This window comes from Magnetospirillum molischianum DSM 120 (assembly GCF_000294655.1).
Classification (GTDB): Bacteria; Pseudomonadota; Alphaproteobacteria; order Rhodospirillales; family Magnetospirillaceae; genus Phaeospirillum; species Phaeospirillum molischianum.
In genome coordinates this window covers 1-57,304 of sequence record NZ_CAHP01000032.1, presented here as the reverse complement: position 1 = coordinate 57,304, position 57,304 = coordinate 1, and the positions used below count along the sequence as shown (strand labels likewise).

The 57,304-nt window shown below is 59.8% G+C and carries 51 protein-coding genes, 1 tRNA gene and 3 pseudogenes; 14 read left to right on the top strand and 41 right to left on the bottom strand.

Going from position 1 to position 57,304, the window contains the following annotated elements; genetic code table 11:
• The first annotated feature begins 13 nt into the window (after nt 1–13).
• On the top strand, nt 14–1,282 hold the full coding sequence (locus PHAMO_RS13400) for a diguanylate cyclase domain-containing protein (RefSeq protein ID WP_002730085.1): 1,269 nt from the start codon (nt 14–16) through the stop codon (nt 1,280–1,282).
• A 3-nt stretch (nt 1,283–1,285) separates the two neighbouring features.
• Nucleotides 1,286–1,573 (top strand): FeoA family protein, encoded by a 288-nt coding sequence (locus PHAMO_RS13395; RefSeq protein ID WP_002730084.1) that lies wholly within the window; start codon nt 1,286–1,288, stop codon nt 1,571–1,573.
• Nucleotides 1,574–1,598: 25 nt separating this feature from the next.
• Here the strand turns inward: PHAMO_RS13395 and PHAMO_RS13390 are convergent, their stop codons facing one another.
• Nucleotides 1,599–2,384 carry a response regulator transcription factor gene (locus PHAMO_RS13390; protein ID WP_002730083.1) on the bottom strand — a complete coding sequence of 262 codons (786 nt, stop codon included), beginning with the start codon at nt 2,382–2,384 and terminating at the stop codon, nt 1,599–1,601.
• A 477-nt stretch (nt 2,385–2,861) separates the two neighbouring features.
• Between PHAMO_RS13390 and PHAMO_RS13385 the strand changes: the two genes are divergently transcribed.
• On the top strand, nt 2,862–3,179 hold the full coding sequence (locus PHAMO_RS13385; protein WP_155801803.1) for a hypothetical protein: 318 nt from the start codon (nt 2,862–2,864) through the stop codon (nt 3,177–3,179).
• A 111-nt stretch (nt 3,180–3,290) separates the two neighbouring features.
• Here the strand turns inward: PHAMO_RS13385 and PHAMO_RS18620 are convergent, their stop codons facing one another.
• From PHAMO_RS18620 to PHAMO_RS13355, 6 genes are all read right to left on the bottom strand, one after another.
• Nucleotides 3,291–4,334 (bottom strand): sensor domain-containing diguanylate cyclase, encoded by a 1,044-nt coding sequence (locus tag PHAMO_RS18620; RefSeq protein ID WP_155801802.1) that lies wholly within the window; start codon nt 4,332–4,334, stop codon nt 3,291–3,293.
• Between the two features lie 263 nt (nt 4,335–4,597).
• Nucleotides 4,598–5,086 carry an OmpA family protein gene (locus PHAMO_RS18615; protein WP_002730078.1) on the bottom strand — a complete coding sequence of 163 codons (489 nt, stop codon included), beginning with the start codon at nt 5,084–5,086 and terminating at the stop codon, nt 4,598–4,600.
• Between the two features lie 33 nt (nt 5,087–5,119).
• Complete coding sequence (locus tag PHAMO_RS13370) at nt 5,120–5,362, bottom strand: YMGG-like glycine zipper-containing protein (RefSeq protein ID WP_002730077.1); 243 nt, start codon at nt 5,360–5,362, stop codon at nt 5,120–5,122.
• Nucleotides 5,363–5,408: 46 nt separating this feature from the next.
• On the bottom strand, nt 5,409–6,314 hold the full coding sequence (locus PHAMO_RS18610; protein ID WP_002730075.1) for an OmpA family protein: 906 nt from the start codon (nt 6,312–6,314) through the stop codon (nt 5,409–5,411).
• Nucleotides 6,315–6,353: 39 nt separating this feature from the next.
• Nucleotides 6,354–6,506 (bottom strand): DUF3309 family protein, encoded by a 153-nt coding sequence (locus PHAMO_RS19080; protein WP_040567227.1) that lies wholly within the window; start codon nt 6,504–6,506, stop codon nt 6,354–6,356.
• Between the two features lie 357 nt (nt 6,507–6,863).
• Nucleotides 6,864–7,268: an acyl-CoA thioesterase gene (locus PHAMO_RS13355; protein ID WP_002730073.1), complete on the bottom strand. Its 405-nt coding sequence runs from the start codon at nt 7,266–7,268 to the stop codon at nt 6,864–6,866.
• Between the two features lie 94 nt (nt 7,269–7,362).
• Between PHAMO_RS13355 and parE the strand changes: the two genes are divergently transcribed.
• Nucleotides 7,363–9,354, top strand: a complete 1,992-nt coding sequence (gene parE / locus PHAMO_RS13350) for a DNA topoisomerase IV subunit B (protein ID WP_193372223.1) — start codon at nt 7,363–7,365, stop codon at nt 9,352–9,354.
• A gap of 275 nt (nt 9,355–9,629) precedes the next feature.
• On the opposite strand, the gene scpA is transcribed toward parE, so the two are convergent.
• From scpA to PHAMO_RS13335, 3 genes are read right to left on the bottom strand one after another with little or no spacing between them, the layout of a single operon-like run.
• Nucleotides 9,630–11,831 (bottom strand): methylmalonyl-CoA mutase, encoded by a 2,202-nt coding sequence (gene scpA, locus PHAMO_RS13345; RefSeq protein WP_040567226.1) that lies wholly within the window; start codon nt 11,829–11,831, stop codon nt 9,630–9,632.
• Entirely contained in the window at nt 11,831–13,816 is a 1,986-nt protein-coding gene (locus tag PHAMO_RS13340; protein ID WP_002730068.1) for a methylmalonyl-CoA mutase family protein, read from the bottom strand. Before PHAMO_RS13340 ends, scpA begins: the two co-directional genes overlap by 1 nt.
• A 56-nt stretch (nt 13,817–13,872) precedes the next feature.
• Nucleotides 13,873–15,303 carry a bifunctional ADP-dependent NAD(P)H-hydrate dehydratase/NAD(P)H-hydrate epimerase gene (locus PHAMO_RS13335; RefSeq protein ID WP_002730067.1) on the bottom strand — a complete coding sequence of 477 codons (1,431 nt, stop codon included), beginning with the start codon at nt 15,301–15,303 and terminating at the stop codon, nt 13,873–13,875.
• A 96-nt stretch (nt 15,304–15,399) separates the two neighbouring features.
• Between PHAMO_RS13335 and PHAMO_RS13330 the strand changes: the two genes are divergently transcribed.
• Nucleotides 15,400–16,653: a D-amino acid dehydrogenase gene (locus PHAMO_RS13330; RefSeq protein WP_002730065.1), complete on the top strand. Its 1,254-nt coding sequence runs from the start codon at nt 15,400–15,402 to the stop codon at nt 16,651–16,653.
• Nucleotides 16,654–16,659: 6 nt separating this feature from the next.
• On the opposite strand, the gene PHAMO_RS13325 is transcribed toward PHAMO_RS13330, so the two are convergent.
• From PHAMO_RS13325 to gph, 5 genes are all read right to left on the bottom strand, one after another.
• The gene (locus PHAMO_RS13325; protein WP_002730063.1) at nt 16,660–17,574 is read right to left on the bottom strand and encodes a bestrophin family protein; all 915 of its coding nucleotides are present in this window, start codon (nt 17,572–17,574) and stop codon (nt 16,660–16,662) included.
• Nucleotides 17,575–17,713: 139 nt separating this feature from the next.
• Nucleotides 17,714–17,788: transfer RNA gene (locus PHAMO_RS13320), tRNA-Val, on the bottom strand.
• 123 nt (nt 17,789–17,911) lie between these two features.
• Entirely contained in the window at nt 17,912–20,443 is a 2,532-nt protein-coding gene (locus PHAMO_RS13315) for an EAL domain-containing protein (protein ID WP_235720849.1), read from the bottom strand.
• Complete coding sequence (locus PHAMO_RS13310; protein WP_002730058.1) at nt 20,413–20,859, bottom strand: response regulator; 447 nt, start codon at nt 20,857–20,859, stop codon at nt 20,413–20,415. The genes PHAMO_RS13315 and PHAMO_RS13310 overlap by 31 nt, the downstream gene beginning before the upstream one ends.
• A gap of 157 nt (nt 20,860–21,016) precedes the next feature.
• Complete coding sequence (gene gph / locus PHAMO_RS13305; RefSeq protein ID WP_002730057.1) at nt 21,017–21,970, bottom strand: phosphoglycolate phosphatase; 954 nt, start codon at nt 21,968–21,970, stop codon at nt 21,017–21,019.
• Between the two features lie 94 nt (nt 21,971–22,064).
• Between gph and glmU the strand changes: the two genes are divergently transcribed.
• Nucleotides 22,065–23,408, top strand: a complete 1,344-nt coding sequence (gene glmU, locus PHAMO_RS13300) for a bifunctional UDP-N-acetylglucosamine diphosphorylase/glucosamine-1-phosphate N-acetyltransferase GlmU (RefSeq protein WP_002730056.1) — start codon at nt 22,065–22,067, stop codon at nt 23,406–23,408.
• A 6-nt stretch (nt 23,409–23,414) separates the two neighbouring features.
• Nucleotides 23,415–25,238, top strand: coding sequence for a glutamine--fructose-6-phosphate transaminase (isomerizing) (gene glmS / locus PHAMO_RS13295; protein WP_002730055.1), 1,824 nt, complete (start codon nt 23,415–23,417; stop codon nt 25,236–25,238).
• 37 nt (nt 25,239–25,275) lie between these two features.
• Here glmS and PHAMO_RS13290 read toward each other — a convergent pair whose 3' ends face one another.
• Nucleotides 25,276–26,163, bottom strand: coding sequence for a class I SAM-dependent methyltransferase (locus PHAMO_RS13290; RefSeq protein WP_002730054.1), 888 nt, complete (start codon nt 26,161–26,163; stop codon nt 25,276–25,278).
• Nucleotides 26,164–26,422: 259 nt separating this feature from the next.
• On the opposite strand from PHAMO_RS13290, the gene PHAMO_RS13285 reads away from it, so the two are divergent.
• Complete coding sequence (locus PHAMO_RS13285) at nt 26,423–27,124, top strand: pseudouridine synthase (RefSeq protein ID WP_002730053.1); 702 nt, start codon at nt 26,423–26,425, stop codon at nt 27,122–27,124.
• Between the two features lie 71 nt (nt 27,125–27,195).
• Here PHAMO_RS13285 and PHAMO_RS13280 read toward each other — a convergent pair whose 3' ends face one another.
• Complete coding sequence (locus PHAMO_RS13280; RefSeq protein ID WP_040567222.1) at nt 27,196–28,887, bottom strand: methyl-accepting chemotaxis protein; 1,692 nt, start codon at nt 28,885–28,887, stop codon at nt 27,196–27,198.
• Nucleotides 28,888–29,247: 360 nt separating this feature from the next.
• Between PHAMO_RS13280 and PHAMO_RS13275 the strand changes: the two genes are divergently transcribed.
• On the top strand, nt 29,248–30,972 hold the full coding sequence (locus PHAMO_RS13275; RefSeq protein ID WP_202801574.1) for an NAD(P)H-dependent oxidoreductase subunit E: 1,725 nt from the start codon (nt 29,248–29,250) through the stop codon (nt 30,970–30,972).
• Between the two features lie 28 nt (nt 30,973–31,000).
• A complete protein-coding gene (locus PHAMO_RS13270) occupies nt 31,001–32,926 on the top strand; it encodes an NADH-dependent [FeFe] hydrogenase, group A6 (RefSeq protein WP_002730048.1) in 1,926 nt (641 codons plus the stop codon).
• 308 nt (nt 32,927–33,234) lie between these two features.
• Here the strand turns inward: PHAMO_RS13270 and PHAMO_RS13265 are convergent.
• From PHAMO_RS13265 to PHAMO_RS20225, 23 genes and pseudogenes are all read right to left on the bottom strand, one after another.
• Nucleotides 33,235–34,555 (bottom strand): annotated as a pseudogene (locus PHAMO_RS13265) (IS1380 family transposase).
• Between the two features lie 499 nt (nt 34,556–35,054).
• Nucleotides 35,055–35,867: pseudogene (locus tag PHAMO_RS13260) on the bottom strand (IS5/IS1182 family transposase); the annotation flags it as partial.
• 246 nt (nt 35,868–36,113) lie between these two features.
• On the bottom strand, nt 36,114–37,163 hold the full coding sequence (locus PHAMO_RS13255) for an ATP-binding protein (protein ID WP_002730041.1): 1,050 nt from the start codon (nt 37,161–37,163) through the stop codon (nt 36,114–36,116).
• The gene (locus tag PHAMO_RS13250; protein WP_002730040.1) at nt 37,160–37,744 is read right to left on the bottom strand and encodes a SpoIIE family protein phosphatase; all 585 of its coding nucleotides are present in this window, start codon (nt 37,742–37,744) and stop codon (nt 37,160–37,162) included. Before PHAMO_RS13250 ends, PHAMO_RS13255 begins: the two co-directional genes overlap by 4 nt.
• The gene (locus PHAMO_RS13245) at nt 37,741–38,145 is read right to left on the bottom strand and encodes an anti-sigma regulatory factor (RefSeq protein WP_002730039.1); all 405 of its coding nucleotides are present in this window, start codon (nt 38,143–38,145) and stop codon (nt 37,741–37,743) included. Before PHAMO_RS13245 ends, PHAMO_RS13250 begins: the two co-directional genes overlap by 4 nt.
• Before the next feature lie 2 nt (nt 38,146–38,147).
• Nucleotides 38,148–38,555: an ATP-binding protein gene (locus tag PHAMO_RS13240; protein ID WP_040567220.1), complete on the bottom strand. Its 408-nt coding sequence runs from the start codon at nt 38,553–38,555 to the stop codon at nt 38,148–38,150.
• Complete coding sequence (locus tag PHAMO_RS13235; protein ID WP_002730037.1) at nt 38,545–38,955, bottom strand: STAS domain-containing protein; 411 nt, start codon at nt 38,953–38,955, stop codon at nt 38,545–38,547. The genes PHAMO_RS13240 and PHAMO_RS13235 overlap by 11 nt, the downstream gene beginning before the upstream one ends.
• Before the next feature lie 4 nt (nt 38,956–38,959).
• Nucleotides 38,960–39,808 carry an STAS domain-containing protein gene (locus tag PHAMO_RS13230; protein ID WP_002730036.1) on the bottom strand — a complete coding sequence of 283 codons (849 nt, stop codon included), beginning with the start codon at nt 39,806–39,808 and terminating at the stop codon, nt 38,960–38,962.
• Nucleotides 39,809–39,834: 26 nt separating this feature from the next.
• Entirely contained in the window at nt 39,835–40,212 is a 378-nt protein-coding gene (locus PHAMO_RS13225; RefSeq protein ID WP_002730035.1) for a response regulator, read from the bottom strand.
• Nucleotides 40,213–40,247: 35 nt separating this feature from the next.
• Complete coding sequence (locus tag PHAMO_RS13220; protein ID WP_002730034.1) at nt 40,248–40,961, bottom strand: hypothetical protein; 714 nt, start codon at nt 40,959–40,961, stop codon at nt 40,248–40,250.
• Nucleotides 40,962–40,966: 5 nt separating this feature from the next.
• Nucleotides 40,967–41,338 carry a response regulator gene (locus PHAMO_RS13215; protein ID WP_002730033.1) on the bottom strand — a complete coding sequence of 124 codons (372 nt, stop codon included), beginning with the start codon at nt 41,336–41,338 and terminating at the stop codon, nt 40,967–40,969.
• Nucleotides 41,339–41,353: 15 nt separating this feature from the next.
• Entirely contained in the window at nt 41,354–42,583 is a 1,230-nt protein-coding gene (locus tag PHAMO_RS13210) for a methyl-accepting chemotaxis protein (protein WP_002730032.1), read from the bottom strand.
• A gap of 1 nt (nt 42,584) precedes the next feature.
• A complete protein-coding gene (locus tag PHAMO_RS13205; RefSeq protein ID WP_040567217.1) occupies nt 42,585–42,959 on the bottom strand; it encodes a response regulator in 375 nt (124 codons plus the stop codon).
• A gap of 140 nt (nt 42,960–43,099) precedes the next feature.
• Nucleotides 43,100–43,351: a hypothetical protein gene (locus PHAMO_RS13200; protein ID WP_002730030.1), complete on the bottom strand. Its 252-nt coding sequence runs from the start codon at nt 43,349–43,351 to the stop codon at nt 43,100–43,102.
• Entirely contained in the window at nt 43,351–45,936 is a 2,586-nt protein-coding gene (locus PHAMO_RS13195) for a chemotaxis protein CheA (RefSeq protein WP_002730029.1), read from the bottom strand. The genes PHAMO_RS13200 and PHAMO_RS13195 overlap by 1 nt, the downstream gene beginning before the upstream one ends.
• Nucleotides 45,933–46,307, bottom strand: a complete 375-nt coding sequence (locus PHAMO_RS13190) for a response regulator (protein WP_235720847.1) — start codon at nt 46,305–46,307, stop codon at nt 45,933–45,935. The genes PHAMO_RS13195 and PHAMO_RS13190 overlap by 4 nt, the downstream gene beginning before the upstream one ends.
• Before the next feature lie 14 nt (nt 46,308–46,321).
• Complete coding sequence (locus PHAMO_RS13185; protein ID WP_162136963.1) at nt 46,322–47,191, bottom strand: CheR family methyltransferase; 870 nt, start codon at nt 47,189–47,191, stop codon at nt 46,322–46,324.
• Nucleotides 47,192–47,196: 5 nt separating this feature from the next.
• Nucleotides 47,197–47,832 (bottom strand): HEAT repeat domain-containing protein, encoded by a 636-nt coding sequence (locus PHAMO_RS13180; protein WP_002730026.1) that lies wholly within the window; start codon nt 47,830–47,832, stop codon nt 47,197–47,199.
• Nucleotides 47,807–48,931 (bottom strand): chemotaxis-specific protein-glutamate methyltransferase CheB, encoded by a 1,125-nt coding sequence (gene cheB / locus PHAMO_RS13175; protein ID WP_002730025.1) that lies wholly within the window; start codon nt 48,929–48,931, stop codon nt 47,807–47,809. The genes PHAMO_RS13180 and cheB overlap by 26 nt, the downstream gene beginning before the upstream one ends.
• A gap of 54 nt (nt 48,932–48,985) precedes the next feature.
• A complete protein-coding gene (locus PHAMO_RS13170) occupies nt 48,986–50,569 on the bottom strand; it encodes a chemotaxis protein CheW (protein ID WP_002730024.1) in 1,584 nt (527 codons plus the stop codon).
• 29 nt (nt 50,570–50,598) lie between these two features.
• Nucleotides 50,599–52,545: a methyl-accepting chemotaxis protein gene (locus PHAMO_RS13165; RefSeq protein ID WP_002730023.1), complete on the bottom strand. Its 1,947-nt coding sequence runs from the start codon at nt 52,543–52,545 to the stop codon at nt 50,599–50,601.
• Nucleotides 52,546–52,747: 202 nt separating this feature from the next.
• The gene (locus tag PHAMO_RS13160; protein WP_040567214.1) at nt 52,748–52,930 is read right to left on the bottom strand and encodes a hypothetical protein; all 183 of its coding nucleotides are present in this window, start codon (nt 52,928–52,930) and stop codon (nt 52,748–52,750) included.
• Nucleotides 52,931–52,964: 34 nt separating this feature from the next.
• Nucleotides 52,965–53,096 (bottom strand): hypothetical protein, encoded by a 132-nt coding sequence (locus PHAMO_RS20225; protein ID WP_268869804.1) that lies wholly within the window; start codon nt 53,094–53,096, stop codon nt 52,965–52,967.
• 336 nt (nt 53,097–53,432) lie between these two features.
• Between PHAMO_RS20225 and PHAMO_RS13155 the strand changes: the two are divergent.
• The 3 genes and pseudogenes from PHAMO_RS13155 to PHAMO_RS20215 form a co-directional block, all read left to right on the top strand.
• Nucleotides 53,433–53,774, top strand: a pseudogene (locus PHAMO_RS13155) (IS5/IS1182 family transposase); the annotation flags it as partial.
• A gap of 89 nt (nt 53,775–53,863) precedes the next feature.
• Nucleotides 53,864–54,265: a helix-turn-helix domain-containing protein gene (locus PHAMO_RS20220; RefSeq protein ID WP_002730019.1), complete on the top strand. Its 402-nt coding sequence runs from the start codon at nt 53,864–53,866 to the stop codon at nt 54,263–54,265.
• Between the two features lie 180 nt (nt 54,266–54,445).
• Complete coding sequence (locus PHAMO_RS20215; RefSeq protein ID WP_002727681.1) at nt 54,446–54,811, top strand: transposase; 366 nt, start codon at nt 54,446–54,448, stop codon at nt 54,809–54,811.
• Nucleotides 54,812–55,178: 367 nt separating this feature from the next.
• On the opposite strand, the gene PHAMO_RS13140 is transcribed toward PHAMO_RS20215, so the two are convergent.
• Nucleotides 55,179–56,165, bottom strand: a complete 987-nt coding sequence (locus PHAMO_RS13140; protein ID WP_002730017.1) for a protelomerase family protein — start codon at nt 56,163–56,165, stop codon at nt 55,179–55,181.
• Nucleotides 56,166–56,416: 251 nt separating this feature from the next.
• Between PHAMO_RS13140 and PHAMO_RS13135 the strand changes: the two genes are divergently transcribed.
• A protein-coding gene (locus tag PHAMO_RS13135; protein WP_235720846.1) for an IS630 family transposase occupies nt 56,417–57,304 on the top strand; the annotation gives its coding sequence in 2 pieces (ribosomal slippage) (nt 56,417–56,996 and nt 56,996–57,304; 889 coding nt annotated over the 2 pieces). This gene is flagged as partial in the annotation.

Below are 57,304 nucleotides of genomic sequence, written 5' to 3'. Positions count from 1 at the left end.
ATGGAAAGCGGCCGTGTTCGGCGGGTCTGGAAACCATTCGCGGTCCGAGGAAACGAATCTGGTCGCCGCGCTGAATAAGGCGGTGTTCGACTCGGTTGCCGACGGTATTCTTAGCCTTGATCAGGAAGGCCGGATTACCTTCGTCAATCGTGCCGCCGAGCATCTGAGCGGTTGGAGCGAGCGCGAGACCCTTGGGCTTGCCGGTGAAGCGGTTTTTCCTTTCGTGTCTCTGTTGCCACAACAAGGACGCGTCGTTGCCCGCGAGCGGGTCGAGGCGGTTCTGCGGGGACGCGACGGGCTGTCGATTCCGATCGAGATCGTCGCCGCGCCGATTGTCGAAGCGCGCCGGGTGACTGGATCTGTGGTGGTGTTCCGCGATATCCGCGAACGTCGTCATGCCGAGGAAAGCCGCAAGCTGGCGGCGGCGGTGGTGGAGTGGTCGCCCCAGGCGATCATCGTGGCTGACCTGTCCGGGACGATTATCATTGTTAATCCGGCCTTTTCCCGTCTGTCGGGATACGAGGCCGCGGATATCATCGGCCGCCCGGTGTCTGTACTGCGTTCCAGCCATCACGATTCTGCCTTTCACGCTGCGATCCGTCGCGCCCTCGACCGCGAGGGCATCTGGTGTGGCGAAGTGTGGAACCGTCATAAGGACGGCACGCCTTATGCTGTGTGGCTCAGTATCACCCGTGTCGTCGCCGAGGCTGGCGGAGGTGGATTTCTGGTCGGCTTTTATTTCGACATCACCGAACGCAAGCGCCACGAGGAAAGAATCCTGCGCGAGGCGAAGCACGATCCCCTGACCGGCTTGCCCAATCGGCGAATGTTCGAAGAGACGTTACAGGCGATTCTAACGCAGGAGCGGGGCGAAGGGCATCGGGTTGCCGTGCTGTTGATCGACCTTGACGGGTTCAAGGCTGTCAACGACACGCGCGGCCACGATGCTGGCGATGCGTTGCTGTGTGAAATGGCGCGGCGGATGGCGGCGGCAGTCCGGGTTGACGACATGGTGGCCCGCCTTGGCGGCGATGAATTCGTCATCGTACTGGCTCCGGTCGAAAGCGACGGGGTAGCCCGGCGGGTTGCCGCCCATCTGGTGGAGCAATTGTCCCGGCCAATGGCGTTTGACGGCGGCCCGCTCAAGGTCTCCGCCAGCATTGGCATCGCTCTGGGAGGCGATGGCTCCGAGGCCGCCGATCTTCTGAAGCGTGCCGATACCGCGATGTATGCGGTGAAGCGGGCGGGAAAGCATGGTTTTCAGATCAACAGTTCGGATTAAGCCATGACGTCTCTGACACCTGACCTGATCCAATCCCGTCGTAGCAATCAGACCGTTCGGGCCATGCCTTTGGCGCAGGCGAAGATTGGAAACGTGTTGCGGGTCGTTGCTTTGAGAGGCGGCGGAAAAGAAATCGAGGAACTGGCCGCCGCCGGATTTACGCCGGGCAGACTCTGTGTCGTGCTTAGTCTGCTGCCCGGCGGAGCAACCCTGATCGGTCTCGACGAACGCCGACTGGCGATCGGCAGCAATGTTGCCGCAGAGATCTGGGTCCGGCTGGTCGCGGGATAAGACGCGCCATTAACGGGCGGGTGGCTCAGTTTAATGCATCAGCCGAAGATCCGTTTCGATGCGACATCATTCGCGACGTTGTCATCTCGTTTTGGTCCGATGTCGGGTGAATATCGACCGTCGCGGCAAAGACATAGCCCGCCGACCGAACCGAGCGAACGGGAAGACTTTCCCCTGTGATCGAATTGACCTTGCGGCGCAGGCGCGTCATCACTGCGTCGATGCTGCGGTCGTCATATCCGCCGACTTCCTTACCCAAGGCGGCGGCAATGCGATCACGCATCACGGTCTGTCCTGCTTTTTCGGTCAGACTGCGTAGAACCTGATATTCGGCGTTGGTCAAAGAGGCCGGAAGACCGTTCGGCGCGATCAGCAGCCAGTTCAGCGCGTCGAACACCCATGGCCCGTCGGGAGTGCGGGCGGCCTGTCTGGGGGCGTTGCTGGGGTCTTCGTCCAACCGACTGAGCAGGCTGCGGATTACCGCTTCAAGTTCGCGCATCGAGACCGGCATCACCAGATAGGCATCGGCTCCGACGCTGAGGGCCAGAACTTTGTCGTCGAGATTGTCGTGAGCCGAGAGCATCACGATTCGAACCGAGCGGTTCCGCCGTAATTGAGTGACCAGCGAATAGGCGCCGTCGCCGGAAATATCATTGTTGAGGATGACGACTCCCGAAAAGCGGGGGGAGATAAACTCCTCCATCTCGGTTCCTGGCGCAACCCGACGAACCGACATTCCGAACAGGGACAGGTAACGGATAACGTCGCCACAATATTCCGTATCCTGTTCGACCATAACGATGTTCTTCATTGTACGAAAACCCTTCCCGCCAATGTTCATCTGTCTGGGGGGGCGAAACCACGATGCAAGGTCAGCCAATGTGAAGCCATCCTGCTGCGTTTCGCCTGCGCTGCTTCCGTGTTTGGTTCGGCGCAGCAGCCCAAATCATACGAATGACACATAACCTTGTTCATATCAAGACCATGATGATGGTCGTTGATGTAACTTAACGATTTAACTCTACAACAGATTGTGACGGATCTGAGAGATTCGGATTCTACCTAAATTTAAAAAGCCTATTTTAGACCGATATTTTTTAGTTTTTTGATGAGTGTTTTCCGACTCTCTCGTCTTTACTGTTAATAGCTATATTATTAATTGGGGTTATCTATAATTATAAACGTATAATTAGTTATCAAATTATTTCGTCATATAATTTTTATATACATTTTTATTCGTTTTTTATTCTAAAGCCGCGCCTTTCTCGCCTTATTGGTTTGACTCAACATGAGTAGGCTGCTGAAAATGAAGGATATTTTTGCCAACACCATTAGCCGGATCGACTTCATCGATGGGATGATCCGCATCGAACTCGTCACGCTCTCTCCCTCCCTCGATTCGATAGAAGGGGGTGGGGATGGGCAGGGGGCGAGCATCAAAGTAAGATATGCTTTGTATATGCCTTTGGGCGGATTCATGCGCAGCGCGCTCACCCAGGAAAAATTCATCCAGGAAATGGTGAGTCGCGGCATCCTGCTCACCCCGGCCGCACCGTCTCAGGCTGCGGAAGACTCCACCTCACCAGTTTCACCAGATTTTATTTGAGTGAGCGTCCTGTGGAATCTCATTATTGGCCCTGAATTTTATTTTTATTTGTTTAATTCTTCATTTATGTCTTATTCTTCTGTAAATAATTGTTTTTAATTGATTGGTGTTTTATTTGGATGGTGGTGTAAATGGAAGCGGGGCGTTGGTGTCGTCTGCTTCGGTTGACATCGTTACCATGTTCCGTCCGGCGGCTTTGGCTCGGTACAGCGCCCGGTCGGCTCTCCTCATCAGTCGATCGAAATCGACGGGTTGCCCTGCTTCCAAGGTTGCAGTGCCGATGCTGACGGTCAGGTACAGTCCTTCATTTCCAACGTCGAGCTTAGTGCTTTTGATTTCGTCGCGGAGATTCTCCGCCGCCGCCACGGCACCTTCGGCATCGGAATCCGGTAGTAGGATGACGAATTCCTCTCCACCGAACCGTCCGACCAAATCGGCGGTGCGCACATTGCGCTCCATCAGGGTGGCCAAGGCACGAAGGCATGTGTCTCCTGCCAGATGCCCCAGGCGGTCATTGACGTTTTTGAAGTAATCGATATCGATCACGAGCAGAGACAGCGGGCGCAGTGTGCGATTATGGCGTTCGACTTCGACGGCATAAGTTTGAAGAAATTTGTGTCGATTGGCCAGCCCGGTCAATTGGTCGTGCATCGCCATTATTTCCATTGATTTGCGGGCTTCGATCAGATCCGAAACAGAGATTGAAAGCGCTTGATTCATCTGCTGGAGTTCAAGGCTGCGTTGACTCAGAAGTTGTTCTGCTTTCCGCCACTTCGTGATGTCGATCAGCGCTATATTGTCTCCGTGTCCGGGCTGGCCGCAGCGACCTTCCAGAATGATGGATGCGCCCAGGTTCGCTGAGGTCGGCTTTAACGCGACCTCGCACCGTTCGATCCCGCTGTTGTCGGGGAGAGAGCGAAGAAAATGAGCGAGATCGGACTGTGACGAATCGGAGATGAACGCCTCCAGTCGTTTTTGGCCGATCTGGTGCTGTGGTATGTCCAGCAGGGTTAGGGCAACGTGATTGGCACGCTCGATCATCCCCGTCCGGTTCAGCGTCACATAACCGACCGGAGCAAAATCGTAGAGCGCGGTATAGCGTTCCAGGGCTTCTTCGGTGGCGGCGCGCATCTCGATCAGAGCTTCGTTCTGCATCTCCAGTTCGACTTGATGGACTCGAAGTTCGTGGATAAGACGCTGTGGATCATCCGCAGATAGGTTGTGAGCGACGGGCCTTTTCTTCAGCACCCGTTCCGCGAGCCGATGCAGCTTTTGTTTGTCAGTCGGATCATCCAGGTGACGGGCCAAGGGTAACCTCAACGGTCAGGGTTCCCTGCGCCGCATCAACAGCAGGGTCGAGTCCGCTTCGTCACGATCCAGCAGCGTCAATTATCCACAAATATTGTTGTTGCTTGTGGCTATTGACGATGAGGTTGTTTTACAACTGTTATATCGACAGCCCGGTCGTGATGTTCTGCCGCGCTGCTGGGTGTTTCAACACCCTGACCTTTCTCTCCCGTCCAACTGGTATCGATTCGTGCGGACGGGACACCGGCGGCGACCAGCGCGTTGCGCACCTGATCGGCGCGCTTTTCGGATAGAGACAGGTTGGACGAGGCACTTCCGATTCGGTCGGTCTTGCCGATCACCGTTACCCGCGTTGTGTCGTCGTGCGCAACGACATAGGCGACGTTTTGGACGATCATCCGCCCCCGTTCGTCGATCTCTGTCTTATTGCTGTCGAAAAAGATCTGGTACCAAGCCCCGGCTAGTTCGGGACTTGGCGTCGATCCAGTGTGCCGACGGGGCGATCCGTCTTCCGGTTCGGTGCAGCCTGGAGCGGTCGAAAGGGCGGCAATGGCAATCAACGCCACCACCAACGGTCCCGATTTTTTGGACGGATACATTGCGTTTTCCTCTGCTCTGACGGTTAGACAGATCTAACGCCAAACCGGACGGCCGAGATTGACTTGGTTTTTGTTGGTGAGGGCACCGGCACCTGCGCCAACCGCTCCACCGATCAGTGCGCCTTCGAGCGGGGCGCCGACCAAAAATCCGCCCAGTGCGCCGACACCGGCGCCGATTCCGCCACCGCTCAGGGCGCGGTCTCCGGTGCTCGATCCGCAGGCCGACAGGGTGGAGGTGGCCAGAATCACCGCAACGGCGAAAAGTATCCGGTTCATCGCTTTTTTCCTTTTATGCCGTCGCCAAACAGCGGCGGTGGGATCGTTATGGCTTGATCAACTGGATCGTTGCGCGCCGATTCTGCGGTTCCCGCACACCATCGGGGGTTGCGAGCAGCAGGTCGCTCTCTCCCTTGCCTTCGATGCTGATCGTCTCGGCTGGAATGCCGTTGGAGGTCAGTTCCTGTTCAACCGATTTACCGCGGCGTAACGACAGTGAATGGTTGTATTTATCCGTTCCGGATGTGTCGGTGTAGCCGACGATTTTTGCCTTGGATCCCTTGGTCGCCGTAATCGCTTTGATGGCGGCGGCGATGACCTGTCGCGAGGCTGGCATCAGGTCGGACTTATCGAAATCAAAGAACACAATGAAAGACGTCGGTTGTTTCCGTGCCACGGAATCATTGGATTCCTCTGCCGCAGGTGCGGCACGCGCGCTTTGCCGGGCGGCGATCTGGGTGATTGTCGCTCTGAATCCATCGCGGCATTCCCGGATACGTTCGGTTTCCCATCCCTCGTATTGCTCGTGCAGCCAGCAATCGAACTGGGTCTGAGCGGTTGAACTCCATTGCGGAAACAGGCGCGGCGCATCGCCTGCCAGAAGCGTGACAAGATATCCTCGCGCGACCCGAAGATCGGCGGCGGCATCGGCATCCGAGACGTGCCAATCTTCCAGTCGCTCGGGCGGCACCGCGTTTCCAGCGGCGGCGGCAAGCCCTTTCTTGGCGAAGACCTGTTGCGCGAACCAGTCGTATTCTCCCCATTCGTACAGAGCCAGGGTTCTGTAATCGGTGGTCAGAGCTTGGGTAAAGGGCGATCCGGTCGGTGTTGTGCGGTTCAGGAGTTCCAACTGGTAGGTGCTGCGCGGGATCATTCCGTTCTGCGGCGTGCCGGTGCAGGCGGCAAGGCCACACAGAAGCAGGGGAGCCATCAGGTGCAAAGCGCGCTTCATCTGTTTTGATCCTGTCCTGTTCGTTTCAGTCGGCGATGACTAGATCCGTCCTGTGAACAGCAGGATGATGACGATGATTAAAATAATTCCGACACCGCTGCTCGGGTAATACCCCCAATTCGCACTATGCGGCCATCTCGGCAGGGCACCGATCAGGAACAAAATTAGAATAATCAGCAGAAGTGTAGACATGGAGCGCACTCCTTAAAGCAGAGGAATGGCAGGGGCGCGGCAACCGGAAGACCTCCGGTCTCCATTGTGACTCTGCCATCGGAAAATGAATAAAAGTAAAAGCGATGCCGCATGAAAGTCGCGGCGTCGTGATTGACGATGAAAAATAGCAAGAATAAAAGCGGATGATCAGTATCGGAAAACACCCAAATTGCGGCGTGCCCGTTATTTTGGTCTGATCGGAATGATGCGTGCGCCGAGATTTGGTCTGGCTCGCGTCCCTTTAAATCGCGGGGAGCGGTCGAATTCCCCGACCGCTTGCGCTGTGCGGCCGGGGTCGGGTCGTTTGGGGGCGACCTGTCAGTTCCGAAGAGCGTTCTACTCTTCCCGTGGGATCTGGCGCTTCTGGCCAAGATCATCAACGGCGACATAGGTGAACATCGCGCTGGTGACCTTGACCTGGGTGTCGTTTCCGCCATGGCGACGGACCCAACTTTCGACCCGGATCGCGATCGATGTGCGGCCGATGTGCTTGATGTCGGTGTAGCAGCTTAGTTCGTCGCCGACATAGACAGGCTGGTGAAACTCCATCCCCTCGACGGCGACGGTGGCACAACGTCCGCTGGCACGACGATAAGCATGAGTGCCTCCGGCCAGATCCATCTGACTGAGCAGCCAGCCACCAAAAACATGCCCGAACATATTGGTATCGGCGGGCATCGCAATGGTCCGAATCGAAAGCCGTCCATTCGGGCTATCCGACGTTCCAACGCTCTCGCTCATTAGCTTTTCTCTCTTGGTCTATATCTTGTATTGGGGGCGTGGTGCGCCACAGCATGGGCTTGCACCCGGCGGCCACCCCCCTATAATGCCCGCCATGTCAGACCTGTTCCAGCAGCTTGCTCCCAAAAGCACCGACTATTCCGCCAAGGACATCGAAGTTCTTGAAGGACTTGAACCCGTTCGCCGTCGTCCCGGTATGTATATCGGCGGTACCGACGATCGCGCTCTTCATCATCTTGTCGCCGAAGTGCTCGACAATGCGATGGACGAGGCGGTGGCTGGCCATGCCAGCTGGATCGAGCTGGAATTGTCGGTAGACGGTACCGCGACGATCCGTGATAACGGGCGCGGCATCCCGATCGACCCTCACCCTAAATTCCCAGACAAGAGTGCGTTGGAAGTGATTCTGACGACGCTGCATTCGGGTGGAAAGTTCGGCGGCGATGCCTATAAGGTCTCGGGCGGTCTGCACGGCGTCGGCGTTTCGGTGGTCAACGCCTTGTCCGACAAGCTGGTGGTTGAGGTCGCGCGCGATCGCACCTTGTACAGTCAGACTTTCTCACGCGGTCTGCCGATGGGGCCGCTGCAAAAGGTCGGCCCGGTTCAAAACCGGCGCGGTACGGCCGTGATGTTCCATCCCGATCCGCAGATTTTCGGCGAGCGAGCGCATTTACGCGCCGGTCCAATGTACAGGCTGGCCCGCTCCAAGGCGTATTTGTTCCGGGGCGTCGAAATTCACTGGAAGTGCGACCCGCTGCTGATCGCCGAGAACGACGAGATTCCAGCAAAGGACACCTTGCACTTCCCCGGCGGTCTGTCCGATTTTCTGCGTGCCGTTTTGAAAGAGCGGCCGCTGGTCACGCGCGATCTGTTCGACGGTACTGCGCCGCTGGCCGACGATATGGGACAGGTCGAGTGGGCGGTGGCGTGGCCAGAAGATGACGAGGATGGTTTCGTCAACACCTACTGTAACACTGTCCCGACTCCCGATGGTGGCACCCACGAAGCCGGGTTCCGCACCGCGCTAACCCGTGCTCTGCGTGCGCATGGCGATCTGGCAGGCAATAAGAAAGCGGCGCAGATCACCGCGGAAGACGTGATGGCTGGCGCTTGCGTGATGGTCAGCCTGTTCTTGCGTGATCCGCAATTCCAGGGGCAGACCAAGGAAAAGCTGGTCAGTCCCGAGGCGGCGCGGTTGGTGGAAAATGCGGTCAAGGATCGGCTGGACCATTGGCTGTCGGCGGACAAGGCATCGGCCGCCGCGTTGCTGTCCCGTCTGATCGATCGCGCCGAGGAACGGCTGCGTCGTCGTCAGGCCAAGGAAATGAACCGCAAGACCGCGACCAAGCGGCTGCGTCTGCCCGGCAAGCTGGCCGACTGTTCGCGCTCGGTCAATGTCGGTACCGAACTGTTTCTGGTCGAGGGCGATTCCGCCGGTGGCTCGGCCAAGCAAGGTCGTAACCGTGAGACCCAGGCGATCCTGCCCCTGCGCGGCAAGATCTTGAACGTCGCCTCGGCCTCGTCCGATAAAATGCGTCAGAATCAGGAACTGAAAGATCTGATGGAGGCGCTAGGCTGCGGCACTCGCGAACATTATGACAGCGAGAAGCTGCGCTACGAAAAAATCATCATCATGACCGACGCCGATGTTGACGGTGCTCACATCGCTTCGCTTCTGATGACCTTTTTCTATCAGGAATTGCCCAATCTGATCCGCGACGGTCATCTCTATCTGGCGATGCCGCCATTGTTCCGCCTCGCTCATGGCCAGACCGTCGTCTATGCCCGCGACGACGCTCATAAGGAAGAACTGCTGCGGACAGTTTTCGCGGGCAAGAAAAATATCGAGATCAGCCGGTTCAAGGGTCTGGGCGAAATGCCGCCGTCCCAGCTCAAGGAAACCACGATGGACCCGGCCCGGCGCATCCTGCTCCAGGTCACTATCCCCGCGTCCCGCACCGAAGAGGAAAAGGAAGAGGGGAAGGAAGTTGCCCGGCTGGTCGAAAGCCTGATGGGCCGTAAGCCGGAACTCCGCTTCCGCTTCATCCAGGAACACGCTCGTTTTGCCACCGACCTCGACGTTTAGGGTCGGTGGGGGGGGCGGGCAGCCGCGCGGGTTCCGCTAACGCGGCCGGGTTTTTGTATTCCGCTGGCGCGGCCGGGCTATCGCCCGGACCCATTTGGAGGCACAGCCTCCAAGCCTCCCGTTTTATTGAAAGCGGTGGGTGTTCGGGAGGCGGAGCCTCCTGATACGGGGATTGGGGGCGCACAGCCCCCCAAAGCCGCCCTGACCACTCCCCCCCCAAAGAAAAACCCCCACCGCCTGGCCCAGGCGGTGGGGGTTTTGACGTTGGACGGTGTTTAGGCCGCCAGTGACGGATAGCCCAGACGCTCGGCCAGCTTCTTGAGCAGATCCTCGGCGGCGTCGCTGATGATCGTTCCGGGCGGGAAGATCGCGGCGGCACCAGCTTGATACAACTCGTCCCAATCCTGGGGCGGGATAACGCCACCGACGACGATCATCATGTCCTCGGCACCCAATTTGGCGAGTTCTTCGCGCAGCTTCGGCACCAGGGTCAGGTGACCGGCGGCCAGCGACGAGGCTCCGATGATGTGGCAATCGTTCTCGACCGCCTGACGGGCTGCTTCTTCCGGGGTCTGGAACAGAGGTCCGACATCGACGTCAAAACCAAGATCGGCGAAAGCGGTGGCAATCACCTTCTGGCCCCGGTCGTGGCCATCCTGGCCCATCTTGGCAACCATGATGCGGGGACGGCGGCCGTCCAATTCCTGGAAACGGCGGACCAGTTCCTGAACTTTCGACACGCGACCGGCCCCCCGGCTGTTGATCTCGCCGGCATAGACGCCGGAAATGGTGCGGATTTCCGCCTTGTGACGGCCATAGACCGTTTCAAGCGCCGACGAGATTTCGCCGACGGTCGCCCGCGCTCTGATCGCATCGACCGACAGGGCGAGCAGGTTACCCTCGCCAGTTTCCGCCGCTTTGGTCAGGGCGTCGAGGGTCTGCTGGCAGCGAACCGAATCGCGTTCAGCCCGCAGCTTCTGAAGCTGGGCGATCTGGCTGGCTCGGACGGCGGTGTTATCAACCTTCAGGACGTCGATCGGCTGGTCGTCTTCGACCTGATACTTGTTGACGCCCAGCACCGTTTGACGACCCGAATCGATTCTGGCCTGGGTGCGGGCGGCGGCTTCCTCAATCCGCATCTTGGGAATGCCGGTCTCGATTGCCTTGGCCATGCCGCCGGTGGCTTCGACTTCCTGGATGTGAGCCCAGGCGCTTTCGGCCAGTTCACGGGTCAGCCGCTCGACATAATAGCTGCCGCCCCAGGGATCGATCACGCGGCAGGTGCCGCTTTCCTGCTGGAGGAACAACTGGGTATTGCGGGCGATGCGGGCCGAGAAATCAGTCGGCAGAGCCAGCGCTTCGTCCAGCGCGTTGGTGTGCAGCGACTGAGTATGGCCCTGGGTTGCTGCCATCGCTTCGATACAGGTGCGCGGGACGTTGTTGAATACGTCCTGCGCGGTCAGGCTCCAGCCCGAAGTCTGCGAGTGGGTGCGCAACGACAGCGACTTGTCGCTTTTGGGGTCGAACTGCTTGATCAGCTTGGCCCACAGCATGCGCCCGGCGCGCATCTTGGCGACTTCCATGAAGAAGTTCATGCCGATTGCCCAGAAGAACGACAGGCGCGGCGCGAACTGATCGATCGTCATTCCGGTAGCAATGCCCGCGCGAGCATATTCAACGCCATCGGCCAGGGTATAGGCCAGTTCGAGATCGGCGGTGGCTCCGGCTTCCTGGAGGTGATACCCCGAGATGCTGATCGAATTGAATTTCGGCATGTTTTGCGCGGTATAGGCAAAAATGTCCGAAATGATCCGCATCGAGGGCTTGGGCGGATAGATGTAGGTGTTGCGGACCATGAACTCCTTCAGAATGTCATTCTGAATGGTTCCTGACAGCTTATCCGCGCTGACGCCCTGTTCCTCGGCGGCGACGATATATCCGGCGAGAACCGGCAACACCGCACCGTTCATCGTCATCGACACACTCATCTGGTCGAGCGGGATGCCGTCGAACAGCGTCTTCATGTCGAGGATCGAATCGATCGCCACCCCGGCCATGCCGACATCGCCCGGCACACGGGGATGATCGGAATCATAGCCACGATGAGTAGCAAGGTCGAACGCGACCGACAGACCCTTCTGACCCGCCGCCAGATTGCGGCGGTAGAAGGCGTTGGATTCCTGTGCGGTAGAGAAGCCGGCATATTGCCGCACCGTCCAGGGCTGGTTGACGTACATCGTCGGGTAGGGGCCGCGCAGGAAAGGCGGCAGGCCGGGCAGGGTGTCGAGATGGTCGAGACCCAGCAGGTCGGCACCGGAGAACAGCGGCTTGACGTCGATCTGTTCCGGGGTCCGCCACAGCGACGAGGCCGCGCCATGTCCGGTCTCGGCGGCATAACGCTCCTGCCACGAGCCGAGATCGCTCTGCGCATCGGCGCCGCTCAGGGGCAGGGTGGAGAAATCGGGAAAGCTCGACATCACGCACAGACTCCGAGACGGGCGTGGGCGGTCCGCAGGGTGGCCAGCACGTCACAGCCCACAAAGATAAATTCATCGACACCGGCACCGGTATAGTCCGCCTTGCGCTCGCCAGGGTTGCCGGCGAGGTACAGACAATCGGTTCCGGCTTGCTTCAACGCCTGGGCAAAGGCGACGGCATGGCTTTCGTACAAGCCGTCACTACCGCACAGGGCGACGATGCGGGCACCGCTGGCCTTGAAGGCGGCAACGCAGGCTTCGACCTCGGTAAATCCGTCATTGCCAAGGGTTTCGATACCGCCCGCCTCGAAATAATTCTTGGCATAGGTCGCCCGCGCCGTGTGGCTGGCAACCGGACCGAGATTGGCCAGGAACAGCCTGGGCCAGTTTCCGGTGCGGTTGCGGAACGCTTCGGCGGCATCGCGCAAGGCCTCGAACGCTTCGCCCAGGCGATGGCGGGGCAGGGGAGCGATGTTCACGCCCGGCTCTGCCGGGCTACCCGCTCCGACCAGATAGCTGGCGGCTTCGGCCCGCAACGGCTTCAGATCGGGGCGAGACCGTTCGACCGGGCGTTCGTGCAGATTGGGGAATTCGCTGATGCCGGTCAGCGAATCCTTGCGCTTGGCGATATTCTTTTCGCGCTCGGCCCAAGACAGGGCGATCCGTTCGGCCAGCGAGCCATCAATCAGTGCCGCCGCCATACCGCCCGCGCTCTCGATCTTCTGGAACTCGGTCCAGGCCGCTTCGGCGACCTGACGGGTCAGGGTCTCGACATACCAGGACCCGCCCGCCGGATCGATCACTTGGGACAGTGACGATTCTTCCTTCAGCAGAATCTGGATATTGCGGGCAATGCGGCGGGAGAAAGCGTCCGACGGTCCCAGTTCGGCGTCGAACGGCAATACCGCAACGCTATCGGCACCGCCGACACCGGCGGCGAATCCGGCCACGGTGGTCCGCAGCAGGTTCACCCAGGGGTCGCGCCGCGACATCATCCGGCGGCTGGTCCGAGCGAGAAGGCGCATCCGGCGTGCGGATTCGGGTGCGCCGCAGGCTTCGGCGATTCTGGCCCACATCATCCGCGCCGCGCGCAGCTTGGCAATCGACAGGAACTGATCGCAATCGACCGACAGGGTAAAGACGATCTGCCCCAGCGCGGTGGCGATGTCGAGACCGGCGGCGGTCATTGCCTTCAGATAGGCGGTGCCGGTCGCCATCGCGGCGGCCAGTTCCTGGGTCGCGGTGGCTCCCGCATCGTGATACGCGCCGGTATCGACGCCGACGGCGGTGGCGTGTGGCCAATCGCGGGCGGTGGCAGCGGCGACCGCAGCCATCCGCGTCAGGCTGTCCTCGATCGGAGCGGAAAGCCGTCCTTCGGTGGCCAGGGTGCCCAGCGGATCGAGTCCGAACGACCCACGGGCCTGATCGGGAGTGGTGCCTCGTGCGCGCCACAAATCGGTAAGCAACTCGGCGGCGCGTTCGGCGCTGGCACCAGCTTCCAGTGACAACGGCACGAATTCGAGCAGAACGCCCTTCAGCGTGCGGTCGAGATCCTCTGGCCCGTGGATCGCGATGCCGCCTTCACCCCACAGGGCGGCCTCGGTGGTGCGGCCGCTGCGGGCGGCGCTGTCGAGGCGGAGATGAATCGCGGTGGCTCCGCGTAGCAGATCGTCGAGGATCGCGGTGTTGGCGTCGGCGGGCAGAGAAGCATTGTGCTCGCTCCGGATTTCCCATCCATCGACTCCGGCACCCGAGGCGCGGCCGCCTCGTGCGAACGGGCTGGCTCCTGGAAAGCCAGACGGATCGGTTTCACCCGCCACATCTGTGCGAGTGTAAAGCGGCTGAACCACGATCCCTTCGTAAAGCCGTGTCAGCAGCTTCTTATCAAAGGGGGCGCCCTTCAGCGCCTTATCGACGAGCGCCAGCCACTGCGCGCGATCGGGAACGGGAAATTCGGACGCAAGTTTCAAGGAAGGGTCACTCATGGTCTCAACCTGATGTCACACAATGGCGGGCACTATACGCGGAGGAACGGAGCGTATCAGGCGAAAAATGAGGGTATTCGTAACGATTCCATCATATCTTCCGCAATCATCCCCCGTCCGGCCAGGCGACCGGCCCGACCGTGCAGTGCAGCACCGCTTGCCGCCGCTTCGAACGGAGGTAATCCCTGGGCCAGTAATCCGCCAATTATTCCGGCAAGGACATCGCCTGAACCTGCGGTGGCAAGGTCGGGGGGCGCGTCGGTGACGATTCTCGTCCGTCCGTCGGGGTGGGCGATCACCGTGTCCGGTCCTTTCAGCAGCATGACCGCGCCAGATCGCGCCGCCGCCATCCGGGCGCGGGCCAGTCGGCTTCCCTCAATGCTGCCGAATAGGGACGTATATTCGCCGTCGTGCGGCGTCAGCACCGCCAGGGGGGAAAGCGCCGCGAACAGACGATTGGGGGCATCGCGAAAGCTGGTCAGAGAATCGGCGTCGAGCACCGCGGCTCGTCCCGTGGCGAGAACGGCCAGCGTTCGATCCGCCGTTTCCGCGCTTCGTCCCGCGCCGGGACCGATCACGATCGCGTTGCGGCGCGGGTCGGACAGCAGAAGCTCAAACGGTTCCAGCGCAGTGATCAAGGTGCCCGGTTCGGTCGCCCGTAGCGAGGCCAGCGTCTCGGCTGGCGCGGCGATGGTCGCCAGCCCGGCTCCGATTCTCCGTGCCGCCAGCGCCGCCAGACGGGCCGCTCCGGTCATCGAACCTCCCGCGACGACCAGGACGTGGCCACGCCGGTATTTGTGCCCGTCCACCTTGGGGGCGGGGGGAGGAACTGCCATCGCCTCGGCGGTCTTCGGTGCGATCTCGGTCAGCACGGAATCCGGGATGCCGATGTCGGCCACGGTGATCACGCCGCATTTGAGGCGGCCCGGCAGTAGGCAGTGTCCCGGCTTCTTGCGGAAAAAGGTGACGGTGGCGAGGCAATCCGCCGCTGCGCCAAGGATTTCGCCGCTATCACCGTCCACGCCCGAGGGAACATCGATCGCGATCGTCGGCAGGCGGCGGCGGCCAATCTCCTCGATTACGTCGCGGGCAATACCGTTAAGCGGTCGGGATAGACCGGCCCCGAACAGGGCATCGATCACGCCGCCGCATCCATCGAGGGAGCGGAGCGACAATGTTTCGACCGGGCCGGTCCAACGCGCCGCCATCAAGGCGGCATCGCCGCGCAATTGTCCGCGTTCGCCCAAAAGCGCGACGCGCACTGGCCACCCCCGCCGGGCCAGCAGACGCGCCGCGACAAATCCATCGCCGCCATTGTTGCCGGGTCCACATAAAATAGCGACCCGGCGGCGTGGTAATATGCGGGTGGCCTGTCGCGCCACCGCCCAACCGGCGGCTTCCATCAGATGCTCGCCCGCGAAGCCCGAGGCAATGGTCAAGGCATCGGCGCGAGCCATTTCGGCGACGGTAAGAAGTTCCTGAGCCATGCATCGAGCCTATCGCGGCTATGCTGCATTTGCCAAGGGCGGGCCGCTGAACTACATGCTGTATTGGATGCTTCTTTTCGTCATGGAGGATTGCTGGTGAAGATCATCGTCATCGGAGCGGGCGTGGTCGGGACCACCACCGCCTGGTATCTGACCGGAGAGGGGCACGAGGTCGAGGTTCTGGAGCGGCGTGAGGCTGCCGGACTTGAAACCAGCTTCGCCAATGGTGGTCAGATTTCTCCCTGCCATACAGATCCTTGGGCCAGCCCGACAGTGCTCCCCAAGATTTTGCGCTGGCTGGGGCGTGAGGATGCGCCGCTATTGATGCGCTGGCAGCGTTGGGACCCCGAATTATGGGCTTGGGGTCTTCGTTTCCTGGCGAATTGCACCCATCGACGGGCGGCAATTAATACTGAGCGCGCCCTCCGTCTGGCCATGTTTTCGCGTCAGTGCCTGCGCGATCTCCGTGAGGAAACCGGAATCGCCTATGACCAGAGAATCGCCGGTATCCTCCATATCTATCGGGATGGCCGCGAATTCTCCCATGCCTGCGTCACAGCCGGACTGATGCTCGATCACGGGCTGGAGCGATTGGTGAAGAATCCGGCCGAGTGCGTCGGAATCGAACCGGCCCTTGCCACAGTCGCACCCGCTCTGGCCGGTGGTATCTTCACCCCCGGCGATGAAAGCGGCGATGCCCATCGCTTCACTCAGGCGCTGGCTGATCTGGCGACGGCGCGCGGGGCGCGGTTCCGCTGGAATGTCGCGGTGCAGGGATTGGTGCGCGACGGCGACCGTATCGGCGGTCTGGTCACGGAGAACGGGACCGTCCAGGCTGACGCCTATGTCCTGGCGACCGGCTGCGTCAGTCCTGCCTTGGTTCAGCCGTTGGGGCTGTACCTGCCGATCATTCCGGCCAAGGGTTACTCACTCACTGTCCCGGTCGATAACCATCTCGGCGCTCCCATCGTCTCGATCACCGACGACGAACACAAAATCGTCTATTCCCGTTTGGGCGAACGCCTGCGCGTTGCGGGGACTGCCGAAATGACCGGCTTCGACTTGGTTCTGACGCCATCGCGGGTAGATGCGATCAAGGCGCGGGCGCAGGAGATGTTCCCCGATGGCGGCGATTACAGCCGCGCCGAACCGTGGACAGGGTTGCGTCCGACCACACCGGACGGAGTGCCTCTGATCGGTGCAACTCCGTTCCGTAATTTGTGGCTGAATACCGGCCACGGTACTCTGGGCTGGACGATGGCTTGCGGTTCGGGTCGCCTGCTGGCCGATCTGATCACCGGGCGTCATCCTGGAATCGATCCCGCCGGGCTGGGGATGGATCGGCTGTAATTTCTACTACATCAGGCAAGACTCGACCGGCTGAAGCATCTCCGGCAGGTCGGTCTCGCCCAAGGCGTCGCGCAGATCGATCTCGATCCGGCGACTGATCGCGTCGAGCGGTAGATTGTTGGGCAGCATTCCGAACGGGTCTTCGATCTCGTCAGCGATCGTGTCTAGGCCAAAAAAAGTATACGAGATTAGCCCGACCACCACCGGGGTGGCAAAGCCGATCGTATCGACCAGACCGAACGGCAGCATAAGGCAATACATATGCGCCGTGCGATGCAGCAGCAGGGTGTAGGAGAATGGTAGCGGTGTGCCGCTGATTCGTTCGCACCCTGCTTGGACTCCGGCCAGGGCGGTGACATTTTCCTCGATACTGACCGCCATCATCGGAGTCACCCGTCCCTGGGCGGTGGCGGCGGCCAGATCGGCACTGAAGGCGCGTAAAATCCGGTTGGGAGGATTGACCGAGTTCAGCACGTCCCGGCGTTCGTTTTCGGGCAGGAAGGCGGCGCTGTCACAATCTTCGCTGCCGCGCAGGGCGTGGCGCAAGGCGTGCGTGAATGCGATGATCCGGCGCACCTGAATCGCCGGAAGATCGTCGCCATTCGGGCTGATATGGTTCAGGGACAGTCGGGCCAGCGAGCGGGCGTGGATCACCAGATCGCCCCATTGCTTGCGCCCTTCCCACCATCGGTCATAGGTCGCGCTGTTGCGAAAGCCGAGAAAGATCGCCAGAGCCAGACCAATCAGGCTGAAGGGGATCGGTGTCAGGGTAATCTTGGTGTCGAACACCCGTCCATGCAGGATCGTGACGCCGATGGCGATACAGACGGTGGTCGTTACTTCCCATTTGATACGGTGAAGGATGGAGCCGCGCACGGCGAAGAACAGACGCCAGGCAGCGGGTCGGTCTCTGACGATCATGACGTGGATGTCCGGGGCAGGGGGGAGCCTGCCGCTTTATACCCGATTTCATCGTCAAAAGAATGGGGCGATGTTTTTAGAGTATCGTGCGCCAAACGTGATGCACGATAGGATGCATCGCAACGGCATCTGAGGGGAATGGTGGGCGCGACAGGGATTGAACCTGTGACCCTTCGCGTGTGAAGCGAATGCTCTCCCGCTGAGCTACGCGCCCTAAAACCATTTCCTGCGGGCCGCTTCGGTGGCTGTCTGGGGGCTTCCCCTTCGGCTCCGCTGCGGAGGCCGACCTTCTACCCAATTCTCCGAGGTGATGCAATGGTTAAATCGGCGCTGGCGATCATATTCTGTTCGCCAGCGCCGGAGGTGGGATTCCTTGCCGCAAAAAGGCGGTCATTTCTTCTGTCGGCAAGGGAGGGCTGAACAAAAAGCCCTGGAGCAAGTCGCACTCATAGCCAATCATGCTGGTCAATTGTTCGACGGTTTCGATTCCCGGAGCGACCACTCGGATATGCAGGCCGTGGGCGACCGCGACAATGGCTTGAATTACCTCGGTGTTCCCCGAACTGCCGGCAGGGTCGCGGACCAGATCCTGGCTGATCTTCAATGTATCGGTTCTCATCTGGCGCAGCAGGCTGAACGAGGAATGGCCCGAGCCGAAATCGTCGATTGCAATGCCGATTCCCAGTGTCTTGAGGCTGGTGAACAGGCTGTCGGTTTTCGGTCCCTTCTCGGTCAAGCAGGATTCTGGCAGATCGAATTCCAGCATCGCCGCGGGCAGGTTACTTTCAGCCAGCGCTGCCGCGATTTCGTCGGCCAGGGTGGACGCGTGGAACTGGCGCGCCGACAGATTAAGGCACACTCGCGGAGGGGCGATGCCCTGATCCAGCCACAATCGGGTCTGGCGGCAGGCTGATTCGAGTACGAGACGGCCAATCGGAAAGATCAGCCCGGTTTCTTCTGCCAGGGGGAGGAAATGGTCCGGTGTCATCAGGCCGATTTCGGGGTGATGCCACCGCAACAGGGCCTCGACCGCCATCACCCGACCGGTATCGGCAGCGAACACCGGCTGGTAATAAAGCTCGAATTCGTTACGTTCAACAGCGAGACGCAGCGAATTTTCCAGTCCAAGCCGCTCGAACGCCTGGGCGTAAACGGATTCGGAGTGAAAGCGGCACGCGTTACGGCCCTGATTTTTGGCCTGATACATCGCAGCGTCAGCCAGCTTGATCAGTGTCTGCGGATCGTCGCCATCGTTGGGGTAAAGGGCAACGCCGATCGATGAGCTGATTCGCGCTTCGTGGCCCTGAAGATCGAAGGGTTCCGCCATTAATGACAGGATTTTCTGGGCGACGATGGCGCTGTCGCGAGCCTCGGTGACGTCTTCGAGAATTACGGTGAACTCGTCGCCGGCCAGCCGGGCGATGGTGTCCCCCTGGCGTACGCACGAGGACAAGCGTTCGGCCACCTGTTGCAGCAGGCAATCGCCAGCAAGGTGTCCCAATGTGTCGTTGACCTGTTTGAAGTGGTCAAGGTCGATGAACAGCAGGGTTACGATCGAGTGATTGCGATGGGCGCGGGTCAGGGCGCGCGACAGCCGTTCCTGGAACAGGGTGCGGTTGGGCAGTCGGGTCAGTGGATCGTGGTTGGCCTGGTAACTGAGGCGTTCCTCATCTTCCTTGCGCGAGGTGATATCGGAGAATACCGCGACGTAATGGGTTAATCGGTCGTGTTCGTCGCGAACCTCGGCGATATTCAGCCATTCGGCGAACATCTCACCTGTTTTGCGCCGATTCCACACCTCGCCCTGCCAGCGCCCGGTTTTGACCAGACTCTCGTTCATCCGGTCGTAGAACTCGGGAGGATGGCGACCCGAGGCGAGAATGCGCGGTGTTTTGCCCAGAACGTCCTCGGGGGCATAGCCGGTCAGCACGGTAAAGGCGGGGTTGACGTGGATGATCCGCCGCCGCTCGTCGGTAACGAAGAGTCCTTCGCCGGTATTCTCGAACACCGTCGCGGCAAGACGCATGTGATCCTCAAGCCGCTTGGTCTCGGTTACATCCTCGACCACGGCGACGGCATGCCGCAACTGACCTGCTTCGGTGTCGCGGATCGGGGTCACGGTAAGGCGGCCCCAACGTACCGTTCCGTCACGGTTGAGATAGCGCTTGGTGATGTCGCAGCTTTCGATCTCGCCGCTGATGACCTGCCGGTATAGATGGTTGACACTGTCGCGATCATCGGGGTGCGAGATGTCGCGGAAGGTCATGAGGTGTAGTTCGGATTCGCTATAGCCAACCATCGCGCAGAAGGCGGGGTTGCAATGCAGATAACGCCCCTCGGCGTCGGTCAGGATCACGCCTGCCCCAGCATTGTCGAACAAGGCGCGAAACCGCGCCTCGCTTTCGCGCAGGGCGGCGTCGGCTCGCGACCGTCCGATGGCATAGCGGATCGCCCGGCGCACCAAATCCCCTTCGCCCTGGCCCTTGACCAGATAATCCTGTGCGCCCTGACGCAAAGCCTCCAGCGCCAGTCTTTCATCGACGGTGCCAGTCAGGACGACGACGGGGAGCGTCGGGGCGGCCTGACGCAATTGAGCTAGACCGTCCAGGCCAAAAGAATCCGGCAAGGACAGGTCGAGCAACACCACGTCAACCGGGTGCGTTTTGAGAAATTCAAGCGCTTTGGACAGGTAGCTGACGCAAGTGACAGCGAAGGGACGGGCCTGATCCTCTTCCAGATAGGCTTTTACCAAGCGGGCGTCGCCGGGGTTGTCCTCGACGACCAGGACCGACAGAACCGGAGAGGGAGACGGCGGAGCCATGGTGGCGTGGCTTTTATTCAGCGAGGCGGCAGCGTTACCACCGAGCACCAATATTCCTCGATCGAGCGTACCACCGAAATGAAGCGATCGAGGTCAACCGGCTTGGTGATGTAGCAATTGGCGTGCAGATCGTAGCTGCGCAGAATGTCCTGACCCGCCTGCGAGGTCGTCAGGACGACAACCGGAATGCGGCGCAGTTCGGGGTCTTCCTTCATTTCGGCCAGAACCTGACGCCCATCCTTGCGGGGCAGGTTGAGATCGAGAAGGACCAGATCGGGGCGGGGCGAATCGGCATAAATACCCTCGCGTCGCAGATAGGCCATCGCTTCGACACCGTCGACCACGACCTTCAGACGACTGGTCATCCGCCCTTCCTTCAGGGCCTCCTGAGCCAGACGGGCATCGCCGGGATTGTCCTCGACCAGAAGGATGTCAAAGGTTTCAGGTGCGTTCCGTTGGCTCAATGGTATCTCCCCTTTCGGATAGGAATATCCTTTTGGAGTATAATAGAGGCTTGGCTCTGTTGGAAACCTGCTTGCCAGCGCCGACGATGCCCAGCGTTCCTCCATCCGATGAACAGGGAATGGGGTAGAAAGACTGTGGACGAAATCTATTGTAGCGTTATGGCGTTTCGGGCACCAGCCACTCGAGTCGTTCGAAGATCGGGGCTACCAGTTGGTCCAACTCGTTCGTGGTGGCCTCCAAGACATCTTGCTCCAACTGGCCGAGTCGGTCTGCCAGGGATGATTCGCCGAACATTGAGCATTTACCGCGCATGGCATGGACATGATCGAGCAAAGCGGCCCGGTTGGAATCGTGGAGTAATTCGCGCAGCCGTGTGCGGTCGGCGGCCATTTCGCGAGCGAAGGACGACACCATTCCCACCAGTTCCGGCGGTGGCAGATCGAGACCCAATACGGATGGCAACTCCCGGTAATCGTCGATGATCCGATCCGCTCCCAGTTCGGCGACCGGGCCGTGGGCATATCCGAACGAGACGGCCACGGTCGGCACGCCTGCCGCCCGTGCCGCAGCGATGTCGTTGAAGGAATCGCCCACCATCACTGCCTGAGCCGCAGTAACGCCCAAGCGGTCGAGAATTACGTGGATATGGGTGGGGTCGGGCTTCAGCACCGGCGTGTCGTCGGCCCCGACCACGACATCGAAGAACGGGGCAAGTCCCAGCTTGGACAGAACCACGGCGGTCGCGCCGCTGGGTTTATTGGTACAGACCGCCAGAAGCAGACCGGCCTCTTTCAGTCGGGTCAGGGTCTCGATCACCGCAGGCCAGGGGCGGGTCGATTCTGCCGAGCGCGGCTCGTAATCGGCCATGAACCGTCGCAGTAATTCCCCGACCTCCACCGTCACCGGGCCTCCCGTCGTCATGAACGCCCGCTCGACCAGAATTGCGGCTCCGCCGCCGACCAACGCCTTCACCGCTTCGGCGGACAGGGCGGGGCGGTCCCACTCCGCCAGCATCCGGTTGACTGCCGCCACCAGATCCGGCAGGGAATCGATCAGCGTGCCATCGAGATCGAACAGAACGGCACGAGGTGACGAGGGGGTGAGCGACATCGAAACCTACCGTAACAAAGATTGACTTGGCCGTTGGCGACCGTTGTGGCACGTTGCCGCGACTGCCGCAACAGATTGGGTTCACGCCGCTATTATGGCTTCCCGCGCGCTTGCTGTCATCGTCCTTGCCGCCGGCATGGGCACCCGTATGAAATCCACTTTGCCCAAGGTGATGCATCCTCTGGCCGGTCGGCCGATGATCCGTCACCTGATGGACACGGTGCATTCTCTTTCCCCCGACCGCGTTGTGGTCGTCGTCGGTCCAGACATGGACTCGGTCGGCGCCGCTGTCGCCCCGGTTCCCACTGTGGTCCAGACCCAGCGTTTGGGTACCGGTCATGCCGTGGCCCAGGCCCGCGCTGCGCTAGGCGAGTTCGACGGCGATGTCATCGTCCTTTATGGCGATACCCCGCTGATCACCGCCGAGACGCTCCAGCGGTTGCTGGCCGAACGGCGCGGTCCCCGCGACCCGGCCGTGGTGGTGCTGGGCTTCAAGCCCGATAAGGCCAGCCAGTATGGTCGGCTGGTGGTCGGTGCCGAAGGGCTGAAGGCGATCGTTGAATATCGCGACGCCACCCGCGAGCAGCGTGAAAATCCGTTGTGCAATTCCGGCGTCATGGCGCTGGACGGGCGGCGGATGTGGAGTTTGATCGATCGGATCGACCCCACGACCAACAGCAAGGGCGAATATTACCTGACCGACGCGGTGGCGTTGGCTCGTGCCGATGGCTGTTGTTGCTGCTTCGTTGAGGGCGAGCAGATCGAACTGCTCGGCGTTAATTCCCGAAGCGAGCAGGCCGTTGCCGAAGCGGTAATTCAGCGCAAACTGCGCGACGCGGCGATGGAGGGGGGGGCGACTCTGATCAACCCTGAGTCGGTGTGGTTCAGTTGGGACACCAAGATCGGCCAGGACGTCGTTATCTGGCCGCACGTCGTGTTCGGGCCTGGCGTGACAATCGGCAATCGGGTCGAAATCCGCGGTTTCTGTCACTTCGAGGGCTGTACGGTTGCCGATGGTGCCACGCTTGGCCCGTATGCCCGCCTGCGTCCCGGCGCTCAGATCGGAGTGTCGGCTCATATCGGCAATTTCGTCGAGATCAAGGCCGCAACCGTCGAGGCCGGGGCCAAAGTCAACCACCTGACTTATATCGGCGATGCCCGTATCGGTGCCGGAGCCAATGTTGGCGCGGGAACGATTACCTGCAATTACGATGGCTTTTCGAAGTCCTTCACCGATATCGGTGCCGGAGCCTTCATCGGTTCGAACAGCGCTCTGGTTGCGCCGGTCAAAATCGGTGACGGCGCGATTGTCGGGGCGGGTTCGGTTATCACGCGAGAGGTCGCTCCGGGGGCTCTTGCCGTGGCACGTGGATTACAGGCGGATATGCCCGGCTGGGCCGATAATTTCCGGGATCAGCAGCGCGGTAAGAAGGGATAATCGGCCATGTGCGGAATCGTCGGAATCGTTGGTCGGCAGGATGCCGCGCCGTTGTTGGTCGAAGGGCTGCGACGGTTGGAATATCGCGGCTACGATTCTGCCGGGATTGCCACCCTGGTCGAAGGGCGGATTGAACGCCGCCGCGCCGAAGGGAAATTGGTCAATCTTGAGAACCTGCTAAAGGTTCAGCCTTTGGGGGGCAGCACCGGCATCGGTCATACCCGCTGGGCCACTCACGGCGTTCCGACCGAGCGCAATGCTCACCCTCACGCCACCGCCCGTGTTGCCGTGGTCCATAATGGCATCATCGAGAACTTCCAGGAACTGAAGGCCGAGCTGACCGCCGCCGGTCAGGTGTTCGAAAGCGACACCGACACCGAGGCGGTGGCTCAACTGATCGATTACCTGCTCATTCAGGGCTTCGATCCGGTAGAGGCGACCGACCGTGCCCTGGCCCGGCTCCAGGGCGCGTTCGCGCTCGGGATCATCTTTGCCGGCCGTCCTGAAATGATGATTGCCGCCCGCCAAGGGTCGCCGCTGGCAATTGGCTATGGCGATGGCGAGATGTATCTGGGGTCCGACGCGCTGGCGTTGGCACCGTTGACCCGGCGGATCAGTTATCTCGACGATGGCGATCGCGCCGTGATTACCGCGACCAGTGCTTCGGTGTGCGACCGGGACGGACACCCGGTCGAGCGTGAAGTGCGCCAGACCAACCTGTCCGGGGCTCTGATCGGCAAGGGGCAGCACCGCCACTTCATGCTGAAGGAAATCTTCGAGCAGCCGGAAGTGATCGGCGGCACCTTGAAGACGATGCTGAACCCAGCGGAACGCACGATTACCTTGCCGTATCTGCCGTTCGATCTGGCCGGGATCGGGCGGGTGCGCATCATCGCGTGTGGGACGTCTTATTACGCAGCAATGGTCGCCAAATACTGGATTGAACAGCTGGCCCGTGTTCCGGTCGAAGTCGATATCGCCTCGGAATTCCGCTATCGCTCGCCGCCGCTGGAGCAGGGCGGTCTGGCGATCTTCATTTCGCAATCGGGCGAGACAGCCGATACCCTGGCGGCGCTACGCCATTGCCGTGCCAACGGCCAACATTGTTTAGCTCTGGTCAACGTCCCGGAAAGCACGATTGCCCGCGAGGCCGACGGTGTGCTGGAGACGCTGGCCGGGCCAGAAATCGGCGTTGCCTCAACCAAGGCGTTTACCACTCAATTGACGGTGCTGGCCTGCCTAGCGGTGGCGTTGGGGCGGGCTAGGGGAGCGCTGGACCGCGCTGCCGAGGCAGAGGTCTGCCGCGCTCTGGCCGAGGTGCCGTCTCGCGTTGCCGACGTGTTACGCGACGATAGCGCGATCCGTGCCATTGCTCCCTCGATCGCCGAGGCGCGCGACGTGTTGTATCTTGGACGCGGCACCGGCTATCCGATCGCGCTCGAAGGCGCGCTGAAGCTGAAGGAAGTCAGCTACATCCATGCTGAAGCGTATGCTGCTGGCGAACTAAAGCACGGTCCAATCGCTTTGATCGACGATTCCGTGCCGGTTATCGTGATCTGCCCATCTGATCATCTTTACGATAAGACGGCATCGAACGTTCAGGAAGTCGTTGCGCGTGGGGGGCGGGTCATCTTTTTGTCCGACCGGCACGGCATCGCCCGTTTGTCGGCCAAGGTGGCCGCGACGATCGAACTGCCCGAAGTCGCGTCTTTTGTCGCTCCGTTGCTCTATGCAATCCCGGTGCAGATGCTGGCCTATCACGTTGCCGTAGCCAAAGGCACAGATGTCGATCAACCTCGTAACCTTGCCAAGAGCGTTACCGTCGAGTAGCTGACGGAGTTCCGCTCGACCAGGATTTTTCGGTCGATCAGAGGTGGGCCAGAATCACCTTGTAGAGCGCGGTTTCGTCGAGGGTCGTGCTGCTGCGGAAGTGAGCCGCGACAACAGGTTCGTAGGGCAATTGGCGGTTGGCGACGAACAGCAACCGTCCTCCCGGCACCAGCGCGGCGGCGGCGGCGGCGATGAAGGCGCGACCGAGGTCGATATCGGTCGCCTTGCCCTGATGGAAGGGCGGATTCATCACCACGATGTCGAAGGTCGCCTTGGGCAAACCGGCCGCGACGTCATGCCAATGAAAGCCGAGGCGGGCCGGGCTTGCCACGCGGCTGAGATTGAGTTTCGCAGCTTCAATCGCGTGCCATTCGGCTTCGAATAAATCGAGCGAGGCGATTGCAGGGGCGCGATCGAGCAGAGCGAGCGACAGATAGCCCCATCCGGCCCCCAAATCCGCGACACGTCCGGATAAATCGGCGGGGATGTGCTTGGCCAACAACGCCGATCCGGCGTCGATTTTGTTCCAATTGTAGAGACCAGGACGAGACCAGCAGCCGGTTTCCGGTACCAATTGTGTCCGTCCGGCCTCGGCCCAATCGGCGAGGGTGGGCGGAATCGTGTCGCCGCGCTTGGCCCAGAATACCTTGCAATGCGATTTCGACAGCGCGGAGACGCCGCCGATCGCGGCTTTGAACGCACGCTCAATCGACCCGGCCCCGACGTCGTTGCTTCCTGCGCAGACGAGAATTCCGCCTAATTTTAGCGCGGCCCATCCCCGCCCCAAATTAGCGAGGGTCTCGGCCTTGTGTTTGGTTATCAGGCAGAGACCAAAATCGTATCCATCATCGGTTAGGTCGGGGACGACGGTGACGCCGTTCTGGCGCAATGTTTCGAACGCAGGTTTGAACCCCTGTTCGCACACGATGGATCGGTGCCAACCAGGATCGAATGGTCCCTCTGCACGCAGAAAAAAGCCGCGTCCTGGTTGCGGATGGGGGAGAATTCCCTTGGCAAAGGGATATAAGAGGGCGGTCAAGGATTCAGACATCGGCTCGACATAACGGATCGCCGCTGCTTTTGTCCACCCCGGCGTCACCTCTCGACGCTGCTGTTGCGACGACCTATGCTTTTACTCAGCGGGTGGCGCGTTCTGCCACCGTGTCATACGTGTTCGAGGATCAATGCGGCTCATCAAATTGGTGTCCAATCTGGGCTATGGTAGTCAGAAAGACGTTCGCGCCATGATTCGCGACGAAAGGCTGACAACGCGCGCCGGCGTTCCGTTGGGAGTGGAAGCCCGCGCCGACCATGCCGACATTTTGCTCGACGGCAAGCCGCTCGACCCACCGCAGGGAATCGTGCTGATGCTGAACAAACCGTGCGGCTATACCTGTTCGACCAACGATCCGGGGTTGACGGTCTATTCGTTGCTGCCGCCGCGTTTTATCCTGCGCAAGCCGGTCGTGGCGACGGTAGGGCGGTTGGACCGCGATAGTTCGGGCCTGCTGTTGCTGACCGATGACGGGCAATTTCTCCATCACGTCATTTCCCCTCGTCGCGCCATTGCCAAGACCTATGAGGTAACCTTGGCGCGTCCGCTTCGTGGAGACGAGGCCGAGGTTTTCGCCAGCGGAACCCTGATGCTGCGTTCGGAAGCCGAGCCGTTGCTGCCGGCGCAATTCGAGGCGAAAGGCAACCTGTCCGCCTGTGTAACTATCACCGAGGGGCGTTACCATCAGGTCCGCCGCATGTTTGCCGCGGTCGGCAATCATGTCGAGACGTTGCGGCGGACCAGAATCGGCGGTCTGACTCTGGACGGGTTGGAAGAGGGGCTGTGGCGCCCCCTTGGAACGGATGAAATCGAGGCCGTTACAAGGGGGTGATACGGGTCGCCGCAGTTGACGATTCGGATCGAACCGCGAATTCGAAATATTCTGTGATCTAGCCCCTGAAATCAGGCGCTCTTCACTCTGCGTAGAAAATCATCGACAACATGCTTAAGGTCATTGCTCTGGGTTAATAGCGACTTTGACGAGGATAGAACCTGTCGCGCGCCGCCTCCGGTTTGGTTGGCGATTTCGCTGACGCCGACAATGGTGTTGGAAACTTCCTGTGTTCCCACTGCCGCCTGCTGGACATTGCGGGCAATTTCATTGGTTGCGGCGGATTGCTCTTCAACCGCCGAAGCAATCGTCGTTGCGATCTGGTTGATCTCCTCGATCCGTTCGACGATAGAAACAATGGCTTTTACGGTGTCGTCAGTCGCACTTTGTACCGCTCCGACCTGGCTGACGATCTCCTCGGTGGCGCGTGCCGTCTGGTTGGCGAGGTGTTTGACTTCTCCCGCAACCACGGCAAAGCCCTTGCCCGCCTCGCCAGCCCGCGCCGCCTCGATGGTCGCGTTCAATGCCAGAAGGTTGGTCTGCGATGCGATGTCATTGATCAGATCGACCACGGCACTGATGCGAGCCGAAGAATCGGCCAGTCCCTTAACCAGGACACGGGTCTGGCGAGCCTGATCTGCGGTAGCGTTCGAAACCCGCGAAGATTGTTCCATCTGGCGCCCGATCTCGGTAATCGAGACCGATAATTCTTCGGCCGCGCTCGCTACCGTCTGGACGCTGGCCGACGCTTGTTCGGTCGCGGCGGCGACCGCCGTGACTTGGCGATGGGTTTGCTCGGCACTGGCAGACAGCATCTGAGCCGTGGCTTCCATATCGTTGCAGGCAGTGACAACGATCCCGATAACGCCCCCGATGGCTTGGTCAAAGCCGCCGGTCATCTCTTCGATAGCTTTGGCGCGACCCTCGCGGGCTTGACGTTCGCGTTCTTGCTGCGCCCGCATTTCATCGGCCTGACGCGCATTGTCACGGAATACCAGCGCGGCCCGCGAGATATCGCCAATTTCGTCACCCCGCCCGGTGCCGTCGATTGCGACGGTTAGGTTGCCGTCCGCCAATTGCTTCAAAACGTCGGTGATCTTCACGATTGGCTGGACCAGACTCTTGCGTGAAATCAACATTCCAACGGTGACGCCCAGGACGATGCCGCCCAGTGTGGTGCAGATCATAACGATGCCGAGAGTTCGGGCCATATGCGCGGTGTCATCCGCAATGGCGGTCCCGTCTTTGTCGAACGATTCAACAACAGAGCGCATGTGTTCTATCAACGGCGTTGCCTTGGAGCGTGATACCCGCACGCTCTCGTAGATTGCCTGCTGCTCTGCGTCGAGAGTTCGGTTCTTCTGCTCCAACGCTAAGGCTTCTGTTTTTTTGGCATGTTCGTAGTATTCTATAAAAGAGCGATTAATTTCATCCAAATCTTTACGATAGGCCGGTGGAGTAGATGACTGGATCTTTTCCAGATTATCTTTGACCGTTGCGGCTGAGTTTCTTAGGAATTTAGAGGCGTCGTCAGCCTCAGCCGGGTTGGCGGCCATGCGGTATTCCGCCCGGTTCATAATAAGAAGATTCTGGTTCAGGCGTCCCCCGAGCTTGACCAGATCGCCAGAGGCATCGATCTGTCGCGCGGCTACGGTCATTTCCTGCAAACTGTAGTAGCCGAGCGCACTTATCGCGACCATGACACAGGAGAGGATCGCGATAACGATCCCGATTTTGCGCGAAATACGGACGTTGGTGAGCATGGCGATGCCTGAGAATGGTTAGTCTATGCTTAAAATCATATGTGTACTACATAAGTGATAGTCAATGCCCGCTCTTGATGTGCACTGACCTCGGCCGCTATTGCAAAATGTGCTTATGCCTTGCGTGGGTAGGCCGAAAAGAGTGGAGAGCATGCTCCCATCCTCACGGGCAGCTTGCCACCTACCCGTATGAGGCGGTATCTAGGGTAGGAAAATCCGGTGCGTTAGGGTAGTCACCACCGGAAAGGGTGGGGGAGCGATCGTGCGTCCATTTCCGAATATAACAGAGATATTTTTTCGTGTTACGCAACGCGCAAACGCGACAAAGATCGCGCCCACAAGAAAAGATCAATAAGACAAATGTATCAGATGGGGAGAAATATGATGCTGCTGACAGGGCAGGACAGAGAGAAATCCCTTATAGCTAGACTTGTTAAAAAACACGGGCGACAAAGATCTTCACTTATACCTATTATGCAGTCTGTCCAGGCGGAGTGCGGCTTTGTTTCTGAATTTGCGATGCAATATATCGCCGATCTGATCGGTATTTCCGCATCAGAGGTTCTCGGCGTCGCCACCTTCTTTCACTTTATTAACAAGAAGCCCAAGGGAAAGTTCATCATCCGGCTTAGCCGCGATATGTCTTCGATCATGAAGGGGGCTAAATCAGTCGCCCGTCAGTTGGAAAACGACCTGGGGATCCGCTTTGGCGAGACAACGCCGGACGGCATGTTCACCCTGGAATGGACCAGCTGTATCGGGATGAATTATCAGGCCCCGGCGATGATGGTGAACAATGAGGTGTTCTCCAATCTGACTCCGCCCAAAGTTCACCGGGTGATCGAGGATTGTCGGCAGGAATTCAACGCTCGTCGCCCCACCGTCGGCAATGTTGGTGAGACCTATGCCAACACCCTGAATTACACCAATCACGAGATCAATTCCGGCTTGCGACGGGCGGTGTCGGTTAGCCCCTCGGAGGTGATCGCCGAACTGACCGTGTCTGGTCTGCGTGGGCGCGGAGGTGCTGGGTTCCCCACCGGAATTAAGTGGAATCTGGCTGCCAAGGCCAAAGGCGACACCAAATACATCATCTGCAACGCCGACGAAGGCGAGCCTGGCACCTTTAAGGATCGCATCATTCTCGGCAAATATGCCGACATGGTGTTCGAGGGAATGACCATCGCCGCCTATTCGATCGGAGCACGCGAAGGCGTCGTCTATCTGCGATGGGAATATACTCACCTGAAGCCGCATCTTGAGGCGGTGCTGGAGGCGCGGCGCAAATCGAATCTGCTCGGCAGCGATATCCTGGGCCAAAAGGGGTTCTGTTTCGACATCCGCATCCACATGGGTGCGGGTGCCTATGTTTGCGGCGAGGAAACCGCGTTGATCGAAAGCCTGGAAGGACGGCGCGGCGAGCCGCGTAACCGCCCTCCATACCCGGCAGAGCGCGGCCTGCACGGACAGCCGACCGTCGTCAACAATGTTGAAACCCTGGCGACGTTGAGCTGCATCGTCTCACGCGGAGCCAAATGGTTCTCATCGATGGGAACCGAGCGGTCGAAGGGATTCAAACTGTTCAGCGTTTCGGGCGATTGCTCACGCCCCGGCGTCTATGAATTGCCCTGGGGGATCACGGTCGATCAATTGCTGGAAACCGTGGGCGGGCAGGGGGCTAAAGCAGTCCAGATCGGTGGTTATACCGGCCAGTTAGTCCCGGCTCGCCAGTTCGACCGTCGTCTCGCCTATGAGGATCTGGGCATCGGCGGCTCGATCATTGTCTACAGTGCCGACCGCGACATGCTGGAAGTCGCCGAGAACTATCTCGAATTCTTCGTTGAAGAATCCTGCGGTCAGTGCACCACCTGCCGCGTCGGTAATCAAAAATTGCTGGAAGGTATCCGGCTACTGCAACAGGGGAAATGCTCCAACCGCTATCTCAATGACCTGATCAGTCTCAGCGAGACGGTCAAGCTGGCCTCGAAATGCGGCCTGGGTCAGGCGAGTCCAAACGTGGTCATCGCTCTGAACGCGCACTTCAAGGATGAAATCATGGCACGCCCGATCCTGGGCGCCGCCTGACCGGCCAAAGCGGGGAGATCAGACTAATATGGACACCATTCCTTCGAGCACCGAATCCCAGCCTGTCGCTGACAGCGCGGAGTCCGGGACCAATACCGTCGCCCCGGTCGAGGCCGCAGCGCCGATGATTGCTGTCACCATCGACGGCATCGACGTTGAAGTTCCCTATGGTACGACAATCCTTGACGCGGCCAGACGGGTCGGGCTGCGCATTCCCACCCTATGCCACCACGACGATTTGTGTACCGCCGGCGTCTGCCGCATCTGCGTTGTCGCGGTCGAGGGGATGCGCACACTTCAGGCCGCTTGCGCCACTCCGGTGACTCAGCCGGTCAAGATTCAGACCAACACGCCTGCGGTCCGTACCGCCAGGCGTCATGTCGTCGATCTGATGCTGGCCAACCATTACGGCGACTGTACCGTCTGTAAGCGCAACAACAATTGCGAGCTGCAATCCCTGGCCAAAGAATATGGCGTCGATTACTACCGCTTCGGTCATCCGACCGAACCAAAATATCCCATCGACCGCTCCAGTCCTTCGGTCGTGCGCGACATGAACAAGTGCGTCCTGTGCCGTCGTTGCGTCCGCACGTGCAGTGAGTTGCAGGGCGTCGGCGCGCTGCTGGTCAAGGGGCGCAGTGTCCGTTCGCGCATCGCCACGTTTGGCGACAAGCCGCTTTCCTCGGTCGTCTGTATCAATTGCGGCCAGTGCATCAATCGCTGCCCGACCGGAGCCTTGACCGAGCAGGATCAGACCGACGAGGTCTGGGCAATGCTGGACGACCCGACCAAGCATGTGGTGATCCAGACCGCGCCATCGCCCCGTGCCGCCATCGGTGAGTGCTTTGGGCTGGAAGCGGGGACTCAGGTTACGTATCAGCTCAACACTGCGTTGAAGCGGATGGGATTCGACGGTGTGTTCGATACCAACCACACCGCCGACCTGACGATCATAGAAGAAGGCACAGAACTGATTATCCGGCTGTATCAAGCCCTGGTCCAGGGCGATACCGATATCGCGCTCCCTCAGTTCACCAGCTGTTCACCCGGCTGGGTTAAGTACCTTGAGCATTTCTACCCGAACGCGGTTCCCAATCTGTCTTCAGCCAAAAGCCCGATGCAGATGTTCGGTGCCCTGCTCAAAACCTATTACGCCGACAAGAAAGGGATCGATCCGAAGGATATCGTTGTCGTCGCCCTGATGCCCTGTACCGCGAAGAAGTTCGAGTGCAACCGGCCTGAACTGTGCTCCAGCGGCTTCAAAGACGTCGATTACGCCCTGACCACCCGTGAACTGGCCAAGATGATTGCCGAATCCGGTATCGACCTGCCTCATCTGCCCAAAAGTCCGTTCGACGAGCCTTTTGGCGATGGAACCGGCTCAGGCAATATCTTTGGCGCAACCGGCGGTGTGATGGAAGCGGCCCTGCGCACGGTAATCGAGGTCGTCACCGGCCAGAAGGTCGAAAATTTCTTCGACCACGCCAATATCTTGCCGGTACGTGGTATCGAAGGTGCGCGGATGGCCGAGATTCCAATCACCGAAGTCGGCCAAGTTCCCGACCTGTTTAAATCCCTGGTGCCAGACTGGGATTGGCTGAAAGGGGTAACTCTGCGCGTCGGTATCGTCCACGGTTCGGCCAATGCCAAGAGGGTGATGGAGGACATCAAAGCAGGCGGACCGTTCAGCAAGTGCCACTTCATCGAGTTCATGGCTTGCCCTAGTGGTTGCTTGGGCGGTGGTGGCCAGCCTATTCCGACCGACGCTACCATCCGCGCGAAGCGATCGCAGGCGATCTACCAGATCGATAGCGATTTCAGTATCCGCAAGTCGCATGAAAACCCGGTAGTGCTTCAGCTCTATCGCGAATTCCTCACCGATGGGCCGTGCGGCCACATCGCACACCACCATTTGCACACCCACTATTCCCCTCGTGGCAAATTCATGTCGTAAACGGACAAGAGCGGCTCCCTCGTTTCCCAGCGGAACGGGGGAGCCGTTTGCGTGAAGACATAGGCTGTGTGGGGAACTTTGCCGTATCTACGGCAAACCGACAATACTCGCGATCCCCGATCTGGCCCCAATGCTCGCCCCCCATCCATTTGATCGCCGCGTCGAGGTCGGCGCGGAAGGCTGCCGGTGCGTCCGCTGCGTTGGCATGGTCGATCAGTTCTTGCAGCCACAGATGGGCGGATTCGTGAAACAGAGTCGAGCGGTCGGCGGATTGGAACAGGGTAATGAGGTGGGGGCCGGTGCCATAGTCAGCCGGAGGCAGCCGGATCGAGCAGCGCCAGACTTTCTTGATGGGGGTAGCTCGACGGCAGGGCAACCTTGATGCGGGTGACCATCTCGGTGACGCGGGCGGCGATCTTGATGAGGTTCATGCGAATGGTGTCGAACTGGGCATCGCGCCAGAACGATGTCTTGGGTGCCAAGCCGCGCAGGGTATGGATCAGCCAGTAGGCGGCGGTGTGGATAAGCAGGCGGAACTGGTTGGCCGTGGCGCTGGAGCAGGAGGTTCGGTCGGAGGCCAAGTGCAGCTTGTGGGCCTTAATCAGGTTCTCCATCTGGCCGCGGTGGCAGTAGATCTTTTCGTAGAGCGTTCCGGGCAACCCTCTGAGATTGGTGACGATGAAGCGCGAATCGGTTCCCTGCGCCGACGCCTCGACACGGGCGATGACGCGGCGCTCGGTCTTCTTCCAGCTTTTGGCGGCATAGTGGAACTCGCCATAGCGGCGGACCTTCCCGGCCTCACCGTCGATCCGGCCCAGGGCGGCCTGTTCGGCCAGATCGGTGACGCGGGCCAGCAGAACCTTATTGCCGCCGAGAGAAAAGATGTAGCCGATCCGGTTGCTCTCGCACCAGGCCATCGCCTCGGGACGGCCGTAATGGCTGTCGCCGCGCACCATGATTTCGACACGCGGCCAGCGGGCGCGGATGGCGCAACACGAGGGCGACTTCGGCGCCGTCCGGCGTCTTGCCGGGGCGCAGGATGAAGGCGACCGGCTTGCCGGTGGTGGCTTCATAGATATGGATCGGCAGGAAGCAGCGGCTGTCGTAATGGGCGTTGAACAGTGAGAGTTGCTGCGCTCCGTGCGCCTTGTCCTCGGTGTCGTCGATGTCGAGAACGATCCGCCGGGGCACATCGGCGAAGCTATCGCAGAACAGATCGACCATCGCCGCCATCATCCGCTTCAACGCCACCGGCCCCGGCAGGTTCTCCAACCGGCTGATGGTCGGCTGCGAACACAGATCGGCGCCGCTCTCGGGCAACCGATCTACCGCCATCTTAAAGGCCGGATCGGATCGCAGAGTATCGCAATCGTTGGCGTCGGGATAACCGGCGGCGATCATCAAAGCCCGAAACCGGATCATCCCGGCATGGCTGTGCCGAACCCGCTCGGGTGCGCGCCGGTCTTCGAGGCATCCGGCCAGTCGCTCCGAAATCCCCAGTCGCCGGTCGATCTCGGCCAGCACCAAAACGCCGGCATCGGACGTCAGTTGGCCTCCATCGAAGGCGACGTGAACAGGCTTGCCGCAGATCGCTGGAAGCCCTGGCAAAACACCGGTAACCTCTCCCATGGCGGATGCAACTCCGTGTGATCGTGGTGGTCTTGCTTGAACACCAGAATCATACACGATTTCAGATGGTTATGCTGCATCCGCCAGCATCTTTACGCGAACTGATGAATAATCCGGGCTAGGGACCGACCGAAGGGCGCTCTTCGGAGCGGCGTTAGGCAATGATGGCCGTACGGCGCGGTTAACCTCGGCGGGGACTTTCCCATCCCTGGAGTCGCGGCTTTCTTTCAGTCTGGTGACCGGCTCAGGTCGGTCGAACCGTAGGGATGGTTCGATTTGAGAACCTCGTCGCGCGAGAGTATATTGGCCTTGGTTCCCGCACGAGGAAACGCCCCTCCGGGGGCGGCGTCAGGCGCTACTGGCCGTACGGCGTGCAGCACCTCGCGGGGAACCATCCCATCTCTGGAATAGATCTTCTGCTTGCGGACCGCCGCGTTGGCGAGGTGGACACTTCCGGAAACCAGCGCAGACCGGCCGATGTGGCGGTAAAGAGGCGAGTGTTGGCCTGGGAGCGATAAGCGGTGTCGGCCCAGACATCGGAAGCGGTGTTGGTGGCCGGGTCGATCAGCCCCTCACGCAGGCGGGCGCCATCCGCAGCGGCGGCATCGGTGACGATGAAGCGGCGGATGATGCCGTGTTTGCGGTCGATCGAAATATGGTTCTTGTAGCCGAAGTGCGGGATGGCGATATCGCCCTGAGGCGTGCCATCCTCCTTTGTCTTGCCCTTGGAGAACTTCACCGTCCAACGGGCATCCCGGTCTTTTTGCCGCAGTTTGGCGGGCTTCGATTTCCAACCCTCGGGGATGCGACCGGCTTTGATCTCGCTCTTCTCGGCTTCGGTGTTACGGCCTCGCGGGGCGGACACCAGGGTCGCATCGATAATCTGACCCGACATCGGCAGATAGCCCGCGGCAACGATCGCCTGGTCGAGGCGCTGGAATAAATCGTCCAGGGCACCGGCCGAGATCAACGCCTCGCGGAAATCCCACAGCGTGTTGGCATCCGGCACCGCATCGCCTGGGCCAAGGCCACAAAACCGCATCCAGCTCAATCGGTCGCGGACCAGATACGAGGTCTGCTGGAGCGCCAGACCGTGCAGCGACTGCAGCACCAGCATTTTGAATTTCAGCACGACGTCGAAGCCCGGACGGCCGCCTTTCGCCGGATCGATCCGCCGCCGCAATGCCCGCTCCAGAACCGGCCGGAACACCTCGAAATCCACCGTCGCCGACAGCTTTTCCAGTGGATCACCCTCGGCCGATAATTCCGCCAGACGATGCTCGATATCCCAGAACCCATGCTGAACGACCATTCCGCCCTCGCATCTCAGCCTCCAAGGATGGAATCATTAATTCTGACAGGACGCCAGTTTCCGGAAGTGTCCAGGTCTTGATGCAGTCCGTCCAACGGGCCGGTTTCGTTGTCCAACCCCCGCTAAAAATGGGGGGATTACCGAGGTCGGTATCCTTTCGTCCTTCGACTTATACCAACCGGCCAACGGGTTAAATCGAGGGGTGTCCGGTAGGCGCGCGATTCGCTCGTCTTCTTCGTTTGACGCTCAGGCAGAGGCGGCTGGTGCGGCGATCAGGGGCAGAAGGATTATTATAGAGGTTCCTTTGCCCGGAGCGGTATCGATCACCACTTCGCCGCCCCACGAGCGGACGATGCCGCGCACAATGGCGAGGCCGAGACCAGTTCCCTCGCCCGGTCCCTTGGTGGTGAAGAATGGGTCAAAGGCGTGGGCGAGAACGTCGTCCGTCATGCCGCATCCTTGGTCGGTGACGGTTAACCGGGCGTGAGGAGCCTGTTCGTTGCCGTTCGGCATCTCAACTCCTCCCGATGCGGCCAGAAGATCGACTCTGATGCCAACCGTCCCGGAGTAGTTCATGGCGTGGAAGGCATTATTGACCAAATTCATCAGAATTTGGGTGAACTCACTGTCGTCGCCGATGACCAAGGCATCGTGGTTGGCAATGGAAACCTCGATGCTGAGGCCGGGCAGAGTGACCGCACGCAAGAACCCGACGCAGCGTTCGACCACGTACCCGAGCCGGATCGGTTGAGGTACTGGAGTTTGTTGGCGAACATAGGTCAGAATGCCGCGAACGATGGCGGCGGCTTGAACCGCGCAGTCGAGAATAGTCCGCAGAGACTGGCTGATTTCGCTGTTCTCGTCGTGATCTTCCAGCGCCAGTTCCGCCAACCCTTGTATCGGTTGCAGTAAATTATTGATCTCGTGCGCAACGCCGCCGACGAACTGGCCGAGCGACTCGCGACGCTGACGGTCGCGTTCGACCCGTTCCTGCTCCAGTGCCTTTTCGCGTTCGAGCAGTTCTGTTCTTTCGCGAAACGCTCCCGAAAACGACATCATCAGTTCGGCCAGACAGGTCGAGGCCCGGTGCACCGACTCTTCATTCATCGCCGTCGGGCAACTCTCTAGCAAGCCGAGCATCGCCACTTCATGCAGGCCGGCGATTTCCTCGATTGGGATTTCGTCCGCGACCAGATCGCGGCCAAGGCTGGCGATGGCGATTAGCGCCAATTCGTCGCCGACCAGGACATAGGTTCGGGTCAGGTCGGCATAAGCGTCGGCGCATTCGTCATTCATGCTCCGTCGCTCTCCAGGTAGCAGCACAGGACACCGGCATCGTCCCGAGGCGTTTCGAAACGGACCAGGAGGCGGTGGGCCAGGCGATCAGGGTCGGCTTTCAGCCGCAGGCAATCCTCGGCCAGAGTCAAAGAGGTGGCGAGTCCATCGGTCCATATCACCAGGACATCGCCATTCATCCAGTTGGCTTCGACCGTCTGAGGCTGGCGGATTCTGCCGCCGACAATTCCCGGAGTTCCCTCGAAGCGGAAAGAGCGCTCACCGAACAGGCCGGCGCGGACGTTGCCGATTCCGGCATGGCACAAGGTCCTGGCCTCTGAATCGAGCTGGATTATCGTCATTGCACAGCCGCGGGTATCGCGGATCTTCCGGTCGATTTCCTCCAGCATTGCGGCGGGTGGCAGCGAGCGGCACAGTTCGGCATGTGTCAACGCGGCGCGGGCCGCATCGGCGGCATCGCGACCATGGCCCAGACCATCGGCCAGACACAGCGTCCAGTTCGGCCCGTCCATCCACCATTTCGCGGCATCACCGCAGTGAAATTCTCCGCCGATAGGCCGTATCGCGCTGCCGATGATCATCGATCCCAAATCCTTGCCACAACTCGGGTTCCTGATCCCAGCTTCGATTCGAGGTGGAACTCGTCCATCAGCCGCTGGATTCCGGGAAGTCCACTGCCTAAACCTCCATTCGTCGAGAATCCGTCTTGCATCGCGAGCTCGATATTGTCGATACCGGGGCCGTCATCCTCGGTGACAACCTCAATTCCTATTTTCCCGCAATCTTCGATCGGGGTCAGGTGGACGATGCCGCCTTTGACGGTGTGGAACGCCAAATTGTTGACCAGTTCAGATATCGCCGTGCTCAACCGATAAACCCGAGCATGCGGCAAGCCCAGTGATTGGGCCATTTGGCGTGCGTACAGACGCACCTCGGTTCCGTCCAATTCGTTCTGCACGCTGAAATTGATCGTTTTTTCCACAATTATCGCTTCCTGGTCATTCTGGCGTGGATCACCGTGCCGGTCGGATGAGTGTCGATTGTCATATCGTCCATCAACCGCCGTACCGCAGGTAGGCCGAGGCCGAGGCCGCCACCGCTTGAGAATCCTGGTTCTAGCGCTCGGGGGACATCGACAATGCCCGGCCCTTCGTCCGAAACGACCAAATGAAGAGTGCGCTGACTGTCGGAAATATCGCTATAAATCCGGCACGTGCCACCGCCGGCATAGACCAATGCGTTGCGGACCAATTCGGAAATAACGGTGGCGAGCCGGGTCTGATCGACGGTGCCGAATCCAGATTGCCGCGCCAGTTCGCGCCCGGATTGGCGGGCGGTGATGATGTCTTCCTGACTGTGAACTTCGACCGTGATGTCGGTTTCATTCGCCATATCGGTCACCTGGATTCGCGCGTGTGTCGTTTCGGTCGCGATCTCGCCGCGCCAGCGAGGATTTTAGTCGTTCAACTCCGCTTTCGAGATCCAGGGCGGTTTCAACGCCGATGATCTCGCGTCCCATTTCGACCAAGGTCAAGGCGACGAGGGGCTGCATTCCGGTCAACACGACTTCTCCGCCCATGATTCGGGCCATTCGTGCCGTCTCGTTGAGAACTCGGGCCATGTAAGAATCGACGACATCGACAGAAGTAATGTCGATCACGATCCCATCGGCTTTACCGTCGCGGAGAAGCTCCAGAATGTCTCCCTGTAACGTCATGGCCTGTTCATCGGTCAGATCGGACTGTACCGAAGTCAGAAGAATATGTCCGAGGCGTAGAACAGGGACCCGCATCGACTTATCCTCCGATTGGGACAATACGTTGACCGATATGGCGCAACGCTTCCGACAGACCGGCCCGTAACGTGCCGCAGGTCTTCAGGCTGCCGAGATCTACATCGAGCTTGACCAGGGTCTGGGCCGCATCCGGGCTGATTCCGGTCAGGATTACCTTTGCTCCCAGCATACTTGCGGCGCTGACGGTTTTGGTCAGGTGAAGGGCAACCCGTGTGTCGATTACCGGCACACCTGTGACGTCGAGGATGGCGACATGAGCTTCCTCGCGCGCGATTGCGGTCAGAAGATCTTCCATCACCTTTTGCGCCCGTTGGGTGTCGATGATTCCCACCAGCGGCATCAGTACGATGTGCTGCCATACCCGCAAGGTTGGGGTCGAAAGGTCGAGGATCGCCCGGCTTTGCCGTTCTATGATGCTTTCGCGCGCCTTCAGATAGGCATTGAAGGTCGCGAGCGCGAGATGATCGACGATGCTACTGATTGTCGCCAGTTGGGACGCCAACCTCGGGGGGCTGTCGCCTAATTCCCGCACCAGCATCGGGATCATCGCGTCCTTCAGCGTTAGAACGAAACCGGCGGTTTCGGTCGGAGAGAAGCCGTCGCGCGCTCTGGCGGAGCTGAGGGAGGTGGCAAGGTCGAGGAGGTCAACATAGGCCGGACCGTCGATGTCGTCGCCGCCCGCTTCGATGGCGCGGCACAAAGCATCCAGGAAGTCACCTGCCTCGGCCTTGATCAGGCGTGCGATCTGCGGCTGGCTGATCCGGTCCTTGGCGAACTCGGAAATTCGTTCGAACCAGACGGTGCGCAGACTATCCTGATTACGGTTCAGGATTTCGGAAATATCTCTCATCTGATCTCCTCCCGGATCGTCGCGGCCTATGTCCGTAGCTCCATGACGGCGGCAACGGCCGACAGCAATTCGTCCTTGGTTACCGGCTTTAGCAAAACTCCGTCGGCCCCGGCTTTTTGGGCTTCTTCCATCGAATATTCCTGTGGTGCCCGTGGCGCGCCCCCGGTAATGGCGATCACTCTTGTCTTGATCCCGGTCTCTTTCAGTGTGCGGATCAGATCGACTCCGTTACCGCCTGGCATCCATATGTCGGTAAGTACGACGTCGAAGCGGCCCGAATTGAGGTGTCCGATCGCTTCCAATCCATTGTCACACTCCTGGACGGTATGGCCTCCGCGCTCAAGGAACTTACGCAGGGTCATGCGCACCACCATCACATCGTCAACTAACAGAATGGAGGCCATGCCCTCGCTCCTTATCCGAATGGGGACTGGTTGGATCAGAACAGTTCGACTGTCGCGCCGATGCCCTCCCGATCCGTGCTTTCGCCGCGCGCGGCGCGGTGGCTGTCACGCTGTGCGGCCATGACGTAATCGGCAAAGACCTGATCGAGCTTGTCCGCCAGTGACGTCGTGTCGAACTGGCGGGACAGATCGGCCAGCGCCGCATGAGCCAGTGCGATATGCTGGTCTACCATCACGGACATCCGCGCCATTTGTTCGATCTGCTGACGAGTGATGTCCTGGAACTGGATGCTGCCCATCAGCAGGATCATCAGTCGCGACAGTTCCTCGATCTCTTCGGCATTCTGGTTAAGGTTGCCGGAGCAATCGGCGACGATCCGATCTATTCCAGCATCGACATTTCGCAATCCGTCGATCAGGGTGATGGCAGCCGATTCTGTGATGGCGGTGACCATCTCGCCCTGTCGGCGCAGGATGTCGGTGAAGGTCTGGTAGTGAGCGAGTTCGGCGGCGATTCGTTGCGCTGTTTTCTCGCTCTGATTCAACCGGGCGACAAGCTCGGTCTGGGGCCACAGCAGGCGGGCCAGTCCAATCCCCAGGCCGATCTCCGCCATGGCCAATCCCCATCCGGCGATCGGCGGCAAGATCCCGTGGAGCCAGACACCGAGGCCAGAGACGAGTGCCGCCGCCGCCAGGGCGGTGGCTCGGGGGTGGTTCCAACAGAATTTTATCGGATGGAACATGGTCATGGCCGTCACCGTTCAGGGAGGACCTGCCGCACCACTTGCAGCAAAGCCGCCGGGGCTACGGGTTTGACCAGCCAGCCGGTCGCTCCGGCGGTTTTGGCATCAATCCGTTTGTCTTGCTGAGATTCGGTGGTGACCATCAACATCGGCGTGAAACGCAATCCTGTCACTTGTCGGGCAAGACGGATCAGGTCTGTTCCGGTCATTGCCCCCATGTATAGATCGGTGATGATCAGATCGGGGCGGAGCCCGTCGTTCAGCATCGTCAGCGCCTGCTCGCCGCTGCTGGCTTTGTCGATTGCATAACCGGCTTTGGCCAGCACACCTTCCATGCTGAGAAGGATGGTCGCGGAATCGTCGATAATCAGGATTCGTTTCAACGCGGCGTCCTCCCCCTAGAAAAGTTCGATTGCCAGATCGCCCGGTTGTCGCGATACCGGTGAACGTGATGTGGCCGTCAAGGTGATAAGGTTGGTTAATTCAGGAACATGATTGCCTTTGGACAGATCGCTCATCGAGTCCTCGATCAATCCAAGATGAATAGTGGCCTGATCGAACTCTCCGGCAAGGCTTTCAAGGCGCTGGCGGGTGATATCCTGGAATTGAATCGACCCGATCAATTGTAGGATAGGCTGCGCAATGCGTTCGCTCTCACCGTGAACCTTTTCGAGGACATCGCGTTGGTGCGAGACCAAACGTTCTATGTTTTCAGTCAACTCTCCGATTGCATCGGAAATGGTGTCCAGTTCGCTTCTTTCTCGCTCGATCCGCTTTTCGATCAGCAAGTCAACGCTGGCGGCGATTGCCTGACACAGTGAATCAAGCCCGCGGCTGATTTCGACGGCGGCTTTGTCCGATTGTCGGGCCAGAAGCTTGACCTCACCCGCGACGACGGCAAACCCCTTGCCAGCGTCTCCCGCACGAGCGGATTCGATCGTGGCGTTCAGGGCCAGCATATTGGTTTGACGAGCGATTGTTCTGATGGTGCCGATAGTCTTTGCCAGTCTGGCCGTGACTTCCTCGATGTCTTGAAACCGGACCCGGCTTTCTTCGATATCGTTACCGCGCCGGATAACAAAATCGTTGATAAGGCGGCGGTTTGAATCGAGGTGGGCTTCGGTTCGCTCGATCAAAGCGATTACTTTGTCGTTTGAGTTGGAACTGGCCAGGAATTCAAGCAGATCGGAAATGGCATGATCGACAGATTGCAGCCGGAGGATAATTCCGGTCGCCGCCGTTTCCGTTTCCTCGTTGATCGCGGTCGCTTCGACTTTGACCTTATTGAACAGCGGGCGGTAGCTATCGATCTGGCGGCCGAGCATCGCGAGACCGTCCCGCGTCTGTGACGGTACCTCCGAGGAATAGTTCGGGGTCTCGATCAGGCTGGGGGCAGACGGAAGCGGTTTCGCAACGGTTCCCGGCTGCGGCGGTCGCGCCGGTTCGAAATGGCGTAGAATGGCGATCGTCAGACCCGTCGCGATCATCGTCGCGACCAGAATCAATGCGGCGGTGCTAGAGACAAGAGGAACTCCGCCCAGCCAGGCCGCCAGGACGGCGATCAAGGCGACCACGCACGCCCCGGCGCAGGACCGCCAGTCGAGAGCCGCTGTCCGGGCCGAGGTCATCTCATGCCCCCGGAACGAGTTGCCGCACAACCTGGAGTAGGGCGTCGGCTTCGACCGGCTTTACGATCCATCCGGTCGCTCCGGCCGCTTTGGCCTCGGTCCGGCGATCCTGTTGCGATTCTGTGGTCAGCACGATTGTCGGAGTGAATTGCAACCCCGACAACTTGCGGATATTGCGGATCAACTCGATCCCGTTCATCGCCCCCATGTTTAGGTCGGTGACGATCAGATCGGGTTTGCTCCCCCCCTTGAGAATCGCGAGGGCCTCTTCACCATTCCGGGCCTGAACCACGGTCAGACCGGCCTTCGACAGAATGCCGTTCAGGCTCATCAGCATGGTGGGGGAATCGTCGATAATCATGATTTGTTTGGACAAGGCGGAAACTCCCGGACCCCTGACGATGGGTATTGGATGCGATGTGTCGCTCCATACCAACGTAGTTCGTTATCCCGAAGGTAATAATCAAGGGTTCGACTGACTCTTTGGGGCGTCCGCAAGGGAAGGAGAGGGAGGTCTTATTTCTCCTTACCGGCGCGGACAATCACCGGCATGACCCAGCAGGCCAAGGTCGATTCGTCCGGTGGAATGATGTGCTGTGGAGAAAATGCCGCCAGCGTTTGGAGCAGGGCGGTGTGCAAATGTGTGCAAGATTTAAGATCGATCTCGGTTTCCCGGTGCTCGCGCAGGTGTTCAAGCAAAGGTAGGGCCTCTTCGACTGAACAAATGCCGTCGAAGATCACCAGATTGTGCTCAATCCTTATCGGCATCAGAGCAATTCCTTCAGATTGAGCACCAGCAGCACCCGACCATCCCCCAGTAACGCGGTACCGGAATAACCGGGGATATTGGCCAGCAATCCGTCGAGCGGTTTAAGAATTACGTCCATTCCCTCACGGAAGCTGTCGATCACCAACCCAACCGGGCTGCCATTGACCCGGCAGACCAGGACCGCTTCGTCCTCGTTCGTGGCCTCGTCACGGTGGCGACCGGGCAGGTTGAGCAGGCGCGTCATCCGAACCAGCGGGATCAGGGTGTCGCGCAGAACGAAGGTCTCGGTCCGCTTGATGGTTCTGATCGCGGTTACAGGAACCCGAACTGTTTCAACGATCATATCCATCGGAATACCGAACAATTGGCTGCCGGTTTCGACCATCATCACGCGGGTTACCGCCATACTGAGCGGCAGCGACAGACGCACCACGGTTCCTTCGCCCAGAATAGAGGAAACCTGGACCGTGCCGTTCAGTCGTTCGATGGTGTTGTGCACCACATCCATGCCGACGCCCCGCCCCGATAGGTCGGAAATCTGTTCCGCGGTCGAGAAGCCGGGATGAAAGATCAGGTTGATGGCATCCTGATCGCTCAGAAGATCGGCTTGGTCCTGGGTGATAACCTCCTTGGCGATTGCGGCGGCCTTGATCGCGGCCGGGTCGATGCCGCGTCCGTCGTCACCGACCTCAATGACGACCTGATCGGCCTCTTGAAAAGCCTTAAGCCGAATGGCGGCGTGAGACGACTTGCCCGAAGCGCGTCGCTCGTCAGGGTATTCAATGCCGTGATCAAGAGCGTTGCGAACGATATGGATCAAGGGATCGGCCAGCGATTCGATAATCGACTTGTCGGCGGCCGTTTCCTCGCCCTCGATTTCCAGGCTGATGGTTTTGCCTAATTTGCGCGACAGGTCGCGGACCAGACGGGGGAAGCGTTCAAAGACCTCGGAGACTGGGAGCATGCGAACCTGCATGATCGCCCCCTGCATCTCCTGGGCAAGGCGGTCGATGACCGCGTATTGGTCCTTGATCTCGCGGGCCATCTCGCGGGAGCCGTGAACCTGTTCGGCTCGCTTGGCAAGGAAGGGGAGGCTGTTTTTTGACACCACCAACTCGCCAATCAGATTCATCAAAAGGTCGATCTTGGCCTGATCGACCTTCAGCATGCGGACGGTGGTCCGTTCTGAGGCGGCGTCCTCGGGGGACGCAACGGAGCCTCCCGGCGATGCGGGGGCGATCGATGGCGGTTGTTTCCCGGCCGGAATCGATGTCGGGCCGCACCGTTCCCACTCTTCCAGCAGGTCGAGCAGCCGGGTCGGAGAGCCGTATTCGAATGCGTGGCTGCTGGCTCGGGTCAGTGTTTCTGTCAGATCGGCTAGCCCCGCACTGACGAGGAGGTTGGTGATCGAGGCGACCACCGAGGCGATCCGGGTTCGAATCTGATCCGGCTCTGCGGGCAACGACAGCACGCGGCGCTGTTCCCCAAGGATGCGGTGGAACAGCGGTGACATGGCGGGCGATGGGGGTGGCGTGTTGAGCTTCGGTTCCGTCGTGGCACGGTCAAAACAAGGCGGCTTGCCGCTTGCGATGGCTTCGACCATGGCGCCGATCCACAGCGGGTTGGGCAGGGGAGAACCCAGAACCGCGTTCAGCCAGCGAAGCGCTGAGGCGGCTCGCAAGGTGCTATCGATTCGTTCAAGTTCGGTGTCAACGGCCCGGCGCAGGGCGTTGAAATCTTTGGCGTCGAGGTCTGTCCGTGCGGCCGCGACGAAATCGGCGCAAACAGTGCAATCCGTGCTGTTTCCTTCCAGCAGGATCAGATGTTCAGGTGCCACGGCGGCGATACGAACCTGTTCCGTGACATAGCGGAAGAGATGCTCGATCTCTGCCCGTGGGGCGGACGACAGGATCAAAAAATCGAGACGACACTGATAGGGTTCGAAACTGTCCAAGGGCTCCCACTGCGCACGGGGTACGATGAAGCCGGTCAGCATTTCGGGGCATTGGCGGACCAGATTGAGCGGGTCTTCGCCGCTAAAGAAGCAGGATTCGTCTGGGCAATAATGCAATGCCAGCAGAGGATGTCCCGATACCGCGTGGGCGAAGGCTGCCAGCCGGTCGGATTCCGGTAGCAATCCCAACCAATCCGCCGCGCCATCCTCCGCCGTTGCCGTGGTGGCCTTCGCCTTGCTGGCGGATTGGGGGCAGCAGCCGCGCAGTCGGGTCACTAACGGCCGTGACGTCGCTTCGGCATCGTCGGGCAGCCGTTCGGTTCGCTCCAGACTGTCGATCCACAGACTGACCTGATCGAGGGCGTCGAGCAGCATATCGACCATGTCGGATATCAGGGCGATCTGCCCGGCTCGTACCGCGCCCAGCAAATCCTCGGCCGCGTGAACCAATTGGGTCAACGCCGCTACCTCGAATAGGCCGGACGAGCCTTTCAAAGTGTGAACCGAGCGGAAAACGTCGTTGATGATCGTTTCGTCGGAGGGATTTTTTTCCAGGTTGAGCAGGCCGGTAGCGGCGACCTGAATCAGGTCGCGCGCCTCGGGAAGGAAACGGGCCAGCAGCGGGGTCATTGTGTCGCGACCCCAGTCAGCAATCGCACTGTTTCAATCAGATCGCCGGGGATAACCGGCTTGGTCAGGTAGAAATTGGCGCCGGCTGTGTAGGCTTTAAGGACGTCCTCATCCTTTTCCTCGGTGCTGACCGTCACCACCGGAATCGCACGCAAGGCCGGGTCGCCGCGGACTTGGCGGACCATTTCATAACCGTCCATTTTCGGCATGTTGATATCGACGACCATCAGGTCGAATCCGCCGAGCAGGGCACGTTCGAGTCCCTCGACTCCGTTGGCTGCCTCCTCGACCTCGAAGCCGGCTCCTTCCAGCACTTCGCGATAGAACAGACGCATGGTGATGCCGTCATCGACGACAAGGATTTTCTTCATGCTCATGCGCGTCCTCATTCGCCATGGGTTGGCTTCTGATAAACAATCGTGTCGGCAAACTTTCTGGGGCGGAAAAGCGAGGACATCCGGCTCATGCTTTCGGAATGTCCGAGGCAGATCAGCCCCCCCGGTACCAGGCATTCGTACATCGTCTCGACTGCCTGACGGCGGCTTACGTCGTCGAAATAGATCAGCAGGTTGCGGCAGAAGATCAGGTCGATGTTGCGAAACCGGCTCATCTGCGGCGGGTCGGCGATATTCATCAGCGAGAATTCGATCGATCCCCGTATTTCCTCGCGGATCTGGAAGCGATCCGGTCCCAGATGGACGAAGAACCGAGTCCGCTCTTCGGCGGACAGGCGATGGATCGCCCGCTCGTTATAAATGCCTTGTCTGGCGTCATTCAGAACCCGGCTGTCGATGTCCGAAGCCAAAATCTCAATGTCGTATTCGTCGCACTGTCGCCAGCGGTCGAGGATGTAGATCGCGATCGAGTAAGGTTCTTCGCCGGTCGAGCAGGGGAGAGACCAGATGCGGATCGGATCGCCGGGACGTTTGGTTCGGGCGATTTCCGGTAGAATTCCCTTCACCAAGGCATCGAACTGATAGTCTTCGCGGAAGAAATAGGTCTCATTGACGGTCATGACGTTGACGAGATGTTGCAATTCCTCGCCGCAGGCCTGGAAGCGGATCAATCCGAAATATTCTCGGAAATCTTTGGAATTTGTCTTATTTATTCTATCGTTGATCCGCCTTTCTACGAAGTATCTTTTCTTCTCCGTGAAAAGAATTCCAGTTTTTCGATAAAAGAATTCGCAGAATTTTGCGTATTCCTCCTCCGAAATAGGATTTGGAAGCTCCTTGGGTTTTATCAATGCCGCCACGGCCGTCACTCCCCGTTGATCCTGCGAATGGCCGTTGTGACGGCGAATTGCATAAAGGGATGGTCGGCAAAGCGACGACTTAGATTTTCAAGATGTGGAACTGCGGCAATATCGCCGACCTCGGCCAGGCAATCGACCGCAGCCGCGCAGACGTTGACATGGGGATCGGTGTCAATCACCTGAACCAGCCAGTGCGGGGCATTGGCATGTGGCAACGCGCTCAGGATATTAACGGCGAAGATACGCGCATCGTTATCGGGATCGGCCAGCAATTCATCCATGACCGGGGCAACTTCCTCGGGCATATCCTGCAACGCCTCGATCACCGCGTTGCGCAATCCGGCATCTTCGGAACGGAGATAGGGCACCAGTCCGGCGACCACCGATGGCGAGCGCATGCGGATCAGGGCGGTAAACAGCACGGTGCGCACGCTCAGGGCGGTTTCTGTTGCAACTCGAAGGCACAGAGCCGGGACTGCCTCGGGAAAATCGGCAAGATCGCGGGCGGCACGGCGACGGAGGCCAACATCGTCCGAATCGAGTTCCTCCAGCAGGGTTTCCAGGGTTTTCGTCGGTTGGGGCGACGGCGTGGTATCGGTCTTGCGAGTTTTGCTTCTATTCCCTGCATTTATGAGCGCCATGACCAGCCTCCTTTCTCGATTGAGGTTCGGCTGACAGCCATTGAATCAGTTGGTCGCCAATTCGGTCCGCTGGCATCACCAGATCGGCACCGCCGCGCTTGATCAGTTCGTTCGGCATGCCAAACACGATGGACGAAGCGGCATCCTGGGCGATGGTGCGGCCTCCGCGGCGATGGAGTTCGGCCATCGCTTCGGCACCGTCATCGCCCATGCCAGTCAATTGGACGGCGATCATCCGGTCGATCGGCACCACATCGACGGCGCTGGCGACCATCCGGTGAACGCTGGGATGCCACAGAAAGTCTTTTGACGAGGGAACGGGCGCGGCGCAGAATCCCGTACCACGTCTTAGCACGACCAGATCGGCATCGCCCTTGGCGATATAGACCGTTCCGGGTTCGATCGGAGTCTGGCGGAAGGCTTCGACCACCGGGATTTGGCACAGATCGTTGAGGCGGCGGGCAAAAACGCCGGTGAAACTGCCGGGCATGTGTTGAGCGACCAGCACCGCCCAAGGGAAATCGGCAGGAAGTACCGGAAGAATCTCCTCCAGCGTGCTGGGGCCGCCAGTGGAAACGCCGATCAACACAATGCCCATCTTGCCGCGCGGCAGGGGGGCAAGTGTCTTGTGGCTGGGGGTGGACGTGGCGGATCGTCCGCGTTGGTGGGTCTCCAGACGCTGGCGCAGGCCAATCGAGCGGCGCACTCGCGCCTTGGCGGCGGCGCGGACCTTGGTCAACAGGTCGTAATGAATCTGGTCGATCGAGAGCGAGATGGTGCCGCCGGGCTTGTGGACGAAATCCACCGCGCCCAGACTCATCGCCTGAAGCGTTACCTCGGCCCCTTCTTCGGTCAGAGACGACACCATCACCACCGGCTTGGGCCGTCGGGCCATGATATTGGCCAGACAGGTGATGCCGTCCATTTCTGGCATGTTGACATCAAGGGTGATGACGTCGGGGTCGAACCGTTCGAGAAGATCGAGCGCCTCGGCCCCGTTGCGGACCGTCATCACCTCGAAATCTCCCGCGCCTTCAAGCACTTGTGTCATGTGCTTGCGCATCAGGGCAGAATCGTCAACGACCAGGACTTTTATCATGTATCACCACACTCCGTCGCTTGGTCCCGTTGCTCGGATTGGCGAATAAGTGCGTTATGCGGCGTCTCCGCTTAACACATCCAGTTCCTGCACGTTCAGCAATTGGGTCACTTCCAACAGCAGGATCATCCGCTTCAGATGCTCCAGATTGGCAACGCGACGGATCAGGCGGCGCTGTTCTTCCGACAGGTCGGGCGCCGCGCCGATGAAGCGGGCGGGGATGCGCATCACCTCCGACACCGAATCGACGATGAAGCCCGTGCGGATGCCTCTGATCGTGAACACCATGATTCGTTGACGGTCGTTGCGGTCGATCCCGCTCAATCCGAAGCGGCGGCGCTGATCGACGACCGGCAGCACCACACCGCGCAGGTTGATGACTCCCTCGATGAAAGCGGGTGTCTTCGGTACGCGGGTCAATTCCTCTGGAACCCGGACGATTTCCTGGATCGCATCGATGGGAACGCCGTATTCCTCGTCCATCAGCCGAAAGACGACGAACTGTTCCTCGTCATCGACCTCGACCGTTCTGGCGTCTTCATCCGTCTCGCCCGACTGCATGCCCGCCTCGTCGTCGTTGTTTGCGATCACTTTGCGCAGGTCGGTGGCGTTGAACATCCGTTCCGCCGACAACACCGACACCAGCCGTTTGCCGTCTTGCAGGCGACAGATCGACTGGATGTCGCTTAGGCTCTGATCCTGCGACAGCAGGCTTGGCATCGGATCGATCACCGAGCGGTTGACGCGCAGAACCTCCTTTACGCTGTCCATCACCACCCCGACCGACAGCCCACCTCCCAGCGATACCACCACGACTTTGTTGGCCTCGCTCAGTGTGGTTCCGGGCAGGCCGAACATCTCGCGGAGCGACACCAGAGGTAGCAGCCGGTTGCGCAGGGTGATCACCCCAAGGACGTGTGACGCCGCATTGGGGATATGGCTGACGCTATCGGGCATCTGCACGATTTCCTGCACCTGCTCGATTGGAAAAGCATATTCCTGTTCCGCGACCTCAAAGCTGACCAACTGATCTTCGTCGGTTGCGGTTTCGACATCCTTGTCTTCGTTGCGATGAACGCTGGTCGTGGCTTGAGTGGTGCTGCCCAGAGTCTCGGCACGGTTCGCCAGATCCTTGAACTCGCGGCGAATGACTTGGCCCGCATCCAGGATCATCACCATCGATTGTCCGTCGTCTGCTTTAATCATGCCGGTCAAAAGATCGGTATCAATGGTGCCCTGGATGCTGGAAGCCGGTTCGATACTGCTGGCCTCGACGGTGACAACGTTGGCCATCCGATCGACCACCATCCCGACCGGTCGCCCCAGATCAAGCACGACGACGCGGGTGGAATCGTCATGTGCCGTTTGAGTGAAACCAAACGCGTGACGAAGGTTGACCACGGGAAGAACCGTGCCGCGCAGATTGGCTAGTCCTTCCAAAGCGCCTGGACTCATCGGTACCCGAACGACGTCCGGCATGCGGATGATTTCCTGGACATCGGACAAGGCGACGGCAAAGCTTTCTGCCTGGACGTGAAAGATAACGAACTGGCGTGCATCGCCCCGGCCGGGTTCCCCTCCCTGGGGGTGGTCCGTACCGTTCAGGCCGTCACCCTCGGGGTCGGCAAGAGCTGTCATGGATGTTTCCTCCGCTGGAGCTCAAGCCGTCAGCCGGCCTGCAATTCGTCGGCTAGGGAAGCGATCTCCTCGATGGCGGCGGCAAGTTCTTCCGCTCCCTTGGCTTGCTCCTTGGCGGCAATCGAGGCTTCGCTCGACGCACGGTTGGCCTGCTGGGCGGCGGCGGCAACCTGCTCGACGGCAGTCTGTACCTCCTTGACTCCCTTTGTGATTTCAGCGGCACCACTCAAGATTTCGTAGTTGCCTTTCAGAACCTGAGCTGTCTCGGTGCCGATCACTTCAAGACTGGCGGAGGTTGCCCGGTTCTTTTCAACTTCGAGAGCGGCGGCTTCGGCGATTTCGCTGAGGTCGGAGCGAACCGCGACAATCTGATCCTGAATCGCTTTCACAGTGTCTTTGATCCGGTCGGCGTTTTCCGCCGAATCGCGGGCCAGGTTGCGGATGTCGGTTGAAACCACGGCAAAGCCCTTACCGAACTCACCGGCACGAGCGGCTTCGACCGAACCGTTGACCGCCAACATGTTGGTCTGGATCGACACGGTGGTGATGGCATCGACAATTTTGTCGATACGGCGACTGATCTGTTCCAGGGCGACGATCTGGTCGCGGCTCTGGCGGCCGGATTCGACCGATCTGCCGACCCCTTCGATCAGGGCATCGACAATCTTGCGGTTCCGGTCGAGCATCTCGGCGATCGAGGTGGCCTTTTCTACCGATTGCTGTGACCGTTGCTGTGCGAGAAGTGCACTGCGTTCGATCTGGGCGATGGCGGCGGAGGATTGTTGAGTTGCGGCGGCCTGTTGCTGCGAGCCTTTGTTGATCTGCTCCAAGGCCGTCATGATCTGGGCTGCGGCCCGGTTGATTTCTTCGACCGCGCTGGACAGCTCCTCAGCGGCGGAAGCAACCTCTTCAGCGCTTTTGCCGATATCGGTGGCATTCTTCAACTCGTCGGCCAGTTCCGACAGTTCCTGCGCTGCCTGTTCGCTTTGAAGCAGGGCCAGCGATTGCTGCTCAACGGTCTTGCTTGCTTCTTGACAGGCGGCACCCTGTTCTTCGGCGGCAGCGGCGATGACCTCGGCGCCCTTCATCGCCTCTTTGGCGGCGGCGGCGGATTCATCGTTGGACTTGGCGATCTCGCGCGACCCGACGATGACATCGGCCATTTCCTGGCGAATGACCTCCAGAGACTCGGTGACCTGGCGACCTTTCTCGACTTCTTCGCGGGCGGCGAGGGCAGAGGCCGTGATCCCCTCGGCGATGGCTTTGACATCCTTCTGAATCTGTACGATCAGTTCTTGGATGTCGCGGGCGGACTTCTCACTGGTTTCGGCGAGGGTACGAACCTCGTCGGCGACGACGGCAAATCCCTTGCCATGCTGACCGGCCCGCGCCGCTTCGATCGCGGCATTCAGTGCCAACAAATTGGTTTGGTCGGCGATCCGGGCGACGGCTTTAACGACGTCACTGATGGTCTGGGCCTGCTGTTCCAGTTCTTTGACCATCCGGACTGATGTCTCCTGGCGCTCGGACGCCCGCGCGATGGCACTGATCGAGTTGCCGATCTGACGGCCGACATCGATCACCATGGTTTGCAGCGCCTCGGTCTTGCTCACCGTGTTGTCAGCGCTTTCCTTGCCGGTCGCGATGAGAATCGTGCTGCGACTGACCGCTTTCAGTGATTCCTGGGCGGCGTTGGCTGCCTCCTCGGCACCAGCCGCGATTTGGTCGGATGCCTTGCGCAGTTCCTCTGCCGCACTGGTCGCCTCGGCGATTCCGCTGGCGAGTTCCGAGGTGGCGGCGGCAACCCGTTCAGCGACCTTTTGCTGGCGGGCAAACGTCCTGGCTTTTCGTTTCTGAGCCTCGGCAACTAATCGAGATGAGTTACCGACACCAGCAACGCCAGCATCGTCATCAAGACCACGGCTGGTCGCCGCCGCTGGCTTGGCGGCCACGCCGGATTTCTTCACAAGAGCCATCGCGATCCTCTTAGGGCTGGGGAGAGGGAGGGAGCCGATGCGATAAGGTTTTTATTTAACTCACGTAAAGAGGGAAAAAAGCTGCTAACAGCAGACGCATCGCCATGTGGATGGGGCGCTGCTTTGGTAATAAACATACAAGGCATTATCTATGTCTTGTTGGCTATAAGGATATGGGGGAGGGGGGATTCAAGGTGGCCGCTCATAATTTTCTGGCGGCATACCCCGTGCCTTCGACCAGTTGGTCGAGCGGATCATGGCCGAGGGTGACGGCGATGAGTCCGCGCCGGTGATGGTGGTCGATAACGGGGCCAGCACCTTCGTCCCCTTGTGCTCCTACCTGTTGCAAAATGAGGTGATTCCGCTGCTGGCCGAGGCAGGGCATGGGGTCCGCTTCCACACCGTGATCACTGGCGGTCTCAGGCGCTGCCCGACACCACCGAGGGCTTCATCAGCCTGTGCCGCAACATCCCCGATGTGCCGGTGGTGGTGTGGATCAACGAGTATTTCGGCCGCCCGGTTCGTAACGGCAAAAGCTTCGAAGAGAGCAACGCCTACAGACCCACCAGGGCCGGGTCCATGCCCTGGTGACGATCCCGGCGGTCAAGCCGGAGACGTTCGGCCGCGACATGGAGCAGATGCTGAAGCGGCATCTCAGTTCTCGCTTGGCACGGTCGAGGGGATCAACCCGGCGCTGCTATCCGGGGTCACCGCCAAGGGCTACGCCCGCAAGGTCGAGGCCGGTCCCCAGACCGTCGGTCAGGTGCTGGTGACCAGCGTCGCCAAGGGCGATCGCAAGGAAACGATCTCGGCCGAAGGCCTGACGGCACAGTTCGACGCCAAGGGAGCCAACGAGCTGGACACCTCCAAAAACCCTGGCGGTGGGGGCCTTGCGCGAGGCGGGGTATCTGGCGATGTCGGGGCAATTGTTGGACGCCACAATCGTGGCCACCCCCAAGCAGCGCAACACCGATGGCGAAAAGGCGGCAATCAAGGCGGGGCAAATTCCCGACGCTTGGAAGGACAAGCCTGCCAAACTGCGCCAAAAGGACCGCGACGCCCGCTGGACGGTGAAATATTCGAAGGCCAAGCCGCGCGAGGACGTCCAGCCTCAGGTCGATCTGGCCGTTCCGTCTTTCGGCTATAAGAACCATATTTCGGCGGACCGGGCGCATGGGCTGATCCGCAAATGGCCGGTGACCGCCGCGGCAGCGCATGATGGTGCTAGAGCATCATCCACTCATATGGAATCATTGGGGATTCCCAATTAGGGAAAAGTATGATTCAAGATTGGGGCTGGTGAAGGAGGCCAGCCCTGATGGCGACATCCCTTTCCACGGATCTTCGGCAGCGTCTGATTTCGGCGGTCGAGAGCGGTCAATCATGCCGCGCGGCGGCGAAGCGGTTCGGGGTTGCTGCCTCGACAGCAATCAAATGGGTGAGCCGCTGGCGATCGGAAGGACACGCCGTGTCGAGGCCGCGTGGCGGCGACCGTCATTCGCACCGGATGGAGGCGTTGGCCGAAGAGATCCTGGGGCTGGTAGAGCAGACTCCCGACATCACCCTGGCCGAGATCGCGGCCCACCTGGAAGCGGTACACGGGGGCAAGATCGCCCCGAGCAGCGTATGGCGCCTGCTGGACCGCCACGACATGACCTTCAAAAAAACGGACGCACGCCAGCGAGCAGCAACGGCCCGACGTTCTGCGGCGGCGACATGAGTGGTTCGATCTCCAGCCGGAGCTTGATCCCGAGCGCCTAGTCTTCATCGACGAGACCGGAGCCTCGACCAAGATGGCGAGGCTCCGCGGGCGTGCCCCTCGCGGCGAGCGGTGCCGGGCGCCGGTGCCGCATGGGCATTGGAAAACTACCACCTTCGTCGGCGGTCTTCGTCTGAGCGCATGACCGCGCCGATGATTCTCGACGGCGCGATGAACGGCCAAGCCTTCCTGGCCTATGTCGAGCAGGTGCTGGCGCCGACCCTGACCCGAGGTGACATCGTGGTCATGGACAATCTGCCCGCTCACAAGCTCGCCGGGGTCCGCGCCGCCATCGAGGCCGTCGGCGCCCAAGTCATGTACCTCCCGCCTTACAGCCCCGACTTCAACCCCATCGAGATGGCCTTCTCGAAGCTGAAGGCTTTCCTCAAGAAGGTCGCAGCCAGGACCAAGGAGGGTCTCTGGGCGGCGATAGGCGACGGCATCGGCACCTTCACACCAGACGAGTGCATCAAATATTTCGCAGCCGCAGGTTATGACCGCGATTGAACGGAAAATGCTCTAACCCCGGCCGTGGGGCTCCTAATTCTTCAAAGAAGAATTCTGGCGAGACGCCGAGAGCCGTTGCGATTTGATAGAGCCGAGAGGCCCCGATCCGATCAATACCACGCTCGTATTTGTAAAGTTTTGGCACGAGATGCCAATAACGCTCGAAAGTCGGCTCAAAGAGACACCATGAATCATCATGAGCGCTCGCACGCGCCGCCCGACGTGGCCGTCTATACTATTGGCGCGGGGCTTTTTATTAAATGCAGAGATAGTCCATAGGATGGATGAGACGGCGGTTGTTCGCAGGAGAGGCACCAAGTTTGGCCTGTGACCTGGTGCCGTTCTGCCGACGAGAGGAGGTGCCGATCTACGATCTGGGCAGATCTTCCAACACCACTGCGGCGTAAGACTGGGCCGTGGTCAGGTCGTTTTCGCGGTGTCCTAAAATGCGAGCATAATACTCGCTTGGCTTGCATCGTTCTTCGTTCGTGCCGGTCTTGTTGAATATTCGGCTACATATCTCGGCATAGATGATGCGCATATCCCGGGCCGATACCGACGCTCCTTCCAGCTTTCTTTTGCCACGGGCCTTTGTTCCAACCCGAGCTTCAGCAAGGTCGGCGCTGTCGTCATTGCTCCAGAACCGGCCGAAAACGGCTTTGCATCGTCGATTTAGTGGGGTATTGGAGGCCCGATTGAATTCTTCGTAATCCATTCCCACTAGGTCGGGGGCGATGCGGTCCCGCAGTCGCACGAATGCCTCGCGAATCTCTTTCGCTGGGGCAAGCACAGGAATGGTGAATGCCGAATTTGTCATCGTTCCTTTGGCGTTCCTAGTTTTCACTTGGCCGCGGAACCTTATGTGCCACTTCTCCCATGCACGAGCCTGCACGCTGGGGATTGGTATGAAATCAAATCGGGTCTTGGGATTACAAGCGATCTCGTTGGGTCTGCGGCCGGTGAGAAGCGCAAGGCCGAGAATCAGCGCATATCGATCATCGGTCTTCAGCATTTCCCGGGCTGTAAACAGCATTTCCCGGCTATGACGGATACGAATCGGTTCCGCCTGCCTCAGCGACACTGCGGACTGATAATTTTGGCGCAGCTGAGCATATTCATCATCGGTAAGGCGCAACAGGTCAAACGCTCCGTCATCAACACCGAATCGTTCTCTGACCGCCGTTCGGCGTAGGCTGAGATAGGTTTTTAGGCTGTTTAGGCTCAGAGAGTCCCGCAGCCGATTGATTTCTCTTTGGGCATAGGCTGCGTGCTGGGCCAGGGGCAGCTCGGCCATCTCTTCAATAAAAGTCGCGACATCGGGGCGGAGTTTTTTCTTAGGAGGATTTTTCATCATGGGGAACCCTGCCATCCACAGTAGTTAACAAGATTTCATTGGTTAACATGACGGTGGGGCGGGCGGAAGTCAAGCGTTGTGTCGTGTTACCTGTGGAGATGGATATCGATCGACGCCCCAATTTTGGTCGCGGGGCTGCGGAGAATTCCATCCAAAGCTAGAGCATCATCCACTCATATGGAATCATTGGGGATTCCCAATTAGGGAAAAGTATGATTCAAGATTTGGGCTGGTGAAGGAGGCCAGCCCTGATGGCGACATCCCTTTCCCGCGATCTCCGAGAGCGTGTGATTTCGGCGGTCGAGAGCGGTCAATCATGCCGTGCGGCGGCGAAGCGGTTCGGGGTTGCTGCCTCGACAGCAATCAAATGGGTGAGCCGCTGGCGATCGGAAGGACACGCCGTGTCGAGGCCGCGTGGCGGCGACCGTCATTCGCACCGGATGGAGGCGTTGGCCGAAGAGATCCTGGGGCTGGTAGAGCAGACTCCCGACATCACCCTGGCCGAGATCGCGGCCCACCTGGAAGCGGTACACGGGGGCAAGATCGCCCCGAGCAGCGTATGGCGCCTGCTGGACCGCCACGACATGACCTTCAAAAAAACGGCGCACGCCAGCGAGCAGCAACGGCCCGACGTTCTGCGGCGGCGACATGAGTGGTTCGATCTCCAGCCGGAGCTTGATCCCGAGCGCCTAGTCTTCATCGACGAGACCGGAGCCTCGACCAAGATGGCGAGGCTCCGCGGGCGTGCCCCTCGCGGCGAGCGGTGCCGGGCGCCGGTGCCGCATGGGCATTGGAAAACTACCACCTTCGTCGGCGGTCTTCGTCTGAGCGCATGACCGCGCCGATGATTCTCGACGGCGCGATGAACGGCCAAGCCTTCCTGGCCTATGTCGAGCAGGTGCTGGCGCCGACCCTGACCCGAGGTGACATCGTGGTCATGGACAATCTGCCCGCTCACAAGCTCGCCGGGGTCCGCGCCGCCATCGAGGCCGTCGGCGCCCAAGTCATGTACCTCCCGCCTTACAGCCCCGACTTCAACCCCATCGAGATGGCCTTCTCGAAGCTGAAGGCTTTCCTCAAGAAGGTCGCAGCCAGGACCAAGGAGGGTCTCTGGGCGGCGATAGGCGACGGCATCGGCA

What these genes read in the sequence shown, in the direction of transcription:
- PHAMO_RS20220 (WP_002730019.1), top strand. Translation starts at nt 53,864, where the DNA reads ATGGCGACATCCCTTTCCACGGATCTTCGGCAGCGTCTGATTTCGGCG.
- PHAMO_RS13195 (WP_002730029.1), bottom strand. Translation starts at nt 45,936, where the DNA reads ATGACCCCGCTGCTGGCCCGTTTCCTTCCCGAGGCGCGCGACCTGATT.
- PHAMO_RS13235 (WP_002730037.1), bottom strand. Translation starts at nt 38,955, where the DNA reads ATGCGGGTCCCTGTTCTACGCCTCGGACATATTCTTCTGACTTCGGTA.
- PHAMO_RS13325 (WP_002730063.1), bottom strand. Translation starts at nt 17,574, where the DNA reads ATGATCGTCAGAGACCGACCCGCTGCCTGGCGTCTGTTCTTCGCCGTG.
- PHAMO_RS13200 (WP_002730030.1), bottom strand. Translation starts at nt 43,351, where the DNA reads ATGCCGATAAGGATTGAGCACAATCTGGTGATCTTCGACGGCATTTGT.
- PHAMO_RS13395 (WP_002730084.1), top strand. Translation starts at nt 1,286, where the DNA reads ATGACGTCTCTGACACCTGACCTGATCCAATCCCGTCGTAGCAATCAG.
- PHAMO_RS13390 (WP_002730083.1), bottom strand. Translation starts at nt 2,384, where the DNA reads ATGAAGAACATCGTTATGGTCGAACAGGATACGGAATATTGTGGCGAC.
- PHAMO_RS13225 (WP_002730035.1), bottom strand. Translation starts at nt 40,212, where the DNA reads ATGGCCTCCATTCTGTTAGTTGACGATGTGATGGTGGTGCGCATGACC.
- PHAMO_RS13230 (WP_002730036.1), bottom strand. Translation starts at nt 39,808, where the DNA reads ATGAGAGATATTTCCGAAATCCTGAACCGTAATCAGGATAGTCTGCGC.
- PHAMO_RS13190 (WP_235720847.1), bottom strand. Translation starts at nt 46,307, where the DNA reads ATGAAGAAAATCCTTGTCGTCGATGACGGCATCACCATGCGTCTGTTC.
- PHAMO_RS13160 (WP_040567214.1), bottom strand. Translation starts at nt 52,930, where the DNA reads ATGCCCTGCCTCGGCCAGCAGCGGAATCACCTCATTTTGCAACAGGTA.
- PHAMO_RS13270 (WP_002730048.1), top strand. Translation starts at nt 31,001, where the DNA reads ATGGACACCATTCCTTCGAGCACCGAATCCCAGCCTGTCGCTGACAGC.
- scpA (WP_040567226.1), bottom strand. Translation starts at nt 11,831, where the DNA reads ATGTCGAGCTTTCCCGATTTCTCCACCCTGCCCCTGAGCGGCGCCGAT.
- PHAMO_RS13220 (WP_002730034.1), bottom strand. Translation starts at nt 40,961, where the DNA reads ATGACCATGTTCCATCCGATAAAATTCTGTTGGAACCACCCCCGAGCC.
- PHAMO_RS13255 (WP_002730041.1), bottom strand. Translation starts at nt 37,163, where the DNA reads ATGAATGACGAATGCGCCGACGCTTATGCCGACCTGACCCGAACCTAT.
- PHAMO_RS18620 (WP_155801802.1), bottom strand. Translation starts at nt 4,334, where the DNA reads ATGCAGAACGAAGCTCTGATCGAGATGCGCGCCGCCACCGAAGAAGCC.
- PHAMO_RS13140 (WP_002730017.1), bottom strand. Translation starts at nt 56,165, where the DNA reads ATGATGAAAAATCCTCCTAAGAAAAAACTCCGCCCCGATGTCGCGACT.
- PHAMO_RS13370 (WP_002730077.1), bottom strand. Translation starts at nt 5,362, where the DNA reads ATGAACCGGATACTTTTCGCCGTTGCGGTGATTCTGGCCACCTCCACC.
- PHAMO_RS13340 (WP_002730068.1), bottom strand. Translation starts at nt 13,816, where the DNA reads ATGAGTGACCCTTCCTTGAAACTTGCGTCCGAATTTCCCGTTCCCGAT.
- PHAMO_RS13180 (WP_002730026.1), bottom strand. Translation starts at nt 47,832, where the DNA reads ATGGCGCTCATAAATGCAGGGAATAGAAGCAAAACTCGCAAGACCGAT.
- PHAMO_RS13335 (WP_002730067.1), bottom strand. Translation starts at nt 15,303, where the DNA reads ATGGCTCAGGAACTTCTTACCGTCGCCGAAATGGCTCGCGCCGATGCC.
- glmU (WP_002730056.1), top strand. Translation starts at nt 22,065, where the DNA reads ATGGCTTCCCGCGCGCTTGCTGTCATCGTCCTTGCCGCCGGCATGGGC.
- PHAMO_RS13170 (WP_002730024.1), bottom strand. Translation starts at nt 50,569, where the DNA reads ATGACAGCTCTTGCCGACCCCGAGGGTGACGGCCTGAACGGTACGGAC.
- gph (WP_002730057.1), bottom strand. Translation starts at nt 21,970, where the DNA reads ATGTCGCTCACCCCCTCGTCACCTCGTGCCGTTCTGTTCGATCTCGAT.
- PHAMO_RS18610 (WP_002730075.1), bottom strand. Translation starts at nt 6,314, where the DNA reads ATGAAGCGCGCTTTGCACCTGATGGCTCCCCTGCTTCTGTGTGGCCTT.
- PHAMO_RS13285 (WP_002730053.1), top strand. Translation starts at nt 26,423, where the DNA reads ATGCGGCTCATCAAATTGGTGTCCAATCTGGGCTATGGTAGTCAGAAA.
- glmS (WP_002730055.1), top strand. Translation starts at nt 23,415, where the DNA reads ATGTGCGGAATCGTCGGAATCGTTGGTCGGCAGGATGCCGCGCCGTTG.
- PHAMO_RS18615 (WP_002730078.1), bottom strand. Translation starts at nt 5,086, where the DNA reads ATGTATCCGTCCAAAAAATCGGGACCGTTGGTGGTGGCGTTGATTGCC.
- PHAMO_RS13250 (WP_002730040.1), bottom strand. Translation starts at nt 37,744, where the DNA reads ATGATCATCGGCAGCGCGATACGGCCTATCGGCGGAGAATTTCACTGC.
- PHAMO_RS13165 (WP_002730023.1), bottom strand. Translation starts at nt 52,545, where the DNA reads ATGGCTCTTGTGAAGAAATCCGGCGTGGCCGCCAAGCCAGCGGCGGCG.
- PHAMO_RS13355 (WP_002730073.1), bottom strand. Translation starts at nt 7,268, where the DNA reads ATGAGCGAGAGCGTTGGAACGTCGGATAGCCCGAATGGACGGCTTTCG.
- PHAMO_RS13240 (WP_040567220.1), bottom strand. Translation starts at nt 38,555, where the DNA reads ATGGCGAATGAAACCGACATCACGGTCGAAGTTCACAGTCAGGAAGAC.
- PHAMO_RS19080 (WP_040567227.1), bottom strand. Translation starts at nt 6,506, where the DNA reads ATGTCTACACTTCTGCTGATTATTCTAATTTTGTTCCTGATCGGTGCC.
- PHAMO_RS13280 (WP_040567222.1), bottom strand. Translation starts at nt 28,887, where the DNA reads ATGCTCACCAACGTCCGTATTTCGCGCAAAATCGGGATCGTTATCGCG.
- cheB (WP_002730025.1), bottom strand. Translation starts at nt 48,931, where the DNA reads ATGATAAAAGTCCTGGTCGTTGACGATTCTGCCCTGATGCGCAAGCAC.
- PHAMO_RS13275 (WP_202801574.1), top strand. Translation starts at nt 29,248, where the DNA reads ATGTATCAGATGGGGAGAAATATGATGCTGCTGACAGGGCAGGACAGA.
- parE (WP_193372223.1), top strand. Translation starts at nt 7,363, where the DNA reads ATGTCAGACCTGTTCCAGCAGCTTGCTCCCAAAAGCACCGACTATTCC.
- PHAMO_RS20215 (WP_002727681.1), top strand. Translation starts at nt 54,446, where the DNA reads ATGACCGCGCCGATGATTCTCGACGGCGCGATGAACGGCCAAGCCTTC.
- PHAMO_RS13385 (WP_155801803.1), top strand. Translation starts at nt 2,862, where the DNA reads ATGAGTAGGCTGCTGAAAATGAAGGATATTTTTGCCAACACCATTAGC.
- PHAMO_RS13210 (WP_002730032.1), bottom strand. Translation starts at nt 42,583, where the DNA reads ATGACCTCGGCCCGGACAGCGGCTCTCGACTGGCGGTCCTGCGCCGGG.